Origin of the sequence: Stenotrophomonas chelatiphaga (genome assembly GCF_001431535.1) — a bacterium.
In the GTDB taxonomy this organism is placed as follows: Bacteria; Pseudomonadota; Gammaproteobacteria; order Xanthomonadales; family Xanthomonadaceae; genus Stenotrophomonas; species Stenotrophomonas chelatiphaga.
The window spans coordinates 1-45,791 of the sequence record NZ_LDJK01000039.1 but is presented as its reverse complement, the minus strand read 5'-3'; the positions used below and the strand labels follow the sequence as shown (position 1 = coordinate 45,791).

The 45,791-nt window shown below is 64.7% G+C and carries 42 protein-coding genes; 16 read left to right on the top strand and 26 right to left on the bottom strand.

The window, feature by feature from the left end:
• Positions 1 to 105 precede the first annotated feature (105 nt).
• Entirely contained in the window at positions 106 to 1,212 is a 1,107-nt protein-coding gene (gene lptG / locus ABB28_RS09600; RefSeq protein ID WP_057508414.1) for an LPS export ABC transporter permease LptG, read from the bottom strand.
• Positions 1,209 to 2,291 carry an LPS export ABC transporter permease LptF gene (gene lptF / locus ABB28_RS09595; protein WP_057508413.1) on the bottom strand — a complete coding sequence of 361 codons (1,083 nt, stop codon included), beginning with the start codon at positions 2,289 to 2,291 and terminating at the stop codon, positions 1,209 to 1,211. Before lptF ends, lptG begins: the two co-directional genes overlap by 4 nt.
• A 103-nt stretch (positions 2,292 to 2,394) precedes the next feature.
• On the opposite strand from lptF, the gene ABB28_RS09590 reads away from it, so the two are divergent.
• The 3 genes from ABB28_RS09590 (at position 2,395) to ABB28_RS09580 (ending at position 7,307) form a co-directional block, all read left to right on the top strand.
• On the top strand, positions 2,395 to 3,873 hold the full coding sequence (locus ABB28_RS09590) for a leucyl aminopeptidase (RefSeq protein ID WP_057508412.1): 1,479 nt from the start codon (positions 2,395 to 2,397) through the stop codon (positions 3,871 to 3,873).
• Positions 3,874 to 3,960: 87 nt separating this feature from the next.
• Positions 3,961 to 4,386, top strand: a complete 426-nt coding sequence (locus ABB28_RS09585) for a DNA polymerase III subunit chi (protein WP_057508411.1) — start codon at positions 3,961 to 3,963, stop codon at positions 4,384 to 4,386.
• Between the two features lie 80 nt (positions 4,387 to 4,466).
• Positions 4,467 to 7,307 (top strand): valine--tRNA ligase, encoded by a 2,841-nt coding sequence (locus ABB28_RS09580; RefSeq protein ID WP_057508410.1) that lies wholly within the window; start codon positions 4,467 to 4,469, stop codon positions 7,305 to 7,307.
• Positions 7,308 to 7,480: 173 nt separating this feature from the next.
• Here ABB28_RS09580 and rimI read toward each other — a convergent pair whose 3' ends face one another.
• From rimI to pssA, 3 genes are read right to left on the bottom strand one after another with little or no spacing between them, the layout of a single operon-like run.
• The gene (gene rimI, locus ABB28_RS09575) at positions 7,481 to 7,978 is read right to left on the bottom strand and encodes a ribosomal protein S18-alanine N-acetyltransferase (protein WP_057508409.1); all 498 of its coding nucleotides are present in this window, start codon (positions 7,976 to 7,978) and stop codon (positions 7,481 to 7,483) included.
• Entirely contained in the window at positions 7,975 to 8,490 is a 516-nt protein-coding gene (locus ABB28_RS09570) for a hypothetical protein (RefSeq protein WP_057508408.1), read from the bottom strand. Before ABB28_RS09570 ends, rimI begins: the two co-directional genes overlap by 4 nt.
• The gene (gene pssA / locus ABB28_RS09565) at positions 8,487 to 9,266 is read right to left on the bottom strand and encodes a CDP-diacylglycerol--serine O-phosphatidyltransferase (protein WP_057508407.1); all 780 of its coding nucleotides are present in this window, start codon (positions 9,264 to 9,266) and stop codon (positions 8,487 to 8,489) included. Before pssA ends, ABB28_RS09570 begins: the two co-directional genes overlap by 4 nt.
• Before the next feature lie 80 nt (positions 9,267 to 9,346).
• On the opposite strand from pssA, the gene ABB28_RS09560 reads away from it, so the two are divergent.
• From ABB28_RS09560 to ABB28_RS09550, 3 genes are all read left to right on the top strand, one after another.
• The gene (locus ABB28_RS09560) at positions 9,347 to 9,718 is read left to right on the top strand and encodes a DUF4124 domain-containing protein (RefSeq protein ID WP_057508406.1); all 372 of its coding nucleotides are present in this window, start codon (positions 9,347 to 9,349) and stop codon (positions 9,716 to 9,718) included.
• Between the two features lie 71 nt (positions 9,719 to 9,789).
• Positions 9,790 to 11,481, top strand: a complete 1,692-nt coding sequence (locus tag ABB28_RS09555) for a proline--tRNA ligase (protein WP_057508405.1) — start codon at positions 9,790 to 9,792, stop codon at positions 11,479 to 11,481.
• A 147-nt stretch (positions 11,482 to 11,628) separates the two neighbouring features.
• The gene (locus ABB28_RS09550; protein WP_042615514.1) at positions 11,629 to 12,003 is read left to right on the top strand and encodes an H-NS histone family protein; all 375 of its coding nucleotides are present in this window, start codon (positions 11,629 to 11,631) and stop codon (positions 12,001 to 12,003) included.
• Between the two features lie 362 nt (positions 12,004 to 12,365).
• Here ABB28_RS09550 and ABB28_RS09545 read toward each other — a convergent pair whose 3' ends face one another.
• Positions 12,366 to 13,625, bottom strand: coding sequence for a threonine/serine exporter family protein (locus ABB28_RS09545; RefSeq protein WP_057508404.1), 1,260 nt, complete (start codon positions 13,623 to 13,625; stop codon positions 12,366 to 12,368).
• A 103-nt stretch (positions 13,626 to 13,728) separates the two neighbouring features.
• Between ABB28_RS09545 and ABB28_RS09540 the strand changes: the two genes are divergently transcribed.
• From ABB28_RS09540 to ABB28_RS09520, 5 genes are all read left to right on the top strand, one after another.
• Positions 13,729 to 14,841, top strand: coding sequence for an ABC transporter permease (locus ABB28_RS09540; protein WP_057508403.1), 1,113 nt, complete (start codon positions 13,729 to 13,731; stop codon positions 14,839 to 14,841).
• Entirely contained in the window at positions 14,841 to 15,671 is an 831-nt protein-coding gene (locus ABB28_RS09535; RefSeq protein ID WP_057508402.1) for an ABC transporter ATP-binding protein, read from the top strand. Before ABB28_RS09540 ends, ABB28_RS09535 begins: the two co-directional genes overlap by 1 nt.
• A gap of 3 nt (positions 15,672 to 15,674) precedes the next feature.
• A complete protein-coding gene (locus ABB28_RS09530) occupies positions 15,675 to 16,601 on the top strand; it encodes an MlaD family protein (protein ID WP_057508401.1) in 927 nt (308 codons plus the stop codon).
• 5 nt (positions 16,602 to 16,606) lie between these two features.
• A complete protein-coding gene (locus ABB28_RS09525) occupies positions 16,607 to 17,251 on the top strand; it encodes an ABC-type transport auxiliary lipoprotein family protein (RefSeq protein WP_057508418.1) in 645 nt (214 codons plus the stop codon).
• A gap of 91 nt (positions 17,252 to 17,342) precedes the next feature.
• A complete protein-coding gene (locus ABB28_RS09520; protein ID WP_057508400.1) occupies positions 17,343 to 18,305 on the top strand; it encodes a glycosyltransferase family 2 protein in 963 nt (320 codons plus the stop codon).
• Between the two features lie 19 nt (positions 18,306 to 18,324).
• Here ABB28_RS09520 and ABB28_RS09515 read toward each other — a convergent pair whose 3' ends face one another.
• Genes ABB28_RS09515 through ABB28_RS09505 form a run of 3 tightly spaced genes read right to left on the bottom strand, consistent with a single transcriptional unit; the run spans position 18,325 to position 20,283 of the window.
• Complete coding sequence (locus ABB28_RS09515) at positions 18,325 to 18,909, bottom strand: alpha-ketoglutarate-dependent dioxygenase AlkB family protein (RefSeq protein ID WP_057508417.1); 585 nt, start codon at positions 18,907 to 18,909, stop codon at positions 18,325 to 18,327.
• A 5-nt stretch (positions 18,910 to 18,914) separates the two neighbouring features.
• Positions 18,915 to 19,547 (bottom strand): CoA transferase subunit B, encoded by a 633-nt coding sequence (locus ABB28_RS09510; protein ID WP_057508399.1) that lies wholly within the window; start codon positions 19,545 to 19,547, stop codon positions 18,915 to 18,917.
• 1 nt (position 19,548) lies between these two features.
• Positions 19,549 to 20,283: a CoA transferase subunit A gene (locus ABB28_RS09505; RefSeq protein ID WP_057508398.1), complete on the bottom strand. Its 735-nt coding sequence runs from the start codon at positions 20,281 to 20,283 to the stop codon at positions 19,549 to 19,551.
• A 139-nt stretch (positions 20,284 to 20,422) separates the two neighbouring features.
• On the opposite strand from ABB28_RS09505, the gene ABB28_RS09500 reads away from it, so the two are divergent.
• Positions 20,423 to 21,769 carry a phosphohexomutase domain-containing protein gene (locus ABB28_RS09500; RefSeq protein WP_057508397.1) on the top strand — a complete coding sequence of 449 codons (1,347 nt, stop codon included), beginning with the start codon at positions 20,423 to 20,425 and terminating at the stop codon, positions 21,767 to 21,769.
• A 23-nt stretch (positions 21,770 to 21,792) separates the two neighbouring features.
• Positions 21,793 to 23,196: a mannose-1-phosphate guanylyltransferase/mannose-6-phosphate isomerase gene (locus ABB28_RS09495; protein ID WP_057508396.1), complete on the top strand. Its 1,404-nt coding sequence runs from the start codon at positions 21,793 to 21,795 to the stop codon at positions 23,194 to 23,196.
• A 72-nt stretch (positions 23,197 to 23,268) separates the two neighbouring features.
• Here the strand turns inward: ABB28_RS09495 and rfbD are convergent, their stop codons facing one another.
• From rfbD to rfbB, 4 genes are read right to left on the bottom strand one after another with little or no spacing between them, the layout of a single operon-like run.
• The gene (gene rfbD / locus ABB28_RS09490; RefSeq protein WP_057508395.1) at positions 23,269 to 24,165 is read right to left on the bottom strand and encodes a dTDP-4-dehydrorhamnose reductase; all 897 of its coding nucleotides are present in this window, start codon (positions 24,163 to 24,165) and stop codon (positions 23,269 to 23,271) included.
• Positions 24,162 to 24,719 carry a dTDP-4-dehydrorhamnose 3,5-epimerase gene (rfbC, locus tag ABB28_RS09485; RefSeq protein WP_057508394.1) on the bottom strand — a complete coding sequence of 186 codons (558 nt, stop codon included), beginning with the start codon at positions 24,717 to 24,719 and terminating at the stop codon, positions 24,162 to 24,164. Before rfbC ends, rfbD begins: the two co-directional genes overlap by 4 nt.
• On the bottom strand, positions 24,716 to 25,609 hold the full coding sequence (rfbA, locus tag ABB28_RS09480; RefSeq protein ID WP_057508393.1) for a glucose-1-phosphate thymidylyltransferase RfbA: 894 nt from the start codon (positions 25,607 to 25,609) through the stop codon (positions 24,716 to 24,718). The genes rfbC and rfbA overlap by 4 nt, the downstream gene beginning before the upstream one ends.
• Before the next feature lie 21 nt (positions 25,610 to 25,630).
• On the bottom strand, positions 25,631 to 26,686 hold the full coding sequence (gene rfbB, locus ABB28_RS09475; RefSeq protein ID WP_057508392.1) for a dTDP-glucose 4,6-dehydratase: 1,056 nt from the start codon (positions 26,684 to 26,686) through the stop codon (positions 25,631 to 25,633).
• Between the two features lie 257 nt (positions 26,687 to 26,943).
• Between rfbB and ABB28_RS09470 the strand changes: the two genes are divergently transcribed.
• A complete protein-coding gene (locus ABB28_RS09470) occupies positions 26,944 to 27,690 on the top strand; it encodes an electron transfer flavoprotein subunit beta/FixA family protein (protein ID WP_057508391.1) in 747 nt (248 codons plus the stop codon).
• Positions 27,690 to 28,628: an electron transfer flavoprotein subunit alpha/FixB family protein gene (locus ABB28_RS09465; RefSeq protein ID WP_057508390.1), complete on the top strand. Its 939-nt coding sequence runs from the start codon at positions 27,690 to 27,692 to the stop codon at positions 28,626 to 28,628. The genes ABB28_RS09470 and ABB28_RS09465 overlap by 1 nt, the downstream gene beginning before the upstream one ends.
• Before the next feature lie 70 nt (positions 28,629 to 28,698).
• Here the strand turns inward: ABB28_RS09465 and ABB28_RS17750 are convergent, their stop codons facing one another.
• From ABB28_RS17750 to ABB28_RS09405, 11 genes are all read right to left on the bottom strand, one after another.
• On the bottom strand, positions 28,699 to 29,541 hold the full coding sequence (locus tag ABB28_RS17750) for a glycosyltransferase family 4 protein (RefSeq protein WP_161809864.1): 843 nt from the start codon (positions 29,539 to 29,541) through the stop codon (positions 28,699 to 28,701).
• A gap of 433 nt (positions 29,542 to 29,974) precedes the next feature.
• Positions 29,975 to 33,634: a polysaccharide pyruvyl transferase family protein gene (locus tag ABB28_RS09450; protein WP_083491987.1), complete on the bottom strand. Its 3,660-nt coding sequence runs from the start codon at positions 33,632 to 33,634 to the stop codon at positions 29,975 to 29,977.
• The gene (locus tag ABB28_RS09445) at positions 33,631 to 34,767 is read right to left on the bottom strand and encodes an ABC transporter ATP-binding protein (protein WP_245625318.1); all 1,137 of its coding nucleotides are present in this window, start codon (positions 34,765 to 34,767) and stop codon (positions 33,631 to 33,633) included. Before ABB28_RS09445 ends, ABB28_RS09450 begins: the two co-directional genes overlap by 4 nt.
• 176 nt (positions 34,768 to 34,943) lie before the next feature.
• On the bottom strand, positions 34,944 to 36,191 hold the full coding sequence (locus ABB28_RS09440; RefSeq protein WP_057508385.1) for a glycosyltransferase: 1,248 nt from the start codon (positions 36,189 to 36,191) through the stop codon (positions 34,944 to 34,946).
• Positions 36,175 to 36,780, bottom strand: a complete 606-nt coding sequence (locus ABB28_RS18455) for an acyltransferase (RefSeq protein WP_057508416.1) — start codon at positions 36,778 to 36,780, stop codon at positions 36,175 to 36,177. The genes ABB28_RS09440 and ABB28_RS18455 overlap by 17 nt, the downstream gene beginning before the upstream one ends.
• Positions 36,781 to 36,795: 15 nt before the next feature.
• Positions 36,796 to 37,578: an ABC transporter permease gene (locus ABB28_RS09430; protein ID WP_057508384.1), complete on the bottom strand. Its 783-nt coding sequence runs from the start codon at positions 37,576 to 37,578 to the stop codon at positions 36,796 to 36,798.
• Between the two features lie 31 nt (positions 37,579 to 37,609).
• Positions 37,610 to 38,788 (bottom strand): cystathionine gamma-synthase, encoded by a 1,179-nt coding sequence (locus ABB28_RS09425; RefSeq protein ID WP_057508383.1) that lies wholly within the window; start codon positions 38,786 to 38,788, stop codon positions 37,610 to 37,612.
• 126 nt (positions 38,789 to 38,914) lie between these two features.
• Entirely contained in the window at positions 38,915 to 40,285 is a 1,371-nt protein-coding gene (locus ABB28_RS09420; protein WP_057508382.1) for a pyridoxal-phosphate dependent enzyme, read from the bottom strand.
• 294 nt (positions 40,286 to 40,579) lie between these two features.
• Positions 40,580 to 40,825, bottom strand: a complete 246-nt coding sequence (locus ABB28_RS09415; protein WP_057508381.1) for an HP1242/YdcH family protein — start codon at positions 40,823 to 40,825, stop codon at positions 40,580 to 40,582.
• 325 nt (positions 40,826 to 41,150) lie between these two features.
• A complete protein-coding gene (locus ABB28_RS09410) occupies positions 41,151 to 42,035 on the bottom strand; it encodes an OmpA family protein (protein WP_057508380.1) in 885 nt (294 codons plus the stop codon).
• Entirely contained in the window at positions 42,035 to 42,403 is a 369-nt protein-coding gene (locus ABB28_RS09405) for a DUF4398 domain-containing protein (protein ID WP_057508379.1), read from the bottom strand. The genes ABB28_RS09410 and ABB28_RS09405 overlap by 1 nt, the downstream gene beginning before the upstream one ends.
• A gap of 125 nt (positions 42,404 to 42,528) precedes the next feature.
• Here ABB28_RS09405 and ABB28_RS09400 point away from each other — a divergent pair, with 125 nt between their 5' ends.
• On the top strand, positions 42,529 to 43,656 hold the full coding sequence (locus ABB28_RS09400) for a PilT/PilU family type 4a pilus ATPase (RefSeq protein ID WP_042613770.1): 1,128 nt from the start codon (positions 42,529 to 42,531) through the stop codon (positions 43,654 to 43,656).
• An 80-nt stretch (positions 43,657 to 43,736) separates the two neighbouring features.
• Here ABB28_RS09400 and maiA read toward each other — a convergent pair whose 3' ends face one another.
• Both maiA and ABB28_RS09390 read right to left on the bottom strand, forming a co-directional pair.
• A complete protein-coding gene (gene maiA / locus ABB28_RS09395; protein ID WP_245625317.1) occupies positions 43,737 to 44,417 on the bottom strand; it encodes a maleylacetoacetate isomerase in 681 nt (226 codons plus the stop codon).
• Positions 44,414 to 45,403 (bottom strand): fumarylacetoacetate hydrolase family protein, encoded by a 990-nt coding sequence (locus ABB28_RS09390; RefSeq protein WP_057508378.1) that lies wholly within the window; start codon positions 45,401 to 45,403, stop codon positions 44,414 to 44,416. Before ABB28_RS09390 ends, maiA begins: the two co-directional genes overlap by 4 nt.
• Positions 45,404 to 45,791 lie beyond the last annotated feature (388 nt).

Below are 45,791 nucleotides of genomic sequence, written 5' to 3'. Positions count from 1 at the left end.
CCACCCCGCCCCACCAACACACAGCCCAGCGCTTTTGACGTTGACGTTGCCGTTGACGTTGCCGTTGCTTCGGCAGGTGCCGGGCGCAGCCCGGCAAACAAAACCTCAGCCCGATTTGCGCCGGAACAGCATCGCCGAAATGCCCAGCATCAGGATCGGCGGCAGTGCGTACGCCACCCGGTAATCAAACTTCAACGCACCGGCCATCCGCCCGAAGAACAGCTGCAGCAGCCAGAACCCCAGCGCGAACAGGATGCCCAGGAACAAGCGCTTGCCCATGCCACCGCTGCGCAGCGAACCGAACGCGAACGGCACCGCCGCCAGGCACAACGCCAGCACGTTCACGGGATAGAACCAACGGCTCCAGTACACGTCCTCGTAGTCACGCGCATCCAGGCCATTGCGCTCGCGGTATTCGATGCTGGTACGCAGGTCAGCCGCACGCAGGTTGCGCGGCCGCGAAATACCGGTCGCCAGCGCCGCCGCATCCAGCTGCGAATCCCACTTCTCGCTTGGCACTTCCTCGCGCGTCAGTGAACGGTCGCCGAAAATGTCCCGGCGCACCTGCTTCAGCATCCAGCCGGATGCATCGTGCTCGGCAGTGACGGCATGGGTCAGCGACACGATCTCGCCCTCCGGGCCGATGCGGTACATGCGCACGTCGTGCAGCACCAGGCGCGTGCCGCCACCCTCGACCAGCTGCTCCTCACCGCCCTGCGCGTTGAGGAAGGTATCGCCCTCGCGGGCCCAGACACCGGCGTAGCGGGCCACGGACATGTCGCCGCCGCGCTTGGCGCTCATGCGGATGTTGTCGGCGCGCTCCTGCCCCCACGGTGCGAGCGTTTCGCCGCTGACCACCATCGCGCCGGTCAGCAGCGAAAGCGCGACCGCCACCGACAGGCTCAGGCGACGCCGCGACAGGCCCAGTGCGCGCAGCGCGGTCAGTTCGGACGTCGCCGCCAGCTGGCCCAGGCCCATCAGCGAGCCGATCACCGCCGCCGTGGGGAAGAAGGTGTAGGCGCGCCGCGGCACGGTGTACAGCACCCAGGCCGCCGCATGGCCCAGGGTATAGCCGTTCTTGCCGACATCCTTGAACTCGCCGGAGAAGGCCATCACCACGTCCAGCCCCACCAGCACCGCCCAGGTCAGCAGCACGGTGCCGAACACCGCCCGGCCAAGGTAGTAATCGAAACGCATCGGACGCGGAATCATGCGGTCACTCTCTTCGGTCGCGACAGGTGGCCGTCACGCAGGTACATCCAGATCGCCAGCCCCAGCAGCGGCAGGGTCAGCCACCACAGGCCGAGCCCATCGGGCACCTTGCCATCGGCGATCCAGCCGGTGCCGATGAACATCAGGTTCATGCCCACCATGTAGGCCAGGAAGGCCAGCATCATCCGGCCGTAGCGCTGCTGGCGCGGCGAGCTGCGCGCCAGCGGCACGGTCAGCAGGGCGAAGGCCAGCGCGATCAGTGGCGGGGCGATGCGCGAATGCAGCTGCGCCTTGGCCTGCGGGCGCTTGTCGCCGATCAGCTGGCTGGTCGGCAGCAGTTCCGGGTCATCGGACTGGCGGGTCTGCGCGCCGTCGGGCATCGCCACGTCGTTGCGCGCGAAGGTCGCCAGCCGGTAGCCCTTGCCGCCGTCGGCGGGGCCTTCGATCTGGTGGCCGTCGTTCAACTGCAGGTAGCGGCGGTCCTTGCCCTCGAAGAACAGCTTGCCGCTGGCGGCCGATACGACCTCGATGCGGCCCTCGCGGGCGCGGTTCATGAACACCCGGCCCAGTCCGGTGCCATCCGGGGAAATGGAGGACAGATACACCACCCCGCCGTTGGACAGGTTGGTGAAGCGCCCCGACTCCAGGCCGGCCATCAGCACGCTGCGGTTGGCCTGGTCGATCATCTGCTCGCTGGTACGGTCGGCCCAGGGACCCAGCCACAGCGAACAGGCACCGATCAGCCCGACCACCGGCAGCACCAGCAGCAGCAAGGGTTTGAGCAGGCGCCGCGGGCCCACGCCGATGGCGGTGATGACCGCCATTTCCGAGTCGCGGTACAGCCGGGCGACCGCCAGCAGCAGGCCCAGCATCAGCGCCAGCGGCAGGATCAGCGGCATGTAGACGATGAACTGCAGGCCCAGCTGTGAGAACAGCAGGCGGGCAGGCAGGCGCCCATCGGCGATGTTGCCAAGGATATCCACCAGCACGCCGCCCACGCTGACAACCAGCAGGACGATCAGGGTGGCCAGGAAACTCTGGACGAAATCGCCCAATAGATAGCGGTCGAGCTTCAACATGGGCCGTGGTTTAAACTCTCAGGTTCGTTCGCGGGTCCGCCCAGTCTACTGGCTGGACGTAAACGGTCCGCGATTGTACGGATATGCCAACGGAATCTGATCAATGGCCCTGCAATTCACCCTGAACCAAGCGTCGCCGACCTCTGCCGGGGTCGACTGCGTGGTCGTCGGCGCCTTCGCCGATCTTTCCCTGTCGCCCGCCGCGCAGGCGCTGGACGCCGCCAGCGGCGGTCGCCTGGCCGCCCTTGCCCAGCGCGGCGATGTCTCCGGCAAGACCGGTGCCACCACCCTGCTACACGACCTGCCGGGCGTCAGCGCCCCGCGCGTGCTGGTGGTGGGCCTGGGTGATGCCGCCCGCTTCGGCGTGCCGCAGTACCTGAAGGCCATTGGCGACGCCGTGCGCGCGCTGAAGACCGGCGCCAGCCGCAGCGCGCTGTTCACCCTGGTCGACCTGCCCGTCAAGGACCGCGACGCGGCCTGGGCGATCCGCCAGGCGATCATCGCCGCCGACCACGCCAGCTACCGCTACACCGCCACCTTCGGCAAGAAAAAGGCCGAAGACGCCGGCCTGCAGCAGCTGGCGATCGCCGGCAGCGACGAACAGGCCCTGCTGCAGGGGCAGGCCATCGCCAGCGGCGTGGAGTTCGCCCGCGAGCTCGGCAACCTGCCGCCGAACTTCTGCAACCCGGCCTACCTGGCCGACGTGGCGGTGAAGTTCGCCGGTGAGCACGACGGCGCCGAAGCGGAGATCCTGGACGAGACGCAGATGGAAGCGCTGGGCATGGGCTCGCTGCTGGCCGTCGCCCGCGGTTCGGCCAACCGTCCGCGCCTGGTGGTGCTGAAGTGGAGCAACGGCGGCGACGCCAAGCCCTACGTGCTGGTCGGCAAGGGCATCACCTTCGATACCGGTGGCGTCAACCTGAAGACGCAGGGCGGCATCGAGGAAATGAAGTACGACATGTGCGGTGGCGCCAACGTCATCGGCACCTTCGTGGCCACCGTCAAGGCGCAGCTGCCGCTGAACCTGGTCGTGGTGGTGCCGGCGGTTGAAAACGCGATCGACGGCAATGCCTACCGCCCGTCCGACGTCATCACCTCGATGTCCGGCAAGACCATCGAAGTGGGCAACACCGATGCCGAAGGCCGCCTGATCCTGTGCGACGCGCTGACCTACGCGCAGCGCTTCGAACCGGCCGCGCTGGTCGACGTGGCCACCCTGACCGGCGCCTGCATGGTGGCCCTGGGCCACCAGACCGCCGGCCTGATGACCAAGCACGACGACCTGGCCAACGAACTGCTGGCCGCCGGCGAGCACGTGTTCGACCGCGCCTGGCGCCTGCCGCTGTGGGACGAATACCAGCCGATGCTGGATTCCAGCTTTGCCGACGTCTACAACATCGGCGGCCGCTGGGCCGGTGCGATCACCGCCGGCTGCTTCCTGGCGCGCTTCACCGAAGGCCAGCGCTGGGCCCACCTGGACATCGCCGGCGTGGCCAGCGACGAAGGCAAGCGCGGCATGGCCACCGGTCGCCCGGTCGGGCTGCTGAGCCAGTGGCTGCTGGACCAGGTCGCTCGCGCCTGATCCACTGTCGCCCTGTGGCCGGCCTCCGTGCCGGCCATGACACGGCCCGGTTTCGACCGGGTCTTCGCCTGCAACCCGGACCCCGCCATGCCCCGCGCCGATTTCTACCTGATTGCCAAGCCCCGCTTCCTGACCGAGCCGCTGCGCCTGGTCTGCGAACTGGCGCGCAAGGCCAACGATGCCGGGCTGTTCACCCTGGTGCTGGCGCGCGACCAGGCCCAGGCCGAAGAACTGGACGAGCTGCTGTGGTCCTTCGATGCGGAGGCCTACATCCCGCACCAGATCGCCGGCGAAGACATGGATGAAGAAGAGGCGCTGGTGCTGATCGCCGTGCCCGGTGGCGTTGAACCGGCGCGCCCGCTGGTGATCAACCTGCGCGATACGCCCTGGATGGGCGAATGCGAGCGCGTGCTGGAAGTGGTGCCGGCCGACCCGGACGCACGCGAGCCGCTGCGCGAGCGCTGGCGGCAGTACAAGGACGCTGGTTACGCTCTGTCCAAGCACGACATGTAAGCCGGCGCCGGGCCTGCGCTGCCCTTGATGCGCCGAACGATCGCCCTGAATTCCCCCCGAACATCTCCTGGTTGCCCCGCATGACCCGACTCGACTCCAGCTACGACCCGACGTCCTTTGAAACGGACACCTACGATGCCTGGGAAAAGGCTGGCCACTTCAAGCCGTCGGGCAAGGGCGAGCCGTACACCATCCTGCTGCCGCCGCCGAACGTGACCGGCACGCTGCACATGGGCCATGCCTTCCAGCAGACCCTGATGGACGCCCTGGTGCGCTACCACCGCATGCGCGGCTACGACACGCTGTGGCAGGTGGGTACCGACCACGCGGGCATCGCCACCGAGATGGTGGTCGGCCGCAACCTGGCGCTGGAAGGCAACGGCGAGACGCGCGATACGCTGGGCCGCGAAGCCTTCATCGGCAAGGTATGGGAATGGAAGCAGCAATCCGGTGACACCATCGAGCGGCAGATGCGCCGCCTCGGCACGTCGGCCGACTGGTCGCGCAGCACCTTCACCATGGACCCACAGCCCTCGCAGGCGGTGATCGAAGCCTTCGTGCGCTGGCACGAACAGGGCCTGATCTACCGCGGCCAGCGCCTGGTCAACTGGGATCCGGTGCTGAAGACCGCGATCTCCGACCTGGAAGTGGAGAGCGCCGAGGAAGACGGTTTCCTCTGGTCGATCGCCTACACGCTGGACGACGGGCTGACCTACGAGCACGTCGAGCGTGATGCCGATGGCGTGGAAACGCTGCGCGAAACCCGCGATTACCTGGTCGTGGCGACCACCCGCCCGGAGACCCTGCTCGGCGATACCGCGGTGATGGTGCACCCCGAAGACGAACGTTACCTGCACCTGATCGGGCGCAGCGTGACCCTGCCGCTGACCGGCCGCAGCGTGCCGGTGATCGCCGATGACTACGTCGACCGTGCCTTTGGCACCGGCGTGGTCAAGGTCACCCCGGCGCATGATTTCAACGATTACCAGGTCGGCCTGCGCCACAACCTGCCGATGATCAACCTGTTCACCCCGGTGGCGGCGATCAATGACAACGCCCCTGAGCGTTTCCGCGGGCTGGACCGCTACGACGCGCGCAAGGCCGTGCTGGCCGAGCTGGAAGACCTGGCGGTGCTGGTGGAAACCAAGCCGCACAAGCTGCAGGTGCCGCGCGGCGACCGCACCGGCCAGGTGATCGAGCCCTACCTGACCGACCAGTGGTTCGTGAAGATGGACGAGCTGGCACGGCGTGGCCTGGAGCTGGTCGAAGGGACCGATGGAAAACCGGGTGCGGTCGGCTTCGTGCCGCCGAACTGGATCAACACCTACCGCCACTGGATGACCAACATCCAGGATTGGTGCATCAGCCGCCAGCTGTGGTGGGGCCACCGCATCCCGGCGTGGTTCGATGCAGCAGGCACCTGCTACGTCGGCCGCGACGAGGCCGAAGTGCGCGCGGCCAACGGGCTGGGCCCCGAGATCGCGCTGACCCAGGAAAGCGACGTGCTGGAGACCTGGTTCTCCTCGCAGCTGTGGCCGTTCTCCACGCTGGGCTGGCCGAACGCACAGGCGATGGCCGAGCGCGGTTTCGACCGTTACCTGCCGTCCTCGGTGCTGGTCACCGGCTTTGACATCATCTTCTTCTGGGTCGCCCGGATGATCATGGCCACCGACAACCTGACCGGCAAAGTGCCGTTCAAGGATGTCTACTTCACCGGCCTGATCCGCGATGGGCAGGGCCAGAAGATGTCCAAGTCCAAGGGCAACGTGCTGGACCCGCTGGACATCATCGACGGCATTTCCATCGAGGACCTGGTGGCCAAGCGTACCGGCGGACTGATGCAGCCGCGGGCCGCTGAAAAGATCGAAAAGGCGACGCGCAAGGAGTTCCCGGACGGCATCGCCGCGCACGGCGCCGATGCGCTGCGCTTCACCATCGCCGCGCTGGCCACCCACGGCCGCGACATCAAGTTCGACATGAACCGCGCCGAGGGCTACAAGAACTTCTGCAACAAGCTGTGGAACGCCAGCCGCTTCGCGCTGATGAATACCGAAGGCGCTGCATTCGACGGCGCGCCCAAGCCGCGCACCGATGCCGAGCGCTGGATCCTCGCGCGGCTGGCGGCCACCACTGCCGAAGCGCAGGGCCACTTCGCCGCCTACCGTTTCGACCTGCTGGCGCAGTGCCTGTACGAGTTCGCCTGGAATGAATTCTGCGACTGGTTCCTGGAGCTGAGCAAGCCGGCCCTCAACGGTCCCGACGCGGCCGATGCAGACAGCACCCGCCACACCGTGCTGTACGTGCTGGAAGCGCTGCTGCGCCTGCTGCATCCGCTGACGCCGTTCATCACCGAACAGCTGTGGCAGCAGGTGGCGCCGCGCCTGGGCATCGGCGGCGATTCGCTGTCGCTGCGTCCCTACCCCAGCGCCGAAGAGTTCGCCGGTGACTATGCCCAGGCCGAAGCGGACGTCGAATGGCTGAAGGCAGTGATCAGCGCCGTGCGCCGCGTGCGCAGCGAGCTCAACGTGGCCCCGTCCCGGTTGGTGCCGCTGCGCCTGCAGGCCGGGCTGGCGCAGGACCGCGTGCGCATCGAACGCTTCGCGGCCTCGCTGTCGTTCCTGCTGAAACTGGACACCATCCAGTGGCTGGCCGAAGGCGAATCCGCTCCCCCGGCGGCACCGGCGATCGTCGGCGAGCTGAAGCTGCTGGTGCCGCTGGAAGGGCTGGTCGACCTGGATGCCGAACGCGCGCGCCTGGACAAGGAACTGGCCCGCGTGCAGGGCGAAAAGGAAAAGAGCGAGGCCAAGTTGGCCAAGTTCACCGACAAGGTGCCGGCGGCGGTGGTCGAGCAGGAGCGCGTGCGCCTGGTCGAATGGACCACCCAGCTGGCCGGCCTGCAGGAACAGCGCGCCAAGCTGTAACGCACGACAGCGGTAGTGACGGCCGCTGGCCGTCATGCGCTTCGGGCGGCCGCTGCGCTCGCCGAGCACGGCTCGGCGCTACCTGATCGCCTGCCCGGTAGTGACGGCCGCTGGCCGTCCCGCGCTTCGGGCGGCCCGCTGCGCTCGCCGAGCACGGCTCGGCGCTACCTGGCTTACAGCGGCGGCATCCTGTCGATGTCGTCGGCCACCAGTTCGATGGCCATCACCAGCGCATCCTCGCGGCCGTCGGCGGCGGGGTAGTAACGCGGACGACGACCGATCTCGTTGAATCCTTCGCTGTGGTACAGCGACAGCGCCGGCGTATTGGTCGGCCGCACTTCCAGGAACACGCGCTGCACGCCGCGGTCACGGGCCAGGCCGACGATGGCGCGCAGCAACTGGCGCCCGCGTCCGTGGGACTGGTTCAGCGGATCCACGCAGATGTTCAACAGGTGGGCTTCGTCGGCGGCGATGCTCAACAGCGCATAGCCCACCAGCAGGCCGTCCTCTTCCATTGCCAGACCGGGATAGCCCGCCCGCAGGCAGTCCAGGAAGATGCCGCGCGTCCAGGGGTACGGGTACCCCCGCTCCTCGATCACCATCACTGCGTTGAGGTCACTTTCGCGCAGCGCACGCACGCTGGCCTGCGCCGGACGGGCCACCGCACTCATGCCTGGCGCCCCTTGCGGCGCAACGCACGCAGGGTTGGCCACAGCGCGCGCTTGGCGGCCGGATCGGCGCGCAGGGCGTCCAGCGGCCAGCTGTCCATCAAGGCCTGCGTCTGTGGATCATTGGGATTGCAGCCCGAGGCACGCAGCAAGGCGATCTGCAGGCGATCCGGCAGGCGTACCGACGGGCGCCGTGCAGCATTGGCGCGCGGCGCCGCATCGGCGTCGCTCTGTTCCCCGGCAGCCGGGCGCGGGGCGACCGGCGTGCGCGGGGCAACCGGTTCCGGCGCGGTGCGCGGTGCCGGCGGCGCCTGCCGGGTCACTGCAGGACGTGATGCCACCGGGGCGACGCTCAGTTCAACCGACTGCGGCTCGATCGCCTGCGTCATGGCCGCCGCAGCGGCAGCGGCTTCCAGCTCGGCCGCCAACGTGCCTTCATGCAGCACGCTGTAGCCCATCGCCTGCAGCCAGGCCTGCTGGGCCGGAGTCCACAGGACGGGCAGGTCGGTACTCACGCCGCGTCCGGGCGCTTTCGCAGGCGCTGCATGGCCCACATCACCAGCCCGGACAGCGCGTAGATCACGCCCACTGCCAGCAACACACGCGGCAGGTCGATCACCGCGATGGCGATGCCGATGGGCAGCAGGGCCAACACCAGGAACGGCACGCGGTCGGCACGCGGGCCTTTCGCCCCGCCGCCCTTGAAGCTCCAGAAGCGGATCCGGCTGACCATCAGCAGGGCCGACACCAGGGTAACCCCCAGCGCCACGTAGCGCAGCTGCTCACCGGTCCAGCCCAGGGTGCCGTCGGCGAAGGCCCAGACGAAGGACATCATCAGGCCGGCTGCGGCCGGGCTGGCCAGGCCGACGAACCAGCGCTTGTCCACCACCGCCACCTGGGTATTGAAGCGGGCCAGGCGCAGCGCGGCGCAGGCCGCGTACAGGAAGGCGACCGCCCAGCCGACGCGGCCGAGCAGTTCACCGTCGAACTTCAGCGAAGACAGGGCCCAGTGGTACATCACCAGCGCCGGCGCCATGCCGAAGCTGACCAGGTCGGCGAGCGAGTCGTACTGCACGCCGAATTCGCTGCTGGTGCCGGTCAGGCGGGCGACCCGGCCATCCAGCCCGTCCATGACCGCGGCCACGAACACTGCGATGCTGGCGTAGACGAAATCACCGTTGGCCGCGGCGATGATCGCGTAGAACCCGGCGAACAGGCCCGCCGTGGTGAACAGGTTGGGGAGCAGGTAAATGGTGCGCGAACGCGGCGGCGGCGGTGTGATGGGATCCATGCCCCGAGTTTAATCGACTTGCCAGCCGACGGCTGCGGTGCTGCAATCACGCTTTCCCGCCGGTCAGGCCTGGAGTCTCCATGCGTACCCTGTTCTGCTTGAGTTTCCTGCTGTTGGCCAGCGCATCGGCGTTTGCCGGTCCGGTCTACAAGTGGAAGGACGCCAATGGCGTGACCCAGTATTCGGAGAGCCCGCCCGCCGGCAAGGCCTTTGAAACCCGGCAGCAGACCCGCGACCCGGGCAATCCGCCGGCAGCGGCGGCGACCGACACGCCGCTTGCCCCGCAGTGCGTCACCGCGCGGGCCAACCTGGCGCTGCTCGATGGCAGCGGTCCGGTCATGCAGGACACCAACGGTGACGGCACGGCCGAAACCGCGCTGGACGACACCCAGCGCGCCAACCAGCGCGCGCTCGCCGAAGCGGCCGCCAAGGCCTACTGCCCGCAGGCCTGAAACCCGCCCGCTGCCCACGACAGGCGCCGGGCTGGCAGAATAACGGCTTCCGCCGTTAGATGATGCCGACGATGCGCCTGTCCCAGTTCCACCTGCACACCACCAAGGAAACCCCCAGCGACGCCGAGCTGACCAGCCACCGGCTGATGCTGCGCGCGGGGATGATCCGCAAGCTCGCCTCCGGCCTGTATATCTGGTCGCCGCTGGGCCTGCGCGTGCTGCGCAAGGTCGAGCGCATCGTCCGCGAGGAAATGGAAAATGCCGGCGCGGTCGAACTGCAGATCCCGACCATCCAGCCGCGCGAGCTGTGGGAAGCCACCGGGCGCTGGGAGAAATTCGGCCCGCAGCTGCTGAAGATCAAGGACCGCAAGGAGCAGGAGTTCTGCTACAGCCCCACCGCCGAAGAAGCGCTGACTGATTTCGCGCGGCAGGAACTGTCCAGCTACAAGCAGCTGCCGGTCAATTTCTTCCAGATCCAGACCAAGTTCCGCGATGAGATCCGGCCGCGCTTCGGGGTGATGCGCGCGCGCGAGTTCCTGATGAAGGACGCCTATTCCTTCCACCTGCACGACGAAGACCTGGTCCGCGAATACGAAAACATGAAGGCGGCCTACAGCCGTATCTTCACCCGGCTGGGGCTCGATTTCCGCATGGTGCAGGCCGATTCCGGCGCCATCGGTGGCGATGCTTCGCAGGAATTCCATGTCATCGCCGATTCCGGCGAAGACGCGCTGGTGTTTTCGACCGGCTCGGATTATGCGGCGAACATGGAAGCGGCCGTGGCCGCCGAGCCCGCGGCCCGCGCCGCCGCGGGTGAGGCGATGCGCAAGCTTGAAACCCCGACCCAGAAGACCTGCGAAGACGTGGCCGCATTGCTGGGGCTGGCATTGCAGCGCACGGTCAAATCGGTCGCGCTGATGGCCGGCGAAACCTTCGTGCTGGCGCTGGTGCGCGGTGACCATGAGGTCAACGAAATCAAACTGGCCAAGGTGCCCGGCCTGTCCGACCACCGGTTTGCCACCGAGGCGGAAATCAGCGAATACCTCGGCTGCGTGCCCGGATTCCTGGGCCCGGTGGGTCCGGCCAAGGCGATCCGTGTCGTCGCTGACCCGGAAGTGGCCGCACTGGCCGATTTTGTCGTTGGCGCCAACGAAGTCGGTTTCCACCTGGCCGGCGTCAACTGGGGCCGCGACCTGCCGGAGCCGGAGATCGCCGATATCCGCAACGTGCAGGCCGGTGACCGCGCCCGCGACGGCGGCGAGCTGAAGATCGCCCGCGGCATCGAAGTGGGCCACGTTTTCCAGCTGGGCCGCCAGTATGCGAAGGCGCTGAACGCCACCGTGCTCGATGAAAATGGCAAGGCCGCGGTGCTGAGCATGGGCTGCTATGGCATTGGTATTTCGCGCATCGTCGCCGCCGCCATTGAACAGAACCACGACGAAGCCGGCATCGTCTGGCCCGAGGCGATGGCGCCGTGGCAGGCGGTGGTGTGCGTGATCAATCCCAAGGGCGACGCTGCCGTGTCCGCCGCCGCTGCCGAGCTGCTGGAATCGCTGCGTGCCGGCGGGCTGGATGCCGCACTGGACGACCGCGGCCTGCGCCCCGGCGCCATGTTCGCCGACATGGAATTGATCGGCATTCCGCACCGCGTGGTGGTTTCCGAACGCGGCCTGGCCGCAGGTACTTTCGAATATCGCTCACGCAGCGCGAGCGAGGCCGAGAGCCTGGATCGCGACAGCCTGATGCGCAAACTGCTCGGGTAAAAGAATAAAAGCCGGGTTAATCCCGGCTTTTCTTTTGCTGTTCACCCCGGAAGTGCTATTTCCTGTTTGTGCTTGCAGTAAATGCACATTACTCTTGGGCCCGAGCCAAGGACTGGCAGACCCTTTCCATATTGTCTGGAGCACTGCATGAGTATTGATCTGACCGGTCTGTCGGCCCGTGAACTGGGTGCACTGATCCGCACCGCCAAGAAGCAGCAGACCATCGTCGCCAAGCGTCGCCCGATCACCAAGGTCCGCGCCCAGCTGGAAAAGCTGGCCAAGGTCGAGGGTTACAGCATCGAAGAACTGTTCGGCGGCGCACCCGCACCGCGCGCCCGCAAGGCCGCGACCAAGGCACCGTCCAAGACCGCCGGCCGCAAGCTGGGCAAGGTTGCCCCGAAGTACCGCAACCCGGCCAACACCAAGGAAACCTGGACCGGCCGCGGCAAGCAGCCGCGCTGGCTGGCCGAGCTGACCAGCAAGGGCAAGAAGGTTGAGGATTACCTGATCAAGAAGGCCTGAAACCCCTCGCGATCATCAAAAACGCCGGCTGCGAAGCCGGCGTTTTTTTGTCCCCGCAACAGCGTGACGACCAACGGTCGTCACCCACCACGACCAACGGTCGTCACCCACCACGACCGCCGGCGGTCACCCACCACAGCCCGCCGCGCTTCTTTCTTTTCATCCGCGGCAGTCAGCGCCGGAATGTGTCGGGGCGCCGGGCGGGTGGGGTCTGCAGGACGCTGAGCCGCATGGATGCGGCGACGCAGCCTACAAGGACGTACTTGCGGCGTGTCCTGCAGACCCCACCCGCCCGGCGCCAACACCGACCCCGTTCAACCTGGCAGCCGCGAGGGGGTTCCACCCGTTCGCCAACCACAAACCTACAGCGTCTTCCGCGCCGGAATCAGCAGGTTTCCGAACAACAACCCAGCCACCAGCGCCATCACCACGTTCAACACGGTCAGGAACACCCCCTGCCCCGCCCCGACATCCTGCTGCTGCACCAGCGTCAGCACCCCACGCAGGCTGGTACTGCCGGGCACCATCATGATGATGCCCGGCAAGCGGATGATCGCCCCCGGTCGCTGCACCAGCCGGCCAAACAGATTGCCCGCCGCCGTCAGCAGCATCGCCGAAAGGAAGATACCCGCCGGCGCCCCCCACGCATGGCCAGCGAATTTGGAAATCGCATAGCCGGCCACGCAGGCCGCCAGCACCCACGGAAAATCGCGCCGGCTGGCCTTGAACAGCATCGCGAAGGCGAACGCCGCGATCAGCAGCGCCGACCACTCCACCCACGCGCCCTGCGGCCGCGAAGCGCGCACTACCGGGTCCAGCCCGATCACATCGGCCAACGTCACCGCGATCATCGCACCCACCGTCAGCTTCATGATGGTGGTCAGCGCCCCGGCCACCCGCGCCGTGCCGGATACCCAGTGCTGGCTGGCCAGCTCGTTCACCGCATTGGTCAGCGACATACCCGGCAGCAGGATCACCAGCGAGGCGATCACCACGGTATTGAGGTTGAGCGCGCCGACATAGGTGGCCACCAGCGTGGCGACCAGCCCCGCCAACAGCGCCGCCAGCGCTTCACTGGCCTCCTTGGTCGCCGCGCGTCTGCTGGTCCAGCGCCCCAGCAGGCCGATCAGCAGCCCGATCGCGCCAGCGGTGGCGATGTCCAGCCACGGCAGTTTCCAGAGCCCGGCCACACCGGCCGCGCCCAGGCTGTAGGACAGCACTTCCTTGACCTTTCCGCGCAGCCCGGGATCAGCGTCCAGTTGGCGCAGCGCGGTGTGTCCCTGGGCCAGGCTCATCCGGCCGTTTGCGACATCCTCGGCAATGCGATCGGCGACGCTGAGTTTATGCAGATCATTTTCGCCAGGCGCCAGCCGGATCACGCGGGTGATGTCGCTGGAACCAATCGCCTTGGCCGGATCGCTGAAGCTCAGGATGATCCCGGTCGGGTTCGACCAAGGTTCGCAATCCAGTCCCAGCTGCTGGGCCAGGGCCACCACGGCGGCCTCCAGGCGCTGGGCGGTGGTGCCGTAGCTGTGCAGGCGCCCGGCGATCTCACAGACGAACGCCACGCGCTGCGCGTAGGTGGCGGGGGGCGAAGCAATCGGGGAGGCGTCTACAGGCATGCGCGGTAGTATTACCCAGCCCCGGCCCGTGCAGAAGGACATTCGGACAGGACCTACGCTGCATGCGACATGCACACGCTATGCTGCATCCTTGATGCCGACCATGATCTCCGACCAGACCCCCAAGATCGAACGCGATGCCAATGAACCGGGCCGCATCCGCCTGTCCGGTCGCTGGACGCTGCACACTGCCCTGCAGGCCGCCGAGGTGCTGCGCGAGGTTCCCGAAACCCTGACCGCCATCGATGCCACCGGCATCGACCAGCTGGATTCGGCCGGCGTGCTGCAGTTGCTGCGGGTGGCCCACCGCGCCGACCTGGGCCAGGACGCGCTGCAGTTCCGCGAGGACCACCAGGCACTGGTCTGCACGATCGAAGAGGTGGCCGACGACCGGCCCAAGCCGAAGCGTGATTTCGGCGTGCTGGCCGCGCTGGACCGGCTCGGCCGCAGCATGCACGCGACCGGCCAGAACATCGTGGCGCTGGCCAGCTTCCTCGGCGAAAGCCTGGTCAAGGGCGCGCGGCTGCTGAAGGAGCCACGCCGTTTCCGGCTGACCGCCACCGTGCACCAGATGGAACAGGTCGGACTGGATGCGGTGCCGCTGGTGGCCCTGCTTTCCTATCTGGTCGGCGCGGTGATCGCCTTCCTCGGTTCGACCATCCTGCGCGACTTCGGCGCGGAGATCTACGTGGTCGAGCTGGTCAGCATCGCCTTCCTGCGCGAATTCGCGGTGCTGCTGACCGCCATCGTGCTGGCCGGCCGTACCGCCAGCGCGTTCACCGCGCAGATCGGTGCGATGAAGGCACGCGAGGAGATCGACGCGATGAAGACGCTGGGCCTGGATCCGATGGACCTGCTGGTGCTGCCGCGCATTGTCGCCCTGCTGATCACCCTGCCGCTGCTGACCTTCATCGCGATGGTCGCCGGCCTGGCAGGGGGTATCACGGTCGGCGCCTTCGACCTGGATATTCCCCCGCAGATGTACATCGCGCGCATGTACGACACGATGGAAGTGCGCAACATGCTGGTCGGCCTGTCCAAAGCCCCGGTGTTCGCACTGGTGATCGGCCTGATCGGCTGCCTGGAAGGCCTGAAGGTGGAAGGCACCGCGCAGTCGGTCGGTGAGCGCACCACTTCCAGCGTGGTCCAGGCCATTTCGCTGGTGATCATCCTCGACGCCTTCGCGGCGCTGTGGTTCATGCAGGTGGGCTGGTGATGGTGAACGACGAACGCACCGACGACATCCACGACGCCTCCGGCGAAGACGACGCGAAGCTGGCCATCCGCGTGCGCGGACTGGTCAACCGCTTCGGCAGCCAGACCGTGCACGAAGGCCTGGACCTGGACGTACGGCGCGGCGAGATCCTCGGCGTGGTCGGCGGTTCGGGTACCGGCAAGTCGGTGCTGATGCGCTCCATCCTTGGCCTGCGCAGCCCGGACGAAGGGCAGATCGAAGTGCTTGGCCGTGATGCGCGCGGGGGTGACAGCGAAAGCCGCCTGCACATCCAGCGCAACACCGGCGTACTGTTCCAGGATGGCGCGCTGTTCTCTTCGCTGACCGTCGGCGAGAACGTGCAGGTCCCGTTGAAGGAGCACCACCGCGAACTGCCCGAGCGCTGGCATTACGAGCTGGCGCTGCTGAAGGTGAAGCTGGCCGGCCTGCCCGCCGATGCGATCAACAAACTGCCTTCGCAGCTGTCCGGTGGCATGCGCAAGCGTGCCGGCCTGGCCCGTGCGCTGGCGCTGGACCCGCCGCTGCTGTTCCTGGACGAACCCACCGCAGGCCTGGATCCGATCGGCGCGGCGGCGTTCGACCGCCTGATCAAGACCCTGCAGGAAGCATTGGGGCTGACCGTCTTCCTGATCACACACGATCTGGACACCCTGTATGCCATCTGTGACCGGGTGGCGGTGCTGGCCGACCGCAAGGTCGTCGCCACTGCGCCGTTGGCCGACATCGAGAAACTGGACCATCCGTGGATCCAGGACTATTTCCACGGACCCCGCGCACGTGCTGCGCGCGGCGAACAGACCGAGAGTGCCTGAGTCATGGAAACCAAAGCCAACTACGTGCTGATAGGCGCGTTCACCCTGATCACCGGCCTGGCCCTGCTGGCCTTCGGCCTGTGGGCAGCCAAGTATTCCTCCGACCGCACCTGGCAGGAGTACCGCGTGGTGTTCCGCGAGGCGGTCACCGGCCTGACCGTCGGCAGCCCGGTGCAGTACAACGGCATCGCGGTGGGGTCGATCACCGAACTCAATCTGGTCCCGGATGACCCGCGCCAGGTGGTGGCCAAGATCCGCCTCAATTCCACCACGCCGGTGAAGACCGATACCCGCGCCAAGCTGGCCATCACCAGCCTGACCGGCCCGTCGATCATCCAGCTCAGTGGCGGCACCCCGCAGTCACCCACGCTGACCTCGGTCAACCGCGATCCGGCACCGATCATCCCGACCATGCCCTCTGCATTGCAGAACATCACCGACGTGGCCAACCGCATCGTCGAACGCATGGACCAGGTGCTCAGCGACCGCAACGTGGCCGCCATCAACGCCACGCTGGCCAACATCGAGTCGATCAGTGGCGGCCTGGCCGACCAGAAACAAGGCACCCAGGCGCTGCTGCTCAGCGCGCGCAATGCCGCGCGCAGCCTGGACGACACCCTGAAGACCACCAACGGCACCATCCAGCGGCTGGACCAGAACCTGGTGCAGCAGCTGCCGGGCATCATCGAGAAGCTCGACGCCACGATGACCAAGATGGATTCGGCCGCCGGCAATGCCGATTCGATCCTCGGCGAGAACCGTGCGGCCATCAACAGCTTCGCCAGCGATGGCCTGGGCCAGCTCGGCCCGACCCTGACCGAACTGCGCGGCCTGATCCGCGACCTGCGCCGGGTCAGCGACCGGCTTGAGAACAACCCCGCGCGCTACCTGCTGGGCCGCGACGCACCGAAGGAGTTCGAACCCGAATGAAGCGCATGCCCTCCCCGTCCGTGACGCGCCTGCTGCTGCCGGCTGCCTTGTTGGCCAGCCTGACCGGTTGTTCGATCCTCTCCAGTGGTGACCGCAAGGCGGTGACCATCTATTCGCCCGCCGTCCAGGTGAAGGTCGATCCGTCCTGGCCGACCGTCGCCTGGCAGCTGGTGCTGTCCAAGCCGAGCGCCACGCGCATGGTCGACAGCCCGCGCATCAACGTGCGTCCGAGTCCTTCGGAGCTGGAAATCTACGCGGGCGCGACCTGGGCGCAGCCGGCCACCGACATGATTGAAGACGCCCTGCTGCGCGGTTTCGAAGACTCCGGCCGGATCGCTGGGGTCGGCCGAGCGGCGGCTGGTATCCGCGCCGATTACCGCCTGGCCACCGACATCCGCCGGTTTGAATCGGATTACCGCGGCCAGCCCACGCCGACGGTGGTCATCGAAATCAACGCCAAGCTGATCCATGTGGTGGACCAGCGGGTGGTGATCGACCGCACCTTCCGCCAGGAGCAGCCGGTGGGATCGACCGAGGTGCCGGCGGTGACCGCGGCCTTCGAGAAGGGGCTCAATGCACTGACCGCCGATGTGGTGGGCTGGGCGCTGACCAGTGGGCAGAAGGATGCGGACGGCGCGTCGCTGCGCTGATGGGCTGGTGGCGGGGTCATGCCGGGGGCTGGCCGGCGGCCCTTGGCAGGCAATGTCATAATCCGGAACTGCCTGACCCGTGACTCCGCCGATGCCGCTCACCACGTCCATTGCCATGTGCACCTACAACGGCGAGCGCTTCCTGCAGGCGCAGCTGGACAGCCTGTTGACGCAGCGCCCGCTGCCGGACCAGATCGTCATCCGCGATGACGTGTCCAGCGACGGGACGGGCGAAATCCTGGCAGCCTTCGTGCCCAAGGCCGAAGCGTTGGGTATCGTGGTGGACCTGCAGGTCAATGAACGCAATGTCGGCTACCGCCGCAACTTCGATGGCGCGCTGCGTGCGTGCACCGGCGAGGTCATCTTCCTCTGCGATCAGGATGATGTCTGGCATGCGGACAAGCTGTCACGCATGTGTGCCGAGTTCGAGGCACGGCCCGGGCTGCTGGCGCTGCATAGCGATGCACGGCTGATTGATGGGGAGGGCCGATCGCTTCCCAAGAGCCTGTTTGAGTCACTGGGCATCGGCAGCCATGAGCTGGGGATGATGCATCGGGGTGATGGGCTAGGCCTGCTGTTGAAGCGCAAGATGGTCACTGGCGCGGCCATGGCAATCCGCAGGCGCGTGTTGGGCGACGCGCTTCCGCTTCCGGCGACGGAATGGGTTCATGACGCTTGGTTGGTCACGCTGGCGGCATTGACCGGTCGAGTAGACAGCCTGCGGGAATCCCTGGTGGACTATCGGCTGCATGGCGGCAACCAGCTCGGGCTTGGTGGCAACGATCCCCTGCCACGCAGTGCACGACGCAAACTGCAACTGCAGTCCGAACTCAAGCAATCAGAGATGCTGGTTGAACGCGCGCAGGCACTTGTCGTACCTCGGTCGGCAATGGCGCTTGTCACGTCCAGGCGGGACCATTTCGGCGTCCGCGCTGGCCTGCCTGCTTCTCGTGTGCGTCGTCTCCCCCAGGTGCTTGGCGAAATGGCCACAGGAAACTATCTCCGTTTCGGGCGCGGGCTGCTTTCCGCTGCGATCGATCTGATCCGCAGTTGATTCGATGCCCCATGCCAGGTCAGCGCTGGACCCACCGGAAAGTCAGGTTGGTGCGCTCGGCCTGTATCCGGGCGCTCTTCGGCAGGGCGTGCTGGTAATGGGTCTGCGCACTACCGGACATCACCAGCAGGTCGCCATGGCCGAGCAGGTAGCTGGCCTTGAGGGCATGGTCATCGCGCCTGCGCAGCAGGAAGCGGCGTGCAGCGCCCAGGCTCAGTGAAGCGATCACCGGCTGCGGCCCCAGCTCCGGCTCGTCGTCGCTGTGCCAGCCCATGCTGTCGGCGCCGCTGCGGTAGCGGTTGAGCAGCACGCTGTTGAAGCGCGTACCCAGTGCCTCCTGCAATCGATCACGCAGTGGCAGCAGGACGGCCGGCCAGGGATGCGGCAGAAAATCCGCACCGGAGTACCGGTAACGCGCATCCGCGTCGCCCATCCAGCAACTCAGCCGGGGTGAATCCACCCAGCGGCCGAACATGCGGATACGGTGGGTTTCCCACGGGATAGCTTCCAGCAACGTCGCGTGCAGTGCATCCGCCTGTACGGGAGGCAGCCACCCCGCGAGGTGGCGTACATCGGCATCAGGCAGATCCTGCGGGAACAGCATGGACATCAGCCGCGCGTGAACGCCACGCCGGTTTTCTCTGCCAGTTCGGCCTGTTCGACGCCCGGTGCGGTTTCCACCAGCACCAGCCCCTCGGCGGTGACATCGAACACCGCCAGATCGGTGATGATGCGATCCACCACGCCGACACCGGTCAGCGGCAGCGAGCATTCCTTCAGGATCTTGTGCTCGCCGTTCTTCGCGGTGTGCTCCATCAGCACCACCACGCGCTGCACACCAGCCACCAGGTCCATCGCCCCGCCCATGCCCTTGACCATCTTGCCCGGCACCATCCAGTTGGCAAGGTCGCCGCTGTCGGTGACCTGCATGGCGCCGAGGATGGCCAGGTTGACGTGGCCGCCGCGGATCATCGCGAAGCTGTCATCGCTGCCGAAGTAACTGGCGCCGGCCCGGGCGGTGACGGTCTGCTTGCCTGCGTTGATCAGGTCCGGGTCGATCTCCGCTTCGGTCGGGAACGGGCCGATGCCGAGCAGGCCATTCTCCGACTGCAGCCAGACGTCCACGCCGTCGGGAATATGGTTGGCCACCAGGGTCGGCAGGCCAATGCCCAGGTTCACGTACGCCCCATCGGTCAATTCCTGCGCAGCGCGCGCTGCCATTTCGTCACGGGTCCAGGCCATGTCAGGTGTTCTCCGTGCGCACGGTGCGTTGCTCGATGCGCTTTTCGGGCGTGGGGTTGTGCACGATGCGGTGCACGTAGATACCGGGCAGATGCACATGGTCCGGGTCGATGCTGCCTACCGGGACCACCTCTTCCACTTCGGCGATGCAGACCTTGCCGGCCATCGCGCAGGCCGGGTTGAAGTTGCGCGCGGTGCGGCGGAATACCAGGTTTCCCGCTTCGTCGGCCTTCCACGCCTTGACCAGCGCCACATCGGCGCGCAGCGCGGTTTCCATCACGTAGTGCCGTCCATCGAACTCGCGGGTTTCCTTGCCCTCGGCCACCACGGTACCGTAACCGGTGGCGGTGAAGAACGCCGGAATACCGGCCCCGCCGGCGCGCAGGCGCTCGGCCAGGGTGCCCTGCGGATTGAATTCGAGTTCCAGTTCACCAGCCAGGAACTGCCGCTCGAACTCCTTGTTTTCACCCACGTAAGAGGAAATCATCTTGCGGATCTGCCGGGTGGCCAACAGCTGGCCCAGGCCGAAGCCGTCCACGCCGGCATTGTTGGAGATCACCGTCAGGCCGCCGACCCCGCTATCGCGCAGCGCGGCGATCAGGGCCTCCGGGATGCCACACAGGCCAAAACCGCCGACCGCCAGGGTCTGGCCATCGGCGACCACGCCCTGCAGGGCCAGGGCTGCACTGGCGTAGCGCTTGTCGCGCCGCTGGCCAGTCGTTGCCGGGGTTGTCATCTACGCCCTCACCTCGTTGATGTAATCCGCCCATTCTAGGGCAGCGGCGATCAGGGTCACGTGGCGTTGCGACATGGAAACGATTCCCAAACATTCCAGGGATTAAACTAAGCGGCTGGACCCCCCAATGGAGTGACCGATGCCCCTGCCCGCCTTCAAGGCCTATGACATCCGCGGCCGCGTGCCGGACGAACTGAACGAAGACCTGGCCCGGCGTATCGGCGTGGCACTCTCCGATCAGCTGGAGCCGGGAACCGTGGTCGTCGGCCACGACGTGCGCCTGACCAGCGCGGCGCTGCAGGATGCCCTGGTCGTGGGACTGCGCGGCGCGGGCCGCGAGGTCATCGACATCGGCCTGTGCGGTACCGAGGAAGTCTATTTCCAGACCGATCACCTCGGCGCGGCCGGTGGCGTGATGGTGACCGCCAGCCATAACCCGATGGATTACAACGGCATGAAGCTGGTGCGCGAAAACGCGCGCCCGATCAGCTCGGATACCGGCCTGTTCGCGATCTCCGATGCGGTGGCGGCCGATACCGCAGCCGCCCTGCCGCCCAAGGCAGGCCAGAGCGAGCAGCACGACAAGAGCGCCTACATCGCGCACCTGCTGTCCTACGTCGACGCCGCTGCACTGAAGCCGCTGAAGGTCGTGGTCAATGCCGGCAATGGCGGCGCCGGCGCGATCGTCGATCTGCTCGCCCCGCACCTGCCGCTGCAGTTCATCCGCGTAAATCACGAGCCGGATGGCAACTTCCCCAACGGCATCCCCAACCCGCTGCTGCCGGAAAACCGCGCCGCCACCGCCGAAGCGGTGCGTGAGCATGGCGCCGATTTCGGCATCGCGTGGGATGGCGACTTCGACCGCTGCTTCTTCTTCGATCACACCGGTCGTTTCATCGAAGGCTATTACCTGGTCGGCCTGCTGGCCCAGGCCGCGCTGAAGCGCCATCCGGGTGGCAAGGTCGTGCATGATCCGCGACTGGTGTGGAATACCGTGGAAATGGTCGAACAGGCCGGCGGCATCCCGGTGCTGTGCAAGAGCGGCCACGCCTTCATCAAGGAAAAGATGCGCGCCGAAGATGCGGTATACGGCGGCGAAATGAGCGCCCACCATTACTTCCGTGAGTTCGCCTACGCCGACTCGGGGATGATTCCCTGGCTGCTGATTGCCGCACTGGTTTCCGAAAGCGGCCGGTCTCTGGCTGACTGGGTCGAAGACCGCATGGCGGCCTATCCGTGCAGCGGTGAAATCAACTTCAAGGTCGCCGACGCCAAGGTATCGGTAGCACGCGTGATGGAACACTTCGCCTCGCATGCGCCGGCGCTGGACCATACCGACGGCATCAGCGCCGATTTCGGTGACTGGCGCTTCAACCTGCGCAGCTCCAACACCGAACCGCTGCTGCGGCTGAATGTCGAAACGCGCGGAGATGCGGCGCTGCTGCAGTCGCGTACCGACGAAATCTCTTCGCTGCTGCAGCGATGACCCACTTCATCAACGGAACTGCAATGAATACTATCCAGGCTGTCATCCTTTCCGGTGGATCCGGCACCCGCCTCTGGCCCCTATCGCGCGAAGCCTATCCAAAGCAGTTTCTGCCACTGACCAGTGACCTGACAATGCTGCAGGACACGTGGAAGCGCGTCGAAGCCATCGCCGCGCGCGGTCCGTTGGTCATCGCCAACGAAGAGCATCGCTTCGTCGCCGCCGAACAGTTGCAGCAGGTGGGTGCGTCCCCCGCAGCGATCATCCTTGAACCAGTCGGCCGCAACACTGCGCCGGCCATTGCGGTGGCGGCTCTGGAGGCCACGCGCGATGGCGCTGATGCGCTGCTGCTGGTGCTTCCGTCGGATCACGTGGTCAGTGACAACGCTGCTTTCCTGCGCGCGGTCGAGCAGGCTGCCGGTGCCGCCGAAGCCGGCAAGCTGGTGACCTTCGGTATCGTGCCTGCCGGCCCGGAAACCGGCTATGGGTACATCAAGGCGGCCGCAGGCGAAGGCGCACGCGCGGTGGAGCGTTTTGTCGAAAAGCCGGACCTCGCCACGGCCACCGATTACGTGGCCAGCGGACAGTACTACTGGAACAGCGGCATGTTCCTGTTCAAGGCCTCGCGTTACCTGCAGGAACTCGAACGCTTCCAGCCGGCGATGTTGGCTGGCAGCCGCGACGCCTGGAGCAAGGCCCGCCGTGATGCCGACTTCACCCGCCTGGACAAGGACGCGTTCACCGCCGTGCCGTCCGATTCCATCGACTACGCGGTGATGGAGAAGACCGCCGATGCGGTGGTGGTGCCGCTGGATGCCGGTTGGAACGACGTCGGATCATGGACCGCCCTGCGCGACGTATCGCAGCAGGATGGCGACGGCAACGCGCACCAGGGCGATGTCATCGCGATCGACTGCCGCAACACCTATGCCTACGGCCAGCGTCTGGTGGCGATGGTCGGGCTGGATGACGTGATCGTTGTGGAAACCGACGATGCGGTCCTGGTCGGCAAGGGTGACCGCATGCAGGAGGTCAAGGCCGTAGTGGCCCAGCTGAAGGCCGAAGGGCGCAGCGAAGCCACCTGGCATCGCAAGGTGTACCGGCCATGGGGCGCCTACGATTCGATCGACAACGGTGCGCGTTTCCAGGTCAAGCGCATCACGGTCAAGCCCGGTGGCACGCTTAGCCTGCAGATGCACCACCACCGCGCCGAACACTGGATCGTGGTGAGCGGTACCGCCGAGGTCACCCGCGGTGAGGAAGTGCTGCTGCTCAGCGAAAACCAGAGCACCTACATCCCGCTCGGCGTTACCCACCGCCTGCGTAATCCAGGACGCCTGCCGCTGGAGCTGATCGAAGTGCAGTCCGGCAGCTATCTGGGCGAAGACGATATCGTGCGCTTCGAAGATACCTACGGTCGGCAGTAGCCGACCGTAAGTCATCTCGACGGGGTCAGAGTCCTTCCGCATGGCGGAAGGACTCTGACCCCCTGCTGGACTTCAGCCTGCGATCTCGCCGATCACCCGCGTCAACCCATCCTTCCAGGACGGCAGCGCGATGCCGAAATCCTTCTGCAGCTGGCGGTTGTCCAGAACCGACCAGGACGGCCGCTTGGCCGGCGTCGGGTACTCCGAGCTGGCGATCGCTTCCACGCTCGGCACCTTGGCCAGCACGCCGCGCGCGAGTGCTTCGGCGAAGATCGCCTCGGCGAACCCATGCCAGCTGGTCTGCCCGGAAGCGGTCAGGTGCCACGTGCCGGACAGTCCGCCGGCGTGCTGCAGGGCCTGCGCGGTGACATCGGCGATCAGCGCCGCGGGGGTCGGCGTACCGACCTGGTCGGCCACCACGCGCAGCGCATCACGCTCGGCTCCCACGCGCAGCATGGTGCGCAGGAAATTGGCACCGTGCGAGGCGTACACCCACGCCGTGCGGAAGATCAGGTGGCGCCCGCCAGCTGCACGCACCGCATCTTCGCCATCGCGCTTGCTGGTGCCGTACACGCCCAGCGGCGCGGTCGGCTGGTCTTCACGGTACGGCGCGGTGCCTTCACCGTCGAAGACATAGTCGGTGGAGTAATGCACGAACGGTACGCCCGCAGCCGCGCTCCAGCGTGCGATCACCCCAGGGGATTCGGCGTTGGCACGGAAAGCCGCCTCCACGTCCTGTTCCGCCTTGTCCACCGCCGTATAGGCAGCAGCGTTGACGACAGTCCGGGGCTGGACGCGATCCAGCAGCGCAACCAGCGAATCGGGCTGGTTGAAGTCTGCAATCTCACAGGCGCGGCCATCCGGCAGCAGACCGCTGCGCGTGGTCGCCACCACCTCGCCCAGCGGGGCCAGCGCACGCAACAGCTCCTGCCCGACCTGGCCGTTGCCGCCGAATACCAGGATCGTCATGCGACGAACACCGGCAGGCGCTCTTCGGCGATGTCCTTCAGGAACGGGGCAGCCTCATCCTTTGCCGACAACGTCGGGTTTGAGATCGGCCAGTCCACCGCCACGTCGGCGTCATTCCAGCGCACGCCGGCATCAGCTTCCTTCACATATACATCGGTGCACAGGTAGCTGAAAACCGCCCGTTCGGACAGCACGGCAAAGCCGTGCGCGAAACCTTCCGGGATCCAGAACTGCTTCTTGTTTTCGGCGCTGAGCACCACCGCTTCCCACTGGCCGAAGGTCGGCGAGCCACGGCGGATATCCAGCGCAACGTCGTACACCTCGCCTTCCAGCACGCTCACCAGCTTGCCCTGGGGTCGCGGCCACTGGTAGTGCAGGCCACGCAGCACGCCCTTGGCCGAGGTGGATACGTTGCTCTGCACGAACTTCGTCGGCAGGCCGTGCTGGCCGAAACGCTCGGCATTCCAGGTTTCGAAGAAGTAACCACGTTCATCGCCGAATACCGCCGGCTCGATGACCACGCAGCTGGGCAGGCGGGTCTCGATGATCTTCATACAACCTTTCCCCGGACGGCGAGCGCATGCAGGTACTGACCGTAGCCATTCTTGATCAGCGGCGCGGCCAGCGCCTCCAGTTGCTCGGCATCGATCCAGCCATTGCCGAATGCGATTTCCTCCGGACAGCATACCTGTAGTCCCTGGCGCGTCTGGATGGTTTCAATGAAGTTGGAGGCTTCCAGCAGCGACTGGTGGGTGCCGGTGTCCAGCCACGCGTAACCGCGACCCAACGGCTCCAGGTGCAATGCACCCTCGTCCAGGTAACGCTGGTTGAGGTCGGTGATTTCCAGTTCGCCGCGCGGCGAGGGCTTCAAATCAGCAGCGTACTCGCTGGCTTTGCCGTCGTAGAAATACAGGCCGGTCACAGCGTAGTTCGAACGCGGCTTGGCCGGCTTTTCGACCAGGCCGATCACCTTGCCATCCTTGTCAAACTCAGCCACGCCGTAACGCTCGGGATCACTGACCCAGTAGCCAAACACGGTGGCGCCGTCGTGGCGCGCGTCAGCACGCTTCAACACGTCGGTAAGGCCATGACCATGGAATACATTGTCGCCCAGCACCAGGCAACTGGGCTTGCCGTCCAGGAACTCGCGGCCGATCAGATAGGCCTGGGCCAGGCCGTCCGGGCTCGGCTGGGCAGCATATTGGATGTCCATTCCCCACTGCGAGCCGTCGCCCAGCAACTGCTGGAACAGTGCCTGCTCGTGTGGGGCATTGATGATCAGCACTTCACGGATGCCCGCCAGCATCAGCACGCTGAGCGGGTAATAGATCATCGGCTTGTCGTACACCGGCAGCAGCTGCTTGCCAATACCCTTGGTGATCGGATACAGCCGGGTGCCGGAGCCACCGGCCAGGATGATGCCTTTGCGCTGCGTCTGCGTCATGGATAAGGGGTCCTTGTGGGCTCAGGCAGCGGTGCCGATGCGCTGCAGGCGGTAGCTGCCGTCAAGCACGCCGTTCACCCATTCCTGGTTGTCCAGGTACCAATCGACAGTGAAGCCGATGCCCTGCTCGAACGTGTAAGCCGGCTCCCAGCCCAGTTCGTCCTTCAGCTTGGACGCATCGATCGCATAGCGACGATCATGGCCCGGGCGGTCTGTGACATAGGTGATCTGGCTGCTGCGCGGCTGGCCGTCTTCGCGCGGACGACGCGCATCCAGCAGCGCGCAGATCGCCTGCACGACTTCGATGTTCTGCTTTTCGGAATTGCCGCCGACGTTATAGGTTTCCCCGACGCGGCCCTTGGCCAGCACGGTGCGTATCGCTTCACAGTGGTCGGATACGAACAGCCAGTCACGCACCTGCTTGCCATCGCCGTAGACCGGCAGCGGCTCACCGGCCAGCGCCTTGGCGATCACCAGCGGGATCAGCTTTTCCGGGAAGTGGTACGGACCATAGTTGTTCGAACAGTTGGTGGTCAGCACCGGCAACCCGTAGGTGTGGTGGAACGCGCGCACCAGATGGTCCGAGGCCGCCTTGGACGCCGAGTACGGCGAGTTCGGCGCGTAAGGAGTGGTCTCGCTGAACTTGCCGGTCTCGCCGAGGGTGCCGTATACCTCATCGGTGGACACATGCAGGAAGCGGAACGCCGTGCCCTTTTCCGCCGGCAACGCCTTCCAGTAGTCGCGCACCGCTTCCAGCAGACCGAGCGTGCCGACCACATTGGTCTGGATGAAGGCGCGCGGGCCGTCGATGGAACGGTCGACGTGGCTTTCGGCGGCAAAGTTCAGCACCGCATCCGGCTGGTGTTCGGCCAGCAGGCGCGATACCAGCGCACTGTCACCGATATCGCCTTCCACGAAGACGTGGTTCGAATTGCCTCCCAGGCTGCTCAGGGTCTTCAGGTTGCCGGCATAGGTCAGGGCATCAAGATTGATGACCTTCACGCCGCGGGCTGCTGCGTCGAGGACGAAGTTACCGCCAATGAATCCGGCGCCCCCGGTGACAAGCCATGTGGGCACTACGTGTTCTCCTTTCAGTCAGATGAATTTCCAAGCCTCCCTGGCCCGGGCATTCGGCTGCAAAGGATACAACGGGCCTCGAAGGAAAGCGTCTCCGGGGAATGAACATGTAGCGCATGCGGCATTGCAGCATTTCCAGCATCCACCATACGCATTCGCATGGTTGCCAAACGCCAGTTAGAATCAGGGTCCCACCCCCGAACCGGTCGCTGTTGCGAGGGCCGGACGACCCCCGATAGTGAAGGACCCCGTACCAGATGAAAATCCTCGTCGCATACAAGCGCGTGGTGGACTACAACGTCCGCATACAGGTCAAGCCGGACGGTTCCGGCGTGGTGACCGACGGCGTCAAGCTGTCGCCGAATCCCTTCGATGAAATCGCCCTGGAAGAAGCCCTGCGCCTGCGCGACAAGGGCATTGCCAGCGAAGTCATCGTCGCCACCATTGCCCCGGCCGACGCCCAGGCACACCTGCGCAACGGCCTGGCCGTGGGTGCCAACCGCGCCATCCATATCGTCACCGACCAGGCCGTCCAGCCGCTCACCGCCGCCCGCGCGCTGCTCAAGCTGATCGAAAAAGAACAGCCTGGCCTGGTCATCCTGGGCAAGCAGGCCATCGATGACGACGCCAGCCAGACCGGCCAGATGCTGGCCACGATCTGGGGCCGGCCGCAGGCGACCTTCGCCAGCAAGCTGGAGATCGCCGAGGGCAAGGCAACGGTGACCCGTGAAGTCGATGCCGGCCTGGAAACGCTGGAAGTGGACCTGCCCGCCGTGGTCACCACCGACCTGCGCCTGAACGAGCCGCGCTTCATCAAGTTGCCCGACATCATGAAGGCCAAGGCCAAACCGCTGGAAACCCTGCAGTTGGCCGACCTCGGCGTTGAAGCCGTGGATGGTCTGAAGACCACCACCTATGCCGCGCCGGGCAAGCGCAGCAAGGGCGTGATGGTCAAGGATGCCGCCGAACTGGTGGCCGCACTCAAGCAGAAGGGGTTGCTGTAATGAGCACGATTCTCGTCATCGCCGAGCACCACGACGGCAAGCTCAACGCTGCCACCGCCAAGACCGTCAGCGCGGCAACCGCCATCAGCGGCGCCGAGGTGCACGTGCTGGTGCTGGCTGCCGATCCGACCGCCGTGGCTGCCGAAGCAGCGAAGATCAACGGTGTCAGCAAGGTGCTGACCGTGGCCAATGCCGCCAATGCCAACCCGATCGCGCAGGTGCTTGCACCGCAGATCGCCAAGGCCGCCGCCGGCTACAGCCACGTGTTCGGCCCGTCCACCACCTTCGGCAAGGACCTGATGCCCTGCGTGGCCGCCCTGCTGGGCGTCGCCCAGGTGTCGGACCTGATGACGGTGGAGGGCAGCCACACCTTCAAGCGTCCGATCTACGCCGGCAATGCGATCATCACCGTCGAAGCCCCGGCCGACCAGACCGTGGTCGCCACCGTGCGCAGCGCCTCCTGGCCTGAAGCCGCCCAAGGCGGCAGCGCCAGCGTAGAAGCGCTGAGCGTAGAGGCGACCCTGCCGACGCATACCCGCTTCGTCGGCCTGGCTGCGGCCAGCAGCGACCGCCCTGACCTGCAGAGCGCCAAGCGCGTGGTCTCCGGCGGCCGCGGCGTCGGTTCGGAAGAGAACTTCAAGGTCATCTACCAGCTGGCGGACAAGCTGGGTGCGGCCGTCGGTGCCTCGCGTGCCGCAGTGGATGCCGGTTACGTGCCTAATGAACTCCAGGTCGGCCAGACCGGTAAGATCATCGCACCGGAGCTGTACCTGGCGATTGGCATCAGCGGCGCCATCCAGCACCTGACCGGCATCAAGGATGCGGGGACAATCGTCGCGATCAACAAGGATCCGGATTCGCCGATCTTCGAGATCGCCGATATCGGGCTGGTGGGGGATCTGTTTACCCTGCTGCCGGAGCTGGAAAGCGCGCTCTGACAGGACAACGCCACTGCATGGTGTGACGCAGAGAATGCCTCGCACCATGCAGTGGGCGCTTAGGCACCACTCACAGGGGCCGGCCGGCCAGCAACTCGCCCAGACGCTGCTGAGTCCCCGCGTGATCGAATCGCTGTGCCAGAAGCGCACGCGCATTGACGCTTGCCGACAGCCAAACTTCATCATCTCGAAGCAGGCGACCGATCTCGAAGGCAAAATTGACCGGGTCATCCGTTACTGGCAACAGCCGCTCGATTCCATCGAGGCCTTGTGCGCCTGCGAGCGTCATGACGACTGGGACACCGTGTGCGATTGCCTCCACGACCTTGCCTTTTACGCCGCCTCCGAAACGCAGCGGTGCCACTACTACACGGGCGGAGGCATAGCACTGTTCAAGCACTGAGTCATCCACTCGCCCCATGACCGTGAGCTGCAGGTCAGCGCGCGGAGGTACGTATGAGTCCATACCCGATCCAACGATACGGAGTCGTGCGGCGCCACCGAGCGGCTCCAGCATCGGCATTACGTCACCGATGAACCAATCAAGCCCGTCCACGTTGGGTGCATGGGCGATGCTTCCCACAAACAGCAGGCCGGAGCGGCCATCCGGCGGAGGGATATCGACGCTGGCAGGATTGAAGGTCCAAAGCGGAAATGCCTCTACGATGGCACGCATTCTGCGGTCGTCCAGCCACTGCCTGACGTGTTTCGCCTCTTCGGTAGAGGGGTAAAGTATGACGTCCACATCCCGCCACAGGCGCTGCTCCACCCGGCGGAGCACCCACAGTTCCCAACGTGCTCGAGCAGTCAGGCGAGAAGTCCTTCGCATAGCCTGCAGCCGGCGGTGATGGATATCGTGTCCGTAGTAGAGGCAGGTCTTATTGAAATGCTTTCGTACCGTAGGCAGGTGCATGGCAGCAACCAGAGGGCGGCTTAGCACGCAAGCGAATATAGGTGCCGTATTGGACTGCGCCAGCCAGTCATCCAAGCCCCCAGTCTCCGAACGCGCGACGCAATGGACTCCTTTCTCGACAAGGTGCCGCCGTCCGCGCTCAGAAGGCGACGTGGATGCCACCCAGACAGTAACCGGATGTCCACAGTCCTGGATGAGACCGATGAAGCTTGCAATCGCGCGGGATCCTGCATCGCGATCAGGCTCGGGGAAGTCCTGGTCAATGACCAACACCGTGCCGCGCGCTGATCGTGTCGATTCCAAGGGGGGTGGGGGCGTCGCCGCCCCACGCCCCTTGCCCAGGTACCGCCCGTAAAGGGTCGGCGCAACAGCCAGGACAGATTCAAGCAGCCAAGTTCTGAATTGATGCACCATCAACCTGTCGACCTGCAGCTCAATGCCAGGACTTCAGATCGACGAAGAACTCGGGAAACCCTCGCCACTTGTCCTTGAAGTAGGCTGCATTGCGGTTGAAAAGTTTTTTGTAACGCTCGCTTCCTTCGCTGGCTCCAGTTGTCTGATGTGGCTGGTGTCGCACGCCCGCCAAATCACGGAACGCGACAGAATACCCGGCGCGCTTGATCTGGAAACAGATGTCGGTGTCCTCGAAACACGTCGGATCGTAGAAGGTATCGAAGCCGTCGATGCGTTCGAACAGCTCCTTCGTCATGAACATGCAACTGGTGCCCAAGAATCCGATGTCATCCCGATAACCGGTGGCCAGCGCTTCTGCATTCATGCCCCTATTGGGTATGTAATCTGAAATCGGTCCTCCCAGGTCGTCCCTGTGCGGATCGAACCAGCCCGCGTTCCAACCGATCGCGCCAACACCTTCTTCCAGATTCAAGATGGAAACCGCTTCCGGGAAGCAGGTGGGAGATGTCAGCCACTGGTCTGAATCGAAGAAAGCGATGTATTTACCCGTAGCGTTCTTGACCCCCAGATTGCGTCCGGAGGAGCAACCGTTTTCGCTGTTTCGTACGAGTTTGACTTTGTCATGCCCGCCAAACAGTTCTTCGACAAGCTCCGGTCCACCATCTGAGGACTGGTTGTCCACGACCACGATCTCATTCAACCAGTTGCCCGCATGGTCGAGCAGCGTCCGGATGCAGCGTTCAACGATGCGACGGTTGTTGTGGATCAGTACCACAGCGCTCACTGACTCTGGGTACGCAGGACGCATCAGGCTTTCGACCCGGCGAAGCCAAGTGTTCGCGGAAATGTGCGGGTAATCTTCGTTCCCTTGCAGTGCGAGGTGGGCAGGCCATTGCGATGCATCAATCAGATGCAGGTTGGTCGAATCCACGTGGAGGGACGAATCATTGACAAGGACGGGCTTTTCCAACAGCAGAGCCGCAAGAACCGCACGCCTGCGTGTTGCCGCGCTAACTTCATCGGTACCCAGCACCACAACCGTCGCAGCGTGTGCGAACAGCGGCGCAAGCGCTCTCGAACCCTCGACCTGCGTTTCGAACTTCACCCGGTCCGAGTGAACAGCCGGAGCCACACGTCCGCGAACGTGCACGTGAACATTATGGCTGGCAGCCAGGATGTCCTCCACCACGCCATCGGCCTGGCCTGAATAATCGAGTATCAGGACATTGCCGCGATTCTTGCTGTAGGACACAGGAGCCGGATAGGTCTTGTAAGAATCGAATACCTCGTTGTCTGCCGCCTCCTGCAGTTGCACGACCTCGATGTCGATGCCTGGCGCCACGCTGCTCGCCTGGAACGCATGCGACACGATCGTCTGTAGTCGCCCCCAGCCCGGGTGGGATGCTGGTTGCGCTCCAAATTCCTGCAGGTCAAGGATGATCTCGGCACCGCGTTCGTGCGCAGAGGCGGCAAGGTCGATAGCACGCTCCGATGCATCAGCGAGAAGAACGCGCGTTGTTTCGTTTCGCACATCATTCAGCCAACCGGCCTCGTCGATGAACAGCCGATGCATTTCCACTTCAACACCCGCTGGAGGCAGTTGCTCATCAAGGCAGCATATCCGCGCATGGAAGCCAGCACGCTCACCCGCCTTGGTCAACTCCAACGCCCTTGTGGGCCAGCCGTCCGGATGCAGCGCACGTGATCCAAGCACCAGCAGTCGTTCGCGGCGCAGGGCCCGAACAGCGATCGGCCCAGTGGGGACGGCTGCCGCCTCCGCCCCATCCGCTGTCTGGGAGCCAAGTTCCTTCACGCGTCGGGGGATCTGCTGAAGCGCGACCCGAAGCCCATAGCGCCGCCAGACCGTGACAAGCTTGAAAGGTGCTGCCGCTAGCCGGAGCAGGTCGCGTCGGAGGATCTGTCCGCCAATGCGCACCCTGCGCCAGAGATCGCGCGCCTCTACTACCTCGGCCTGGGCGGCTTCCAGACTGGCCTGTAGTTCATTGATCTCCTGGCGCAACATCGCGATATAGATTTCCTTGTCCTGCACGTAGGCATTTTTCTGGTCAAGTTCATCCCGCGTATCGGCAAGAAGCACCTCGGATGCACGAAGCTTCTCTTCGATGGATTTCAACCTTCCCTCAAACTGGTCCATCATTGTCCTATTCCTTTCGTTCGCGCTTCGTACGTCTTCGCGGGCTTGGGCACGGACTTCCTCCACCACGCGTCCACTATCTTCCATCGCTCGCATCAGAGCGCCTACCCGCTCGCTAAGCTGCGCGTTCTCGCCACGCATTGCGGCAACGGATGCGTCACTCTCTTCAATCAATGCCTGTTTCTCAAGCAGGGCTTCCTGCGCTTGCGCAGTCGCCTGCTCCTGCAAACGTACTTCATCATCCCGGCTGGCGAGCTGCAGGTCGCGGTACGCCAGCAGTTCGTGCGCCAGTCGACTCCGCTCGGAAACATCCTCCATCTCGCGTAGCGACTGCTGCAGCCATGCCGAAAGCCAGTCCATCTTCCCCGCGTCGAAGGTCACTTCACGCTTCGGAAGCGCCAGGCAGCCATCAAGCAATCCGAGGTGTCGACGGGCATCGGCAGCGATACCAGCGATGCGCGTCCGACTGGGCGCCCAGTCCGCAGCAACGATCAGCCTGATGGATGCCTCGAACTTCTCGGCGGTATCCCCGATCCGAAGCCGGAGAGTGGCGGGGACGCCGGCCATATCGTGTGCATGGGCAAGCTTCTCGTCATACTCCAGCCCGCAGGTAGGACGTCCAGCGAGCAGCGCAAGCACGCTGGCGTGCAGTCGCATCGAGAACACCGCATCGGCGCGACTTAACAGCTCCCAAGCATCCTCCGGAGTTTCAGGTGTCTCCAATGTATCCAGTGGACGGTCACCCATCTGCGCGCGAAGCTCTTCCATCAAGGGAAGGTCAGACAACGCGCCGCTACCCTCGGTATAGGCCTGGAACGCAATCCACTGAATAGACCAGTTCGCCGGAACCGCGCGACGCAGTCCCTCGATCAGCTGGGGCTTCCAGATGCCTTTCTCCCACTCGCGCAATACCAGCGCGAGTACCTTTGGCGATTCATCCAATGAAGCGCGTACCGGCAAGGGGTGGTAGTTGGCGAACAGCCAACCTGGATCAGGGGCGACCTCGACCGGACGTCCGACACCAATCTCCCTGAGCAGCGCCAGCGAAGCCTCGTCACGCACTGAAACCGCGAACGCACTCTCGAACAAGTCACGAACCAAGGCACGCGGTTCACTCTGTCGCAGGGGACCCACTCCATGGCCCCACACAACGACGGGCACGCCTAGCTGCCGCGCCAGCAGCATCGGACGCGCATAGCCGCTGATGTCATTCAAATAGGGCAGATAGAGCGCATCAAGATTGAAAGGATGATGGTCCTGGAAGATGCCCCCACCGCCCATGATGAGCACGTCACAATGAAGCAGCGTCCGGCCGACTGCGCCGATGTTCGCGAACTCGATGGATTCGACCGCATGCATCCTGCGCGTCATGCCCGGATCGATACTTGCTACGACCAGTTCCCCTCCAAGTTCATGCACTCGATGGACAAGGACATCGAGCAGCACTTCGTCACCCACGTTAGGCGCACCATAGAAGCCGATGGCAAGTGCGCGGAATTTGGGCACGCGAGCAGCGGCGCTCATCGTGCCAACCTCTTCGGATCACTGAACTGCGGCTTGGGGGCCAGCCAGCCGTGGCCGGAATGTGGCTCCGGAAGTACATCGATATGACCGGCGTAAGGAACTCGACTGTGCCGGTGATACTCGCCACTGTCGATATCACCAATGCCCAAGGCGATCACATATCGGTTTCCGGTCATGTCCAACTTGAGTCGCCAGCTGAACTCGTACTTGCCTGGCTCCAACGCCTTTGGTGTCAGACTCATGTTCTGCGTGGTACCCGCCCACAGCGCAATGTCATCCACACTCTTGATCTGCACGCCGAAGCAGGGAGCCTCAATGCGGCGATGCACGCGGATGCCGACTCGGACCACGATCTGGTCTCCATTGCTGAACGTCGTACGCCCCTGGCCGTTGCTGTCCAGAATGGATGCCTCGACTATCTCGCTTGCAGGGCCATCGGCATTGAGCGCGATCGCCCGACTCTGAGGATGATCCTCATCGGCCGGCTCGGCAACGGTGATGGAGTCATCGGCGTAAATTACCGCCCCACCTTCTTCGTCAACCAGATCATCGGCGTAGCGCTTCACTACATCGCGACACGCACCATCCAGCACCATCTCTCCGCGCCGCAGATAGATGCCGCGATCGCAGTACTCCAGCAGCGTGTTCGTAGAGTGCGTCACCAGGATGATGCTGACCCCTTCCGACTGCATGCGCCGAATTCTCGTCAGGCATTTCGTCTGGAAGGCGGTGTCGCCCACGGCAAGCGCCTCGTCTACCACGAGGATGTCCGGCGATACATGTATCGCTACAGAAAATGCCAGCCGGACATACATGCCGGATGAGTAGGTCTTGACGGGTTGTTCGATGAACTCCCCGATATCTGCGAACTTCTCGATCTGCGGAAGCAGGCTATCCATCTCCGCTCGCGACAGCCCGATGATCGCTCCAGCGAGATACGCATTGTCGCGGCCGCTGAACTCCGGGTTGAAGCCCGCACCGAGCTCAAGAAGCGCTGAGACACGGCCCTTTACCATGACCTCACCCTCGTTGGGCTGTAGAGTTCCCACGAGTATCTGCAGCAGGGTCGACTTGCCACTGCCATTACGTCCGATGATGCCTACCGTCTCGCCGGGTGCGATCTCGAAGCTCACGTTGTCCAATGCTCGGAAAACGCGAACCGGCCGCGGGGCAATTCCGAATACGCGCCGGATTCGGTTGAGAAGCGGAAGCAGCAGCCGATGTGCTGGTGCGTCGAAGATGCGGAACGTTTTGCTGATGCCTCGGACCGATACTACCGGCGGGACTGCAATGTCGCTTGAACTTGTCATTACATCACTCCGGCATCTTGGTAGGCACTTCGCTTTGCATCAAGGCTGGCCTGCTCTGAGTACCGCAGGCGCATCAGGTCGAGCCCAGCTTCTGCAATCCGGGCCATCCGGCCGCGGTCTTTTGCACAGGCCAGAATTTCTTGGGCGAACTGGATAGCGTTGTCTGCGACGAGGATGTCCACGCCGTCCGTTGCACCGATTCCTTCACAGCCTTTGCTCGTGCTGAGTACTGGAATCCCGGCCGACATCGCCTCTACGATCTTTACCCTGATGCCGCCTCCAGACAGGAGAGGCACGATGAGGAGATGCGCATCGTCGAGGATCGGCTTCAGGTCTTCGACGAAGCCATGGACCTGGACCCTGCTGCCGTCATGCAGCGCACGCAACTCTTCAGGGGGATTGCTGCCGCAGAAATGCAGCACGATGCCGGACTCCTCCAACACGTCACAGATGAGCGGATGGACTTCATTGGCATACCATTTCACCCCTTCCGCGTTGGGATACCAGCCAAATCCGCCCATCCAAAGGACATTGAAGACCGACGCAGGCTTCTGTGCGTACTCAACCCCGTCAAGCGGGAAGTGAAGCGGCATAAGATACTTGGGCACGTCCGCAGTTACCCGTGCCATGTCGTGGGATGAGATGAAGGTCATCGCGCTGAAGCCGAATGCATTGTCGAGCTCAACGTCCTTCGCAGCCTTCCGGCTTCGGCCGGCTACCCACTCTATGAAGTGGGCCTTCCAGCCGCGGAATCCAGCGGGCATCCAGAATGGAAAGATGTCGGCCTCAATGTTGTGGCTGACCAACACACCTGGAATCGAGGGGAGGAATTTCCGGAAGAAGGCCAGGTGCGCTGAGTTGATCTCGAGCGCATCGATGCGATGCTGCTTCACCAAGCGGCGCGCTGCGGCGACGGCAGAGCGACTGCAATAGCTCGCATCAATGAACGGAAGCCCTTGCAGCGCGTGCCAAGCCAACTTGATGCCCTTCGCGAGCTTCGGCATCTGGAAGGGCATAAGCGGCCGCGGCTCCAGATGTACCGAGCGGAACACGGCCGCATAGGCGTCCTTGTGCCTTTCCACCTTGGCGATATCGGCCTCTCCACCGATGTAGCAGAACAGGTGGTAATCGACATCTTCAGAGAAGGGAGTCAACGCGTTCACTGCATATATGTCGCCGCCCGCTACTGCAGGCAAGGGGGGCGCCAGCATGAATACAAGAACCTGCTTATTAGCCTGCGGTTTCATCGAAGATATCCGAGTCGAAATATGGCGAAAATTTTGTCAGATAGCGTATGTCGCGATTTCTTTCGCCGATCTTTTTTGCAGGTACGCCACCGACGACATCGTAGGCAGGAACATCGCGTGCAACGACGGCGCCAGCCGCGATGACTGCGCCTTCACCGACCGTTACTCCCGGGAGGATCGTCGCCCTCGCCCCTATCCATACGTGATCCTGAATGGTCACCGCGGACCCCACCGCAATGAAGTCCGGAGAATTGTGGTCGTGATGCAGGCTCAGGATGCAGGTTTGGAATGAAACGTTGACGTTGTTCCCGATATGCACGCCAACCCGGCCATCGAGATAGACCTCGCGATTTATCACACAGTTATTGCCGATGGTCACATTGGCGCGGACCGGATATCCGGTGACGAACCAGCGCATGCTTACGTGAGTATCCTGGCCCACCGCGACTTTCATTACCCTGCGCAGATACATCGCGCGCAGGCGCTCATTCGGGAAGCGCGCCACGATATTGTTCCCGACGTAGTACTTCAGCCCCATCAACACATAGAAAAACCGCTGATGGAGCAGCCAAACCTTGAGCTTTTTCATTGAGATCGCGCTCACTTAAAGAACGTCGGCGAAACCGCGACGGGTGCGACGGAAGAACAAGTAGCCCAAAAGGCATACCGTGGCGCCGATCAGCGTTTGCAGCCCTAGCGCCTGCAGGTCCGGAGCATCCCCGAAGATGACGACTTCACGCGCCTGCTCGATGATGGTGGTAAGGGGATTAGCCAGGAACAGGGGGCGATATTCCTCAGGAATGTTGGTGATGGGGAAAAACACCGGCGAAATGAAAAGCAGTACCTGTGTAAAAACACCCACTACCTGGCTGACGTCGCGCAGGTATACACCCAGAGAGGCCAACATCCAGGAAATACCCAGTGCATACAGGACCAAGGGCACCATGACCACGACGATCAGAGGGAAGGTCGGTGGAACATCGTGCCCGAGCACGACCAATGCCAACAGCAGTACGGACAGGCTGATGGCCCAATGGAACAACGCCGAGCCAGCAGCAACGATTGGGAGGATCTCGATAGGAAACACTACCTTTTTCACGTAGTTGACGTTACCGGTGATCAACCCCGGCGCGCGGTTGATGCACTCCGCGATGAATCCATGCATGATCAATCCAACAAACAACAGGACCGCGAACTCCGACTTGCTCTGCGGCTGCGTGCCCCATCTGACCTTCAGGATCACAGAGAAGAAGAGCGTGTAGACGCTCAGCATCAGAAGCGGATTTACGAACGACCAGAAAATTCCCAGCATCGAGCCTTTGTACCGCCCACTGACCTCCCGACGCGAGAGCTGGTAGATCAACCCGGGCAATTTGGATGCGCTCATTTTGATACACGTCCGTTGTTATTGTGGTAGCTCACTGCAGTGCCCTCTCAAGATCCACCATAAGATCCCCCAATTCCTCCACCCCGACACTCAACCGGACCAGACCCTCGCTGATCCCAAGGTTCTCCCTCCGCTCAACCGGAATCGAAGCATGCGTCATCACCGCAGGATGGTTTACCAGGCTCTCCACCCCGCCCAGTGACTCGGCCAGCGTGAACAGTTCGGTACGTTCGCAGAAGCGCTTGGCCGCCTCGAATCCACCCTTCAGCACGATCGACACGATGCCGCCGTAGCCGTTCATCTGGCGGGTGGCCAGTTCGTGTTGCGGATGGCTGGTCAGCCCCGGATAGATCACCTTCTCCACCGAAGGCTGGGTTTCCAGCCACTGCGCCAGCGCCAGCGCATTGGCGCAATGCGCCTTCATGCGCAGCGGCAGCGTCTTCAGGCCACGCAGCGCCAGGAAGCTGTCGAACGGGCCCTGCACGGCGCCAATCGAGTTCTGCAGGAAGGCCATCTGTTCGGCCAATCCGGTGTTGTCACCGACCACCACCATGCCGCCGACCATGTCCGAATGGCCGTTGAGGTACTTGGTGGCCGAATGCAGCACAAGGTCTGCACCGAGTTCCAGCGGGCGCTGCAGCATCGGCGAGGCGAAGGTGTTGTCGACCACGATGATCAGCCCGTGCTGCTTCGCGATCGCCGCAACCGCGGCGATGTCGACGATCTTCAGCATCGGGTTGGTCGGCGTTTCGATCCAGACCATCTTCGTGGCCGGGGTGATCGCCGCCTCGAAAGCCGCCAGGTCGGTCAGGTCGACGAAGCTGAAATCCAGCCCGGCGGTGCGGCGACGCACACGCTCGAACAGGCGGAACGTGCCGCCATAGATGTCATCCATCGCCACCACGTGGCTGCCGGCGTCCAGCAGTTCCATCACAGTGGACGTGGCGGCCATGCCGGAGGCGAACGCGAAGCCCCGCGAACCGCCTTCCAGCGACGCCACGCAGCGCTCGTAGGCGAAGCGGGTCGGATTGTGGGTACGCGAATACTCGAAGCCTTGGTGCTCGCCCGGGCTGCTCTGCGCATAGGTCGACGTCGCGTAGATCGGCGGCATCACCGCGCCGGTGCTGGGATCCGGCGACTGGCCGCCGTGGATGGCCAGCGTGGCGAGCGACAGGGCGCGCTCGTGGGCCGGCTTTGAAGATTCAGACATATAGGAAGTTCCTGCTGGGCGCCCAAGGCGGTCGCCATTGAAGGGTCGGGAGTCTATCAGCGTGGCCTTAATGATCTTTGACGCCGATAAATGCGGATTCAGAACGTAAAATCTGCGAACGTCGCCTTACTGAACGCGACGACGCAGATAGTTCAGCAGGTCGATCCGGGTGATCAAGCCCAGGAACGTGTCGCCGTCCATGATGATCGCCACCTGGCCGCGGTCGAACACCGGCAACAGCGCTTCGATCGGCGACTTCACGTCCAGCCGGTCCAGCTTGCTGACCATCGCGGTGGAAACGGTGTCGCGGAAGCGCGCTTCATCGCCGTACACGTGCAGCAGCACGTCGCTTTCATCGACGATGCCGACCAGCGTGTCGCCGTCGACGACCGGCAGCTGGGACACGTCATACAGCTTCATGCGCTGGTAGGCGGTGGTCAGCAGGTCGTTCGGGCCGATCACCACGGTGTCGCGCTGGCCATACGGACGCAGGATCAGGTCGCGCAGGTCGCCGTGCTGCGGGCGCTCCAGGAAGCCGTTGTCCAGCATCCAGTAATCGTTGTACATCTTGGACAGGTACTTGTTGCCGGTGTCGCAGACCAGCACAAGCACCTTCTTCGGCGTGGTCTGTTCCTTGCAGTACTTCAGCGCCGCCGCCAGCAGGGTGCCAGTGGACGAACCGCCCAGGATGCCTTCCTTGCCCAGCAGTTCGCGGGCGGTGTGGAAGCTTTCGGCGTCGGTGATGGCATACGCCTTCTTGACCCGGCTGAAATCGGAAATCGACGGCAGGAAGTCCTCGCCGATGCCTTCGACCAGCCAGCTGCCGGACTTGTCATTGAGCACGCCGTCGTTGATGTACTCGGCCAGGATCGAGCCGACCGGGTCGGCCAGCACCAGCTCGGTCTTCGGCGACAGCGTGGAGAACGCGCGCGACAGGCCGGTCATGGTGCCCGAGCTGCCGCAGCCGAACACGATCGCATCCAGGTCGCCGCCCATCTGCTCCAGGATTTCCGGGCCGGTGCCGAACTCGTGCGCCGCCGGGTTGTCCGGATTGCCGAACTGGTTGATGAAGTAGGCGCCCGGGATCTGGTCGGCGATGGTCTTGGCCAGGTCCTGATAGTACTCCGGGTGGCCCTTGGCCACGTCCGAACGGGTCAGGCGCACTTCGGCGCCCATCGCCTTCAGATTGAAGATCTTTTCCCGGCTCATCTTGTCGGGAACCACGAGCACCAGCTTGTAGCCCTTCTGCTGGGCCACCAGGGCCAGGCCCAGGCCGGTGTTGCCGGCCGTGCCCTCGACCAGCGTCGCGCCCGGCTTGAGGTCGCCACGCTTTTCCGCCGCCTCGATCATCGACAGGCCGATACGGTCCTTGATCGATCCGCCCGGGTTGGCGCTTTCGAGCTTCAGGAACAGCTCGCAGACGCCGGTATCCAGGCGCTGGGCCTTGACGATGGGGGTCTGGCCAATGAGGTCGAGGACGGAAGCATGGATGGGCATTCGGGGGACTTCGATTCGCGCCGCGCAGGGCCGGACAGTGGATTATCCGCTGTATGGGCGTGAAGATGGTAGGCCTTGCTTGCCTGCCGTTGCAGCCGCTGCATCCGTAAACCGTCGAAGCCAAGTGGCGCGGACGACATGGACCGACGAGGAGGTCCACGCCGCCCGCGACAGGGAACGCGGGGTGCAGCAGCCCGGGCACCACGGCCTGCGGTGCCCGGGCGGTGGCGGCCTCAGTGGCACGCCAACAGGACGGCCATCACTGGCCGGAGCGCCCGACGGGGCGCGGATGCGTCAATGCGAGGGGGAGGACTGAGATTGCGATTGCGGGGCGGTCTCGAGCATGCGCAGGAGACGTTGCTTGGCCAGCAGTTTTTCCCGCTTCATCCGGCCCAGGGTGACATCACTCACGGCGAACACGCCGAGTTCGGCATCCATGCACTGGCGATTCAACTTCCGGTGTTCGTCATGCAGGGTCCGGAATTCCGGATCGCGCGCGCGGCGGGCCTCGATCTCGCTCTGGGACTGATCTTCAAACATGATGTACCTCCTTCAGCAGAAACACGAACGCCCCGGCCTGGCGGCACGGGGCGTCTGTCGGGGGAAGAAAGGCACGGTCGGCGCACAAGGCCACGTTCCGTCCGGCATTCCACACTGGCCCGTGGATGTCTGCCTGCTTCGGTTCGTGCCCAGATTGCATCGGCCCGGCCCTCCCATCGTCCGGTCCGCGGAATGCGTCCCGGACGATTGACCCTACGCTTGCTCGAGGGGGGGTTCAAGCCCTACGCGACAAAAAGAGCACATGCAGCGACGAGTGGTTCAGCCAGATGAGACGCGCCGCGCATTTATTAACGAAAACAATACTTTAAGGTGAAACGATCACCTCAGCCGAGCGCGCGCGGGTGGATGCCGCCTTCTTGCCGGCGACCTGGATCCGGTTGCTGGCCACGCCCGCACCGACCAACGCATCGCGCAGGGCTTCGGCACGTCGCTGGCCCACGCCATTGGCGCTGTCATAGGCCTCGATCCGTACCCGCCCCTTGCGGCCGATGTTCAGGTACTCGCCCAGCGCCTTGGCCTGGTTCTTCGCCGCGTTGGACAAGGCGGCCTGGCCATTGGCGTAGGCATCGCCGGTCAGCGTGAAAACTTCACCGCGGCTATCGAACTTGCTGGCGGGCAGCGCCTGCCCGGATACCAGCTCGGCCTCTTCGCGGGCCAGCTTGGCGGCGTTCTGCTGTGCGGCGCTGAGGCGCTGCTGCTGCTTGCCGGCGACGCTGGTCAGGGCATTTTCGGCGTCCTGGCGGGCCAGCACTTCACTTTCGGCGGCCAGCCGCAGGCGCTCGGACTCTTCGGCCTGGATCTGCGCCTGTACGCGCAGGCGCTCGGCCTCCTGCCGGGCACGCGCGGCCTCGCGACGGCTCGCCTCGATCAGCAGATCGCTGCGGGTCCGCTCCAGCTGGTCGACTTCACGCTGGGCCAGGGCGGCGCGCACGGCGGTCTCGGCGATCTCCACCCGGCGCTCGGCCAGGTAGCGGGTCAGTTCCTGGTCGCGGCGCTTGGCAGTGCTGAAGGTGCTGACCGCCTGCTGTGCCTGCATGCGCTCGAACGCGCCCAGGTTGGCCGTATCCGGATTGGCCGATATCGCCATCAGGCGCTGGTTGAGCTGCAGCACCAGCGGGTCATCGGCGGCGACGGCCAGCAGCGGCAGGGCCAGCAGGCCGGCGGCGAGATAGATCGAACGTGCGCGCATCAGCGGTTTTCCCCGGTTTCGAGCTGGCGCTGCAGCTGGTTGACTTCATTGCGGCGCAGCTGCAACTGCGCGGTGGCGGTGGCTTCCTCGCTGCGTGCGCGGGCCAGGTCGGCATCGGCGGCGGCGCGCTGTGCCATCGCCGGCGCATTCTTGCGCTCGCGACGGTCACCGGCGGCACGCTGGGCCTGCTCCAGCCCTTGCCGGGCCAGGTTGATCAGGTCCGGGGCGTACTGGTCGGCGTCTGCCTGGGTGGCCCGATCCACTGCCTGGCGGGCCTGGGAAAGCTCCAGCGCCCCGTCCTGGGCGAGCGCCGCGAGCGGGGCGGAGAGTGCGAATGCCAACGCCATCACATACAGGCCATGACGCATTTGTGCGAAGCTACGTTGATTCATTTGGGGAGGCCGTGCCGGTTGTTGTGCACGGCCATTGTCGTCATGCCGATGCCATGCTTGCAACTTGAGCCGTCGGCGACTCGTTTTTGGGGAAAAACGCGATGGATATCGGCTACTTCCTGAAGCTGATGACCGAAAAGAACGCTTCGGACATGTTTTTAACGACCGGCGCGCCGGTCTACATCAAGATTGAAGGCAAGCTTTACCCGCTGGGCAACACCGGCCTGCCGCCGGGCATGGTCAAGAAGATCGCCTATTCGCTGATGGACGAAGGCCAGGTGCCCCAGTTCGAACGCGACCTGGAGCTCAACATGGCGATCGCCCTGGCCGACACCGGCCGCTTCCGCGTGAACGTGTTCAAGCAGCGCGGCGAAGTCGGCATGGTCATCCGCGCCATCCGCAGCCGGATTCCCAGCATCGAAGAGCTGAACCTGCCGCAGGTGCTGAAGGACGTCATCATGACCCCGCGTGGTCTGGTGCTGGTGGTGGGGTCCACCGGCTCGGGCAAGTCGACCTCGCTGGCGTCGATGATCGACCACCGCAACAGCACCACGACCGGGCACATCCTCACCATCGAGGACCCGATCGAATACCTGCACAAGCACAAGATGTCGATCGTCAACCAGCGCGAAGTCGGCCTGGACACCCACGCCTTCCACAACGCGTTGAAGAACGCGATGCGTGAGGCGCCGGACGTGATCCTGATCGGCGAAATCCTGGATGCGGAAACGATGGAGGCGGCCATCGCCTTTGCCGAAACCGGGCACCTGTGCCTGGCCACGCTGCACTCCAACAACGCCGACCAGACCATCGAGCGCATCCTCAACTTCTTCCCGGAAAGCGCCCACCGCAACGTGTTGATGAACCTGTCGCTGAACCTGCGCGGCGTCATCAGCCAGCGCCTGGTGAAGGGCCACGACGGCCGCCGCCTGCCCGCCACCGAGGTGCTGATCAACACCCCGATGATCCGCGACCTGCTGCGTCGCGGCCAGGTGCACGAGATCAAAGCGGCCATGGAAGCCTCGCTGGAAGAAGGCATGGAAAGCTTCGACCAGTGCCTGTTCCGGATGGTCAAGGACGGCATCGTCGACATCGAAGAAGCGCTGCGCGCGGCCGATTCACGCGACGGCCTGGCGCTGAAGTTCCGCCTGTCCGAAGGCAGCAGCGGCGAGCATGATCCCTACGCGGACTTCTCCGCCGGCCAGCCCACCATCTCGCACGGCTTCTGAAAAAAGGGGACGGAGGGGATTAAGTCGTTTTCGACCCTACACGGTTGAAAACGACTTAATCCCCTCCGTCCCCTTTTTCGTCAGGCGGCGTCGGGTTGGTTTTCGGGGCGGGCGGCGTCGAAGGCGGGGAGCGCCAGGCAGGCCGCCTCGATGCGGCGCAGGATCGGATAGCCGGCCAGATCCAGCCCGAAGCGATGCGCGTTGTACAGCTGGGGCACCAGGCAGGCATCGGCCAGGCCGGGCTGGTCACCGTGGCAGAACGTGCCGGTGTCGGCGCTGGCGGCCAGCATCGTCTCCATCGCCGACAGCCCTTCGGCCATCCAGTGCAGGGTCCACTGCGTGCGCGCATCCGCGGCCAGCTGCAGCGGGCCTTCCAGGTACTGCATCACCCGCAGGTTGTTGATCGGATGGATATCGCAGGCCACCAGCTGCGCCAGTGCGCGGACGCGCGCACGCGCCACTGGATCAACCGGCAGCAGCGGGGGCTCGGCAAACACCTCGTCCAGGTATTCCAGGATCGCCATCGACTGGGTCAGCACCTGCCCACGATGCTGCAGGGTGGGGACCAGCTCCTGCGGATTCAGCCGGTGATAGCTGTCGCGATGCTGTTCCCCTCCCCCGCGCACCAGGTGCACCGCGTGGCCCTGCCAGGCCACGCCTTTCAGGTTGAGCCCGATGCGCACCCGGTAGGCGGCGCTGGAACGCCAGTAGGTATGCAGGACGATCCCGCCCTGCCCGCCCAGCGCCGCATCGCCACTCACGGCTTGGCGGCCTGCTCGATGCGCTGTTCGATGGCGCCGAAAATGCTGGCACCGTTCGCATCCAGCATCTCGATGCGCACCACGTCACCGAAGGACATGAACGGCGTACTCGGCTTGCCGTCGCGCAGCGTTTCCACCGTGCGCAGTTCGGCGAAACACGACGCGCCCTTGCTGGTGTCCTCGTTGGCGATGGTGCCCGAACCGACGATCGTGCCCGCGCCCAGCGGACGCGTCCTGGCGGCGTGCGCCACCAGCTGGCCGAAGTTGAACTGCATGTCCACCCCGGCTTCCGGCGCGCCGAACCAGGTGCCGTTGACATGGGTCACCAGCGGCAGGTGCAGCTTGCTGTCCCGCCAGGCGTCGCCGAGCTCATCGGGGGTGACGAACACCGGCGACAACGCCGAACGCGGCTTGGACTGCAGGAAACCGAAGCCCTTGGCCAGCTCGCCCGGGATCAGGTTGCGCAACGATACGTCATTGACCAGTCCGATCAGCTGGATGTGGTCGGCCGCCTGTTCCGGGCTGACCGCCATCGGCACGTCATCGGTGATCACCACGATCTCGGCTTCCAGGTCGATGCCATGGTCTTCGCTGACCACCTTCACCGCATCGCGCGGACCGTGGAAACCCGCGCTGGTGGCCTGGTACATCAGCGGATCGGTATAGAAGCTGTCAGGCACCTCCGCGCCACGTGCCCGGCGTACCCGCGCAACGTGCGGCAGGTAGGCACTGCCATCCAGGAATTCATAGGCGCGCGGCAGCGGCGAAGCGAGCGCCTGCATATCAATGTCGAAGACCCCATCGGCATCGCCGGTATTCAGCGACTCCGACAACGCCTGCAGCCGCGGCGCGGTGCGCGCCCAGTCTTCCAGCGCCGCCTGCAACGTCGCCGCGATACCGGTGGCACGCACCCCGTGCTGCAGGTCACGCGAAACGACGATCAAGGTGCCGTCGCGGCCGCCTTCCTTCAAAGAACCAAGCTTCATGGGCACATCCGGCTGAGGTGGCAAACAAGTTTCAAGTGTAATCAAACCCCCGCGACGCCGGAAAGCTGCGCCGCCGCATGGCAGGCAGTGTATGTCGGCCACGTTGATGCAGCCGTCGCACGCGCGAAGGGCACACGGGACCTGTCAGAAGCCCGGGCGGGGAGGGTTCGCAGCGGCTCCTACCGTAGTCGTCGGCGCTGCCCACCCGGCGGACACCAGGAACCTGTCAGAGGGCCGGGCGGGGAGGCGGTGCGGGGGCGTTGAGCGCCATGGATGGCGCGAAACGAGGCCCGCAGGATGCGGCCTTTGCCGTCCCCCGCCCCGCCTCCCCGCCCGGCGCGCGCCCGGCTGCGGCTTCTCGCCCCCGCGCACCTGAACACGCGCATTT

Excerpts from the sequence above, each read along its gene's own strand:
- lptG (WP_057508414.1), bottom strand. The coding sequence starts at position 1,212 with ATGATTCCGCGTCCGATGCGTTTCGATTACTACCTTGGCCGGGCGGTG.
- lptF (WP_057508413.1), bottom strand. The coding sequence starts at position 2,291 with ATGTTGAAGCTCGACCGCTATCTATTGGGCGATTTCGTCCAGAGTTTC.
- ABB28_RS09590 (WP_057508412.1), top strand. The coding sequence starts at position 2,395 with ATGGCCCTGCAATTCACCCTGAACCAAGCGTCGCCGACCTCTGCCGGG.
- ABB28_RS09585 (WP_057508411.1), top strand. The coding sequence starts at position 3,961 with ATGCCCCGCGCCGATTTCTACCTGATTGCCAAGCCCCGCTTCCTGACC.
- ABB28_RS09580 (WP_057508410.1), top strand. The coding sequence starts at position 4,467 with ATGACCCGACTCGACTCCAGCTACGACCCGACGTCCTTTGAAACGGAC.
- rimI (WP_057508409.1), bottom strand. The coding sequence starts at position 7,978 with ATGAGTGCGGTGGCCCGTCCGGCGCAGGCCAGCGTGCGTGCGCTGCGC.
- pssA (WP_057508407.1), bottom strand. The coding sequence starts at position 9,266 with ATGGATCCCATCACACCGCCGCCGCCGCGTTCGCGCACCATTTACCTG.
- ABB28_RS09560 (WP_057508406.1), top strand. The coding sequence starts at position 9,347 with ATGCGTACCCTGTTCTGCTTGAGTTTCCTGCTGTTGGCCAGCGCATCG.
- ABB28_RS09555 (WP_057508405.1), top strand. The coding sequence starts at position 9,790 with ATGCGCCTGTCCCAGTTCCACCTGCACACCACCAAGGAAACCCCCAGC.
- ABB28_RS09550 (WP_042615514.1), top strand. The coding sequence starts at position 11,629 with ATGAGTATTGATCTGACCGGTCTGTCGGCCCGTGAACTGGGTGCACTG.
- ABB28_RS09545 (WP_057508404.1), bottom strand. The coding sequence starts at position 13,625 with ATGCCTGTAGACGCCTCCCCGATTGCTTCGCCCCCCGCCACCTACGCG.
- ABB28_RS09540 (WP_057508403.1), top strand. The coding sequence starts at position 13,729 with ATGATCTCCGACCAGACCCCCAAGATCGAACGCGATGCCAATGAACCG.
- ABB28_RS09535 (WP_057508402.1), top strand. The coding sequence starts at position 14,841 with ATGGTGAACGACGAACGCACCGACGACATCCACGACGCCTCCGGCGAA.
- ABB28_RS09530 (WP_057508401.1), top strand. The coding sequence starts at position 15,675 with ATGGAAACCAAAGCCAACTACGTGCTGATAGGCGCGTTCACCCTGATC.
- ABB28_RS09525 (WP_057508418.1), top strand. The coding sequence starts at position 16,607 with ATGCCCTCCCCGTCCGTGACGCGCCTGCTGCTGCCGGCTGCCTTGTTG.
- ABB28_RS09520 (WP_057508400.1), top strand. The coding sequence starts at position 17,343 with ATGCCGCTCACCACGTCCATTGCCATGTGCACCTACAACGGCGAGCGC.
- ABB28_RS09515 (WP_057508417.1), bottom strand. The coding sequence starts at position 18,909 with ATGCTGTTCCCGCAGGATCTGCCTGATGCCGATGTACGCCACCTCGCG.
- ABB28_RS09510 (WP_057508399.1), bottom strand. The coding sequence starts at position 19,547 with ATGGCCTGGACCCGTGACGAAATGGCAGCGCGCGCTGCGCAGGAATTG.
- ABB28_RS09505 (WP_057508398.1), bottom strand. The coding sequence starts at position 20,283 with ATGACAACCCCGGCAACGACTGGCCAGCGGCGCGACAAGCGCTACGCC.
- ABB28_RS09500 (WP_057508397.1), top strand. The coding sequence starts at position 20,423 with ATGCCCCTGCCCGCCTTCAAGGCCTATGACATCCGCGGCCGCGTGCCG.
- ABB28_RS09495 (WP_057508396.1), top strand. The coding sequence starts at position 21,793 with ATGAATACTATCCAGGCTGTCATCCTTTCCGGTGGATCCGGCACCCGC.
- rfbD (WP_057508395.1), bottom strand. The coding sequence starts at position 24,165 with ATGACGATCCTGGTATTCGGCGGCAACGGCCAGGTCGGGCAGGAGCTG.
- rfbC (WP_057508394.1), bottom strand. The coding sequence starts at position 24,719 with ATGAAGATCATCGAGACCCGCCTGCCCAGCTGCGTGGTCATCGAGCCG.
- rfbA (WP_057508393.1), bottom strand. The coding sequence starts at position 25,609 with ATGACGCAGACGCAGCGCAAAGGCATCATCCTGGCCGGTGGCTCCGGC.
- ABB28_RS09470 (WP_057508391.1), top strand. The coding sequence starts at position 26,944 with ATGAAAATCCTCGTCGCATACAAGCGCGTGGTGGACTACAACGTCCGC.
- ABB28_RS09465 (WP_057508390.1), top strand. The coding sequence starts at position 27,690 with ATGAGCACGATTCTCGTCATCGCCGAGCACCACGACGGCAAGCTCAAC.
- ABB28_RS17750 (WP_161809864.1), bottom strand. The coding sequence starts at position 29,541 with ATGCACCTGCCTACGGTACGAAAGCATTTCAATAAGACCTGCCTCTAC.
- ABB28_RS09450 (WP_083491987.1), bottom strand. The coding sequence starts at position 33,634 with ATGAGCGCCGCTGCTCGCGTGCCCAAATTCCGCGCACTTGCCATCGGC.
- ABB28_RS09440 (WP_057508385.1), bottom strand. The coding sequence starts at position 36,191 with ATGAAACCGCAGGCTAATAAGCAGGTTCTTGTATTCATGCTGGCGCCC.
- ABB28_RS18455 (WP_057508416.1), bottom strand. The coding sequence starts at position 36,780 with ATGAAAAAGCTCAAGGTTTGGCTGCTCCATCAGCGGTTTTTCTATGTG.
- ABB28_RS09430 (WP_057508384.1), bottom strand. The coding sequence starts at position 37,578 with ATGAGCGCATCCAAATTGCCCGGGTTGATCTACCAGCTCTCGCGTCGG.
- ABB28_RS09425 (WP_057508383.1), bottom strand. The coding sequence starts at position 38,788 with ATGTCTGAATCTTCAAAGCCGGCCCACGAGCGCGCCCTGTCGCTCGCC.
- ABB28_RS09420 (WP_057508382.1), bottom strand. The coding sequence starts at position 40,285 with ATGCCCATCCATGCTTCCGTCCTCGACCTCATTGGCCAGACCCCCATC.
- ABB28_RS09415 (WP_057508381.1), bottom strand. The coding sequence starts at position 40,825 with ATGTTTGAAGATCAGTCCCAGAGCGAGATCGAGGCCCGCCGCGCGCGC.
- ABB28_RS09410 (WP_057508380.1), bottom strand. The coding sequence starts at position 42,035 with ATGCGCGCACGTTCGATCTATCTCGCCGCCGGCCTGCTGGCCCTGCCG.
- ABB28_RS09405 (WP_057508379.1), bottom strand. The coding sequence starts at position 42,403 with ATGCGTCATGGCCTGTATGTGATGGCGTTGGCATTCGCACTCTCCGCC.
- ABB28_RS09400 (WP_042613770.1), top strand. The coding sequence starts at position 42,529 with ATGGATATCGGCTACTTCCTGAAGCTGATGACCGAAAAGAACGCTTCG.
- ABB28_RS09390 (WP_057508378.1), bottom strand. The coding sequence starts at position 45,403 with ATGAAGCTTGGTTCTTTGAAGGAAGGCGGCCGCGACGGCACCTTGATC.